Genomic DNA, 57671 nt, shown 5'->3' on the forward strand with positions numbered 1-57671 from the left:
TGCAACCTTCTTCTCGATTTCCTCAGTGGATTTGCCTTCGATCTTCATTTCCTTAATCTTTTCAATCACTGAGGACGGAATTGCGTAGTATTCGTTAATGTCCTTCCTGTGACCCCATACATCTCCTTCGATAAGCTGAACCCTTTGTATCTGAAGGAACATTTCTATAGATTTTGAAACTGTAGCCATATAAGATTTGGGTAACTGGATTACCTCAATCTTCGGACAGGTCTCTACCAATCCAAAAATATCCTTGTTTGAAGGCCTGAAAGCCAGGTGAACTATTCTTTCGTTTGGATTTAATGTAAAGATTTCTTCTCTTGAACTAACCACTCTTATTCTCATGTTTTTTCCCCACTATTACGTTCTTTTTTGATTGTACGTTGATATCAATCACGTATACTTACTATAAATAATTATCTCATTAAACTAACATTATTTAGATAGTATTCTGGAAATACTGGTAATATCCAATTTACTAAATTGATCTAAAAGGGCCATAATAAAACCAAAAACGGTTTTTAAAACTTATTTTTTTATTTTTGCTTCAAATTTTATCCTTTTTCATTTTACAATTTTTTTAAAAAACTAATTAAATCATTTTGGACTTTACTCTTTCAGCCTCAGGTTTAATCATACTTTCTCTTTGTCCATATAGAGGAAAATTGGCCGATTGGCCGTAGGGTCAGTTATCGAAAATAGAAACAACAAATGATTTAAATTTAGATATAATGAGCTTATTCTCCACTAGTGAGCTTACTCTCCATTTTTAAATCTAACACAAAAGCAGACCTGGGAAATCCATATTCTTTTTCTGGAACCCTGCAGCATTCTTATGTCCTCCGCCATCGTATTGCCGGGCAATTTCAGAGCAATCAGGTGAGTCAGGGTTTCCTGAATCAGACCTCAGGCTGAATACTACCATATCCTCCACAGCCTGCCACATGATAGCAATATCATACTCAGGCTTCTTGTAGATGAATTCTCCAAGCTCGGAGATACTCCCGGTAGTGTTTACAAGCCTAGCTTTCCAGTTATGGAAAATGCAATCTACTCCACGTTCGAATGCCTTTTGAATTTTGTAACTCTGAGATTCCAGGAGTAATTCGCCGATTGATATCATTTTACTTACTGTATCCCCGTATTCGGAACTGGAACTGAGAAGCACGTCCCATACGGCATCATCAGGAGTTTTGACCATGAGACTGAAGCCTGCACTGAAAGCTCTGGTCTCAACATACTCAAACCTCCACATATCTTTGTCACCGATATAAGCAACTGCTGCAGGAGGTGGAACATATTCAGAATGAATGAATTCCCATGTAAGTACACAGGCAGCCTTTTCAATGGATCTGATCCCCGGAATATCGCTCGAAGTCCACAGGTCAGGAAATTTCTCCATAGCAGTCTTATGATGATCTATCCATATCAGTTTGGACCCGCAAACCTTTACGAATTCGTCCATTTTGTCGCTGGCAAAATCAACAAGCCATACTTTTTCGGCTACCTTTATTTCTTCCTTACTCCAGGACTCTTTGCCATAGTTTATAGGAATAAACTTTATAGCAAACTCATTCCGGTCATAGTAATTCGCAGCGACAGCGGCTGAACAGAGTCCGTCATTGTCGTCATGGTAGTAAATTAAAATCATACTTTTATTGTCTGTCATTTTCAATTCCCCTTATTTTACAGAATATTCTATGAATTCTATCATTCTCTGCATATTTTATTCTAGAATCATTGTTTGCTAACTATACTTTTTTAAATGCATTATATATGAAAGGCAATTATAGCATATTTACGATAATCAAAGGCAGAATGCCCGTCACTTTAGTGGCGGGATGAATGGCGTCAACTTTCCACAACTACTTTCGTAATTTACCCATGTTATATATGCGGGTAAAACTAATATAACTTTTAATGTTAAAAGCCTATAAGTACAGATTGAAACCTGCTAAAAAACAAGAAACGCTAATAAATAAGCACATCGGTAGCTGTCGGCTTGTCTACAATTGGGCTTTAGAACAGAAAATTAAGACTTATGAACAGACTGGAAAATGTATAAATCACATGGAGCTGGATAAGCTTCTTCCTGCCCTGAAAACTGAAAAACCTTTCCTGAAAGAAACTAATTCTCAGTCATTTCAGGGAATGACAAAACATGTAGATGCGGCTTTTGTTAGATTTTTCAGAGAGAAGAACGGCTTTCCCAGATTCAAATCAAAGAAAAATCCGGTACAGTCTTTTCCTGTACCTCAACACTACTTTGTAGACTTTAAAAAGGGCATAGTCAAGCTCCCTAAAATCGGAGAGGTTGAAGTTCTATTTCATAGAACGTTTGAAGGTACTCTGAGAACAGCAACAGTTTCAAGATCATGTACTGGAAAATACTACGTCAGTATCCTTGTTGAAGATGGGAAAGAACTTCCTACAAAACAGAAGTATTCTGAATCTACTACAGTGGGTATAGATGTCGGGATTAAGGATTTTGCTGTACTCTCTACAGGCGAAAAGATTGAAAATCCAAAATACCTGAAAAATTCTCTTAAAAGACTTAAATGTCTCCAAAAAAGAGTGTCAAGGAAACAGGTAGGTTCTAAACGCAGAGATAAAACAAGAAAACTACTCTCAAAAATCCATGAAAAAATTAGTAATCAGAGAAACAATTTCCAGCACAAACTCTCTTCTAAACTTATCCGCGAGAACCAAGCTATTACACTGGAAACTCTGAATGTTAAAGGTATGGTCAAGAATAACCATTTAGCACAGGTTATAAGTGATTCTGCATGGCATAGCTTTGTAACGAAGCTAGAATAATAAGGCTAAATGGTTCGGGAAAACGGTACTAAGGATTGGACAATTTGAGCCTTCTTCTAAACTTTGTAATGTTTGCGGTTATCATAATTCAGAATTGACACTAAAGGATAGAGAATGGATCTGCCCTGATTGCAAGACTCCGCATGATAGGGATATTAATGCTGCAATTAATATCAAAAAGTTCTCTCTCCTTGAGCAAAATCTCATAATTAATTGACACCTGCGGAACGCAGGGAAGAACCTGGGGACTTGCTCTCAAAAGAGAGAGGGATGAACCAGGAAGCCTGCCATTTCAATAGCGGGTAGTTCACTTCAATCACTCAGATACGAGATCCATGCATCTATTCGCATCTACTAATCAACAGGGTCTAACATTATTCTTTTTTTATCTTTTTCAGGAAAGGCAAAATTTTCTACAAATTCAAAACGTGGAGAAGTATTTAACTTTAAGGCGTGAAGTCCCCTTCCTCGGAGCGAAGCGACAGGTGGGGGATGAAAGCCGTCAACTTCATTATAGTAAGTTTAATAAAATCTATATATCTCTTTAAAACGCATAATGCATAGCATGTTAAAAGCCTACAAATATCGAATCTACCCTAACAAAAAACAAAAGGAAATGATACAAGTTCATTTTGGCGCATGTAGATTTGTCTATAACTGGGCTTTAGAACAGAAAATAAAAACTTATGAACAAACTAAGAAATCAATATCAAGGTTTGATTTCCAGCACATTTTAGTCCATGAAGTAAAACCTTCTAACGAATGGTTAAAAGAAGCTAATTCACAGGCTCTACTTGCCTCTTTAGTAAATGTAGAATCAGCATTTACTAAATTCTTTAGAGAAAAATCCGGATTTCCTAAGTTCAAGTCTAAGAAAAATCCGGTTCAATCATATCGAATGCCTCAACATTATGCGGTAAATTTTGAGAAGCAGATAATTAAGCTTCCTAAAATAGGTGAAGTTAAAACCATACTTCATAGAAGGTTTGAAGGCAAACTTAAAACCGCAACAATTTCAAGATCAAGTACAGGAAAATATTATATCAGTATCCTTGTAGATAATGAAAAAGATATTCCTGAAAAGCAGAACTTTTCAGAATCAACTACAATAGGTATTGATGCAGGCATCAAAGATTTTGCAGTTCTATCAAATGGAGAAAAGGTTGAAAATCCAAAATACCTTAAAAATTCTCTAAAAAGAATGAAAGCTCTCCAAAAAAGAGTATCGAGAAAAGTTAAAGGCTCTAAGAATAGGAATAAGGCTAGACAGCATCTTTCAAAAATCCATGAAACTATTAGCAATCAGAGAAATAATTTCCAGCATCAACTCTCTTTCAGACTGATTAGCGAGAACCAAGCTATTGCGCTGGAAACTCTGAATGTTAAAGGTATGGTAAAAAATCATTGTCTGGCTCAGTCCATTTCAGATGCTTCGTTGAGTAGTTTTGTAACAAAATTAGAGTATAAAGCTGAATGGTTGGGAAAAACCATTTTACGAATAGGAAGATTTGAGCCATCTTCTAAATTATGCAATGTTTGTGGGCATCACAATTCTAATCTAACTCTTGATATTAGAGAGTGGACGTGTCCTGATTGCAAAACAAAGCATGACAGAGACATAAATGCTGCAATCAATATCAAAAAGTTCTCTCTTCAAGATCAAAATCTTATAGTTATCTGACACCTATGGAACGTAGGGGATGAGCTTGTGGACTTGCGAACGGTAGTTCGAGGGATGAAGCAAGAAGCCACTTCCTCGCTTTCATCAGAAAGCAGGGAGGGGTAGTTCACTTATGTATTACACTCATCGAGTAACTCTCAGCGAAAGTAAGCTTTGAAACTGAGTGTGAAAAGAGAAGTATAAATAAGCTTCAGATAGGACTTTCAGGCGCCTTTGATACCATTTTTGCTTACCATCCCTACGACCTCGTCCTTACCAGGGACGCGTTATGTCCCTAAGCCACCAAGAGGTCTGACTCCATGTTTTATGTCCTCTGGAGACTGTAGTAACACTGTAACCGGTTAGATACCTTCAGACAAATTATCTAAAATAAGAGGGTTTTATGCAGCTCAGATTCAAAATGTTTAAAAGTTGCGAGCGGCATTAATAATAAATATTTTCTAAATGAAACATAAAAGAGGAAATAATTCATGGGACAATTGAACTCGCTTTCTATCCTCTTAACCTTGATCCTGCTTCTTCTAGTCCCAAGTCTCGCAGCAGCCGAAATTGTAGCAGAATCTATGGAAATCTCTTATCAAGTAAACAACTCTGACCGAATAATTATTGGTACAGTCAGCAAGATTGGCACATTTTACGACTACACGATTTATACAATTGCAGTTAAAGAATGGCTCTATAATCCCATTCCTGTAGAGACAATAAAAGTAAGAAGCGAAATTGGGACTAGTAAAGGAATCGAAGATGAAGTCGAATTTGCCCAGAACGAATCCGCACTCTTGATGTTAATGGATGAAAATCTCGATAAACAGCTTTTTAGAGTGCCCCTGGGAGTAAAATATCCTATTTCAGATAGAGATACGGTAATCGAGGAACTGAAGGCGCAAGGTATGTGGCAAGAAGAAAATCAAACTGTGAACGAGATAAAAGATGCTGGAATTGCAGAAAATGCAGTAACAGTGGGCGAGCAAGACGAAAGTCAAAATAAGACAAACTATACCGGAATGACAGAAAATACAGGAACAGCAGGAGATCAGGAGGAGAATTCCAACTCTACTCAGAGATCAAACAGTATTCCTTTCATAGGCCTTTTCCAGGTGTTTGTAACGTTTATGGTTGCAGTAATGTATGCAAGGAAGTAAGTATGTAAGGAAGTAAAGATTTTCGCTTTTCTTCAGTTATCCTTGCAGGCTCTATAACCCGCCAAATCCTGCTGCATCCTGCAAATGACGATGGATACTTCAAAAAATAACAGAGTTTATGAAGGCAAAGTCAGGAGATAGAAACATGGAAATATCTCTAATGAAAAACCGGTTTTTATATTTCATTATGCTCGTTGTTATATTCGTTATTGGGATATCTTTCTGTTTCATGATTTAATGTTTGGAATACTCAGTGGAGCCTGCTTTTGAATGGGGACATGTATGGCGAAAAGGCATGAACAAAGATGAGAGAACGGGAACAGGAAGAAACAGAAAAATATAACTGAGCCAGCCGTAGGCTTACGGTTTGCTTCTGGATATTACAACGTATCTTCTAAAGTCCGGCTGGATTCGATACTACTTTCCTCTGGATCTTGTAGGTGCTTTGCAGGCGGTAAATCCCTCAAACTATAAGGGAAAAACCGGTCTTCCTAACGTCTAAACAGTGCAACAATTTAAATAATAGTGATAACTATATTTATCTATCCATCCAATTGTGTGATAAGACCTCTCCCGCCTGAGATATGCACTCAGGCGGGTCTTATGAGTGATTGAGTGCTTCACAGGAAGCCCGATCTTTGCTTCTTTTCTAAAAAAGTCTTAACATAACCAGTACAGTTAATTCTACTCTTTACCAGTAGTTCTTTTGACGAAGGTTCTTAGATATTCAGAAACAGAAAGGCAACTTTTGTAATTAAATTATATAGATAATTATTTTGTAGAAGAGTACTCATTTTCATTATTCTTTTATAAGCGCTCACTTATAAAATCGCCAGTAAGTGAAATCAATCTTTCCAAAAGTAAATTTAGAAGGAGATAAGATAAAATCTGTAATTCCAGATAAGGTAAGGACGTTGATGAGAGTTTCTTTGGCTTTTTGCTCTGTATCGGAGAAAAGCGTGGATAACGTTCAAGTTTCTGGCGTTAATATCTTTGGAGATCATGAGCTTTACACATCGGTCACATCCAATCCTTTGGAAATAAAAGAGACTCTCAGATAGGGTGTCCCTTCCCTGAGCTTGATACTAATCTGGAGGTTTTAGATAGATTTGAGGGGGGGAGTGAACGAGTTATGCCGTAAGTTCTGCGAGCCGTTTCTCTGTCGCATAGGATCTGTGGGGGATCATAAACGAACGTGGTCGGAGACATCCAGATGTGGCTGACATTCGGGTTGAGTGCAAAGCAGGAGGATCACTTTCGACGGGTCAACTTTAGTGCAGACATCATCCAAGCCCGGATTCTCATTTTTCTGATCATTCTGCCTTTTGCAGTCCTTGTGGTCAACGACTACAGTTTTTTGGGCTCTCACCGATATTCTATATGCTTTTAGCGCTTAGACTTGCTATTATTACATACACTATCCTGTTCTTCAAAAGCCTTCGCTTCTTACATCACTCTCTTTTGCCACTTTTACTCAAGAACGATTTGATACTGGGAGACTTTCCAAAATTTAATACATTACTCGGTTACTATTTATGCGTGGAAGTTGCAATAAATTGTTAGATATAACTTAAATTATTATGTTTACGGGAAAAACGAGAGGGGGCATCTATAGCTTCTGTTTTCTTGGCGGTTTATTATGGTTTTATCCTGTGAATATCTAAGCAAGAAATAAGAGTTTTAGAGATTCCATCCCAGAATGCGCAAAACCTGAGAAACGCAAAAACTTGGTCCAAAAACTCTGGTTATTACTTCATGCACAGGGTACTCGATTACAGGAAAATAGATCCCAAAATTATCCAAAAATTGTTCTGGATAGATTACTTAAAGGTGGCTTATATGGAGTTCAGAAGAGCCCAAATTACTAAATCAATTGTATATTTAACGGGCATGAAGAGAATATTAAGAGATAATTTTGGGATTCTACTTTTAAAGGGATGGAAGCAGTTGGATAAAGGAAGTATTGTACTCGTAGATGACCATGTAATTCCTGAAATTCTTAGAATCCAGTCTGAGGAGTTTCAGAATAAAAGTGAAAAAGATATAGTAAGACATTCAAAGTGTTCCAGAGAAATATTCTATGTCATTAAGAATCAGAATAAAGTTATTGGCTATTGCATATACTACCTTAAGCCTAAGATTTCTTTTAAGAGTTTTAAGAGGCAAGCCGTAATATACTCAATCGCAACCGACAGAAACTTCAGATGCAAAGGCTTTGCTGAGAGACTATTAAAAGAAAGCATTAAGGAAATGAAACTGAATAGAATATCGTTAATTTTTTTATATGTAAGTGTGAATAATGTTCCTGCTATAAAATTATACAACAAAACGGGTTTTGTAATCGTTGAACAAACCTAAAATGTATGTGGACAGAAGGAGAAGTGTTACAAAATGGAACTGAAGCTTACTTAATTATTGCATGCGCCTGGAAAGCATCTTTTTATAAAACAATTTTGCCTTTATTATGGTATGTGAGAAATGTGGAAAGAGGAGACTCTAAGTATTGCCACAACCGAATAATTTGCTTAGTAAATGTGTCAAAATGCATTTCTTTTTTCCTTTTTAACTCCAGGCCTTTTTTCATAAATGGATTTTTTGGTACACTTTTAACCCATAATCTGTGATTTTTTTCTTTAGAGGAGAATGGATATGAACGTGTCTTCCATAATTAACCAGTTTTCCGCCAAATCGTCTTTTGAATTCTCTCGGACCATATTCCACGTCAGGTTTACCAGCTCCACCAAAATCAAATAATTTATAATTGTTTTCTATTCCCCATTTCAGAACATGCCACACCAGGTAATCATTAGGAAATAGCGATAATGCATTATTTGAAGTTCCAGCATACCAGGCGAAAATTGTGTGATTGTATGTTAAAACAGCTATAGAACTAAGATATATATCATCGTGCTTTGCTAAAAAAAATTTTACCATATTCTTTGGTACGAGTTGATCAAATGCTGACTCAAATAGTGAAATGTCTGCAAGTGGTATACGTGCTCTCTTATAGGTCTCTTTTACCAAGTCATAAAAAACAGGTATCATTTTTCTGTGATTTATCTCTTCAATTACTATGCCTTCTCTAATTGCTTTATTGATATTTCTTCTTCTTGATCTATGAAGCTGTCTCCAAAGATCTTCTTCCAATAATTCAAGATTTATAATAAAGTTAAGATGGTTCTCATAGTCATAATTTTCTACTTTATCAAGTAAGGATTTCATATCATTGAAGTTCCATGTTTCCGTATAAACAGATTTTTTTTGTACTTTTTTATCATATTCAATTACCATTTTTGATATGCAATCAATCGAGTTACCTGAAACGAGGGGTCCTCCTTCAATGATAGAACGAGTAGAAAATTCACCTAATAAAGTTTTACCTAATAAACCTGTCATTTCACATATTGTTACTCCGTTTAACACACCCTCAATTTTACCTGTGATTTCATTAACAGCACAAAGTTTTATTGGGAAATAGTTTTTAGTCTTTTCGTATACATAGTACATTGATGTCGTTTGGAATATATTTCCAAAAGGATGGTTTTTTACATATTCATCCCATTTTTGATCATCTATGTCAGATGTGATATACATTGTTATTCGCCACCATCAAGCTTCCTTAAATGAGTTTAAACGGTATGTACAGTGTAACCAAAGATAAAAAGAATAAATTTAAAGTACACCTGTAATTTAATTTTTTAAACGAATTTTTTTCTAGATTTTCCTTTGACTTCACTTTCCAGTCCTTTTCCATATTCGCTCCAAAACACCTCAAATATCAGTGCATTGCCACGGATTATTTGTAGTGCCTGCAGCCTTCATTACTAATATAAAGGAGGCAGATAAAGCTGCAAGGAAACGATTACTCGATTTCCACACAGAAACACCACACAAATTATTCTTGATAATTTCATCTCAACAATAATCACTGGAAGGAGGTTTTAAGTTCCATATGGTTATTGATCTGAGATTAATACTGATAGATAAATTCAGAATTAATTTTGAAATTTTTGATTAAATATAAACGATGTTTATTAAAATGGTCAATATTATTTAATATTGTCGAATAGTTGTTATTATCTTTTAAATCTTAATTTTTAATCAAGAGTTTGAAGATACTTGTTGGGCATTAAATTGTGTGACTTGCAATATTTGGAATAACTTAAATCAAGTATGTTTTATTACTTAGGGAGCGCAGAGTGTCACGAATACCCTGACCTGTACAAGCTGTCCAATAAACTTTTTTGCTTCTTTATTGGAAACCTTTTTAGAGTTTGCCTTATCAGATGGACGTGACACATCTGCCAGCTCGATCCAGTAGAGGATTCTCTAACTGCTTTTTGTATTCCTTTATAACAATCAGAAACAATTAACTTGACACCTCTTAACTCTCTTTCTTTGAGATCATCGAAGAGATCTTCCCAGAACATAGCGGTTTCGCTATCTGGCAGTCTTGTTCCAAGTATCTCGCAATAACCGTATCATGATCCCAGCAACTACAAAGAGAACTTCGTTTTCATAACAAAGTCCGTCTCTTACCTCGAGATAAGCATCAATAAGTAAAGGATTTCATTCTATCCACTTTGCGAGAAATGTTTGGGGTTTATAGCCATTTCTACTGGCTTTACATGAATTAGCTCACTCGTAACGTTGTGAGCCAGATGCAGGTAGCTCTAAGTGCGACCCCAGTGAAACTGAACACACGCCCTGCCAAACGCGTCCCTGGTAAGGACAAGGTCGTAGGGAAATAATGTTCGCTTTATATCTCGATTCTTCCCAACATCATTCTCGTAGGTACACACAGGAAAAAGAGCCCTGAAAACTCGCCTGAACTGATATAATTTATTTAGACAAATACATAAAAAGCTTAATAGAACTGTTATGTTCATACAGGAGAAAAGTATAGTGAGAAGAGGACTTATAGCCCACAAACTCACAAAAAATATTTATAAATTATTGGGTGGGATTTTCAGGCGCTTCTGTCATCGTTTTTGCCTAAAAGATTCACTATATTGTTCTAATCAAGAGGCATGTGTATATCAGCTGTAAAAACGTAAATTTCATATGAGCAAACATGCAATGTTTAATTGTTCAAAACCCTTTTTCACTCGTTTGTTTTATTATCCATAAACTAATTGGGTAATAAATAATCACTTCTTTCTTTATGTTCTATAATTATTTTTTATTTGCTTTTTTCTTTATTCATATTGTATTATAGTATCTCATAGACTGAATGGGACCATTTTAGACCTATTCTAAATTTACTGCCAACTACCTTGATCATTATTATTGAACTATTAATAAATGAACTAATTATTTAGTATAAAAAGTCCTATTCAAATAAAAAAATTCTTATACTTATATAATCTTCTGAAGTATAGCAGTTATTTATTAAAAGATATTAATATTTAATTAATATTTATGAATATTTATTCTGTTGTATAATCAAATTCTTAACTTTTTAAATGTGATTTAAAAAACGATTCTTTTGTAACAGCTACTTCAAAAACAGATTCTATTGAATTAGGAATGGCTAAAAAGTAAAAGAAGAAGAGGAGGGATTAGACGATGAAATCTCAAAAAGTTAAAATGTTTAGGACAGCATCAATCTGCTTAACTATTTTCCTTCTTGGATCTATGAGTGTCTCTATTACGCACGCTGAGAGTTACAAGACTGATGGGTTAATTAGTAATGGGCAGGGTACTGACAATTTACAATTTAGTGGTCCGTGTGATATTGTGATAGATTCCTCTGACAATCTGTATATTGTTGAAAAGTGGAATAATCGTATTCAACATATTGCCAGTAATGGAGACTTCATAACTAAATGGGGTTCTTCAGGTAATAGTAATGGAAGTTTTTCTTCGCCAACAGGTATTGCAATAGATTCCTCAGGCAACGTTTATATTGCAGATAGCATTAACAACCGGATAGAAAAGTTCAGTAGTGATGGAAAATACATTACAAACTGGGGTTCTTGGGGTATCGGTAATGGGCAATTTAAATATCCACTAGACGCAGCTATAGACTCTTCAGGAAATGTGTTTGTTGCTGATTCAGGTAATAACAGAATACAGGAGTTTAATAGTGATGGTACTTTCATCAATCAGTGGGGTCAGCCTGGTGACGGAAATGGGCAATTAAAAAATCCATCCCATATAGCCATTGATTCTAGTAATAACATTTACGTGATTGATGACAATAATAGAGTTCAAAAATTTAGTAGTGACGGTAGTTTCATAACACAATGGGGTTCCTATGGTACCGGTGACAATCAATTTAAGGGTCCAAGTGGTATTACTGTAGATTCTTCCGACAATGTTTATGTCACTGACTATAATAATAATAGAATTGCAAAATTCGATAATAACGGCAACTTTATTGTGAAATGGGGAGAACAGGGCTCTGGCAATGGGCAACTTGGGAATCCGTGTGGTGTCGCAATAGATTTATCTGGAAATGTTTATGTCTCAGAATTTGGTAATTACCGCATTCAGAAGTTTACTATTTCCAGCGATGATGTCTCCGTTACTACTCATAGTGAACAGCCTGCTGAACAACCTACTGAACAGCCTACTGAGCAACCTACTTCTGAAACTGAAGATCCCAATATAGTCAATTATGTGATAACTAAGATAACAAATATATTTAGCAACGACGGTGACGTCACTATTGACAGTAATAATAATAATATTACAGGCAATAATAATGTCACAGTCGAGCAAATTGGAGATGGAAGCAAGAATAATCTCAGTTTGGGTATAAAAATAGGTTTGGGCGGTCTTATTGGTGTTTCAATTTATACGATTTGGAGAAAAAAAGAAAAAAAGTAAGATTTTCAGTATCACACGCTCTTTCTATGGCTTCGGCTTTTTTAAGCGTGATGTATTCCACAGCTTTGTGTAACATCACGCTTGAGTTATTTATTCGTAATGTTACTTCTAAAAGTCATTCTGTTTTCTATTTCATTTATTTTTTATTCTTTTTGTGTTATCAGGAATAGTCCCTCCTTCTTTATTTCATAAACTTTTTTTAAAATACCGTGGCCCTGGTGATTTCACTAATTTACAGCAAAAGGCGCCATTCAGAAAAGTATTTTTTTAGGTAGTCTTTTTTTGATGCTTTATCTAAAAAATAGAGATATCAGGTTATTACATGGATTGTTTCCCTGCTTCTAATGCTAGTGTTGCCCTAACTGATTACATCTGAATTAGTTCAAGGCTCATCCTGAGGTTTATTAAAAAGGTCAGGATACTTCTCTTTTAATGGTTTCTCTAGCTCTGGATCTAATTTTGCTTCATAAAGTGTCTTTGCTTCAGAAATCTGGTCAACTGTTAAATTCTTGGCTCCTTCAAGGTTGGCCTTTATCTGATCTTTCTAATTCTGAGATAAACATGGAAAGGTCCCTTTTTTCAACTTTGTCAAGGTCAAGCTGGAGCTTCACAGCGATAATTTTCAGAACCGAAATATTTCTAAATTCGATGTCAGCCCAATCGCTCAGTAAAACAGTTATCCACAAACTCCAAGATCAGCTTTTTGTTTGTATCAGAAATTGGTGCAAGTGTAGTGATTTTAGCCTCTTCTGAAGACTGCAATTATAAATGCCCACGTCCACTGTACTACTTCTCTAAGTGAAAAAAAATGGGCTTTAAACAAAAAATAGAAAAAGCCTCGGGCGGGATTTGAACCCGCGACCTCGTCCTTACCAAGGACGCGCTATACCCCTAAGCCACCAAGGCACTGTTGCTGTAAGAGCATCTCCAAAATATCACACCAGAGATATAAAGGTTTCGACTGAAGCAGATGCAAATCGAGAAAAATCTCTTCATTAACTAAAAATTCGGGATCTGGTTTGAAAAATTTGGAGAACTGGCAGGGAAAACTGCCAATTTCTTTAGTGTTTGTTTTTCGGGAGTTCGGGTTTTCAGAGTTTCCAGCGCGCATCAATGGGGAAGCGCTCGTTGATCCACATGAGGACATGGTTGTTGTGGACGATTTTGTAGGTACGGGAAAGGACAGGGATTCCATCAAAGGTGAGTTCGCCTTCAAGGATTTCGAGTTCTACCATATCTCGCCTGGTCTCAAGGTTGTGGGAGCGCAGGATGCGGCCGATTGGAATGTCTGCCCGCATAAGCTGGTCCCTCATCGTTTGTGGCATACGTGCCAGGGGAGAGAGCGACCTTGCATGGACCAGAACTGTGTCTCCGGCGTAGAGGCGAACTGTCCTGTCATTTACGTCACTCCCTTCTTCTACCCCGAGAAGGTCAGCCAGTTCCTTATCGGCTTTGACTACAAATTGAGACTCGGTTTTTACGTTGACCTGTTTTCGGGTCATGATTTCGAGGAGAAAGGTTACGGAACCGTCGGTCCCACAGCAAACCCGGAGGCAGGTGGGAATCTCAAGGCTTTTCAGTTTTTCAAGGAAATCTCCTTCCAGAACGATACCTCCAGGTAAATGCTGCAGGATATTATTGGTAATTTATTGATAGTGTTAGACAGGAATGAGCAGTCAGGAGGTTATTCCTCTCCGACTTCCTTTTTCGCCATTTTCAGGCGCTCTTTTGCCGTGTAGCCGGTAGCCTTAAAGAGAAAGTCTCTGTAGGCTTTGTTGGTCTGAAGGATCGTTTCATCATCCTTTACAGTTGTATCGGAAACCGTCTCCACACAGAGCATTTTGTTCTCTATCCAGACCGTGATTTTGGACATTGCCCCGTATGAGGTATCGAAGCGGTCCCCGTTCCGGGAGATTTCAACAGGGAAGCTTTCCTGCATTACCTGGTATATTCTGTCAGGTTCAGGTTTAAAGCCACGTTTTAACTTGTATTGCTGCATTGCTATCCTCTTATAAGATATTTTCATCTCAGATAAAGTTTGCTCAGAACCGTTTTGCCTGGAACATGCAGTGATAATCCGAAGCAGCCGGAGAAATGGTTATGAAAATGGTCCTGGGTGTCGGTTACTTCAAAGGTTCTGGTCTTCATGCATTTCTGCTCCAGGTAACCCGGCTAATTACCGATCCAGTAACGCTTATCTCTGGTTTCCTGTATCTGGTTCCGGACTGGAGTAACACCATATATTTATTTTAATATCATTTTCAGTCATTCTTAAATTAATTATAAGTATGTATCTTTCCTAGTTTATTATGTGTATATACTTTAATTAAGTGTATATACTTTAATTTTATACGGCTGGAATTTATCCTGATGCAGTTTTTACAGGGCTTTCATGCTTTAAACGGGAGTTTCGGTTCAAAGCATGAAAACAGGACTTCCGGTCAAAAAATAGTACATCTTCTGATTTCTAAAACATTGAACTGAAAATTAAGGAAAATTAAAGGGGAAACTGGACATGGTAAAACTTCCTGCAGATGTAAAAGAAGCACTTGCAAATCAACAGGTTACCTCATTTGTGACCTCAGATAAAAACGGAGTCCCAAATGTTTGTCTTATGGGTTTTGTAAAAGCAAGAGACGACGAAACTATCATTCTGGCAAATGTTTTCTGGAAAAAGACTGAAGCTAATTTGAAAGAAAATCCGAAAGCTGCTATCAGTGCTTACATGCCTCCGATGAAAGCTTACCAGATAAAGGGAAATGTGGAATTAATAAACGATGGTCCTCTCATGAATGAGGTTTACGACTGGGTCGCTTCCAAAATGGCAAACCTCAAACCCAAAGGAGCCGCCCTTCTCCATGTGGAAGAGATCTACAGTATGAGTCCTGGTCCTAACGCAGGGGAAAGGATTTCCTGAGACCCTTTTACTTGATTTTTTATCTCCACTGTGCTCAGGCACAGAGGATTTTTTTTCCTGATTTGTTTTAGGTCTGTTTTAGATCTGTTTTTATGGCTGTTTTGGATTTGATTTAGGTTTGTTTTATCGGTAACGTAAATATGAACGTGCTGCCTTTTCCGACTTCGCTCTCTATCCATATTTTTCCGCCGTGCAGTTCCACAAGTTTCTGGACAATGGTGAGACCAAGCCCGCTTCCCTGATACGTTCGAACCTCCCAGGTGTCTATTTGGCTGAAAGGCTGGAACAGCTTTTTCCGGTCCTCCTGCGATATCCCAATACCGCTGTCCCTTACAGAGATCTCTGCAAGGCCTCCGGCAATTCTGGTTCTGACGGCCACCGAGCCGTTATAGGGAGTGAACTTTATTGCATTGCTTGTGAGATTATAAAGGATTTCTCTGAGTTTTGCTTCGTCTGCATGGAGAACCCAAAGTTGAGGGTCGATGTCCTTATCAAGACTGATGCCCTTTTTTGACGCTAGGGGAATAAGTGTTGTCAGAACCTCACAGATCAACCTTGATACTGATACCTCCGTGTATCGAAGCTCCATTTTTCCTGCTTCGATCCTGGAAAGGTCAAGAATATCATTGATTAAAGACAGCAGATGTTTCCCGCTCATGGAAATATTGTCAACATACTTTTTCTGTTTTTCATTTAGCGGCCCTGCAGTTTGCTCAAGCAAAAAATCTGAATATCCAATAATGGAATTTAGCGGTGTCCTTAACTCATGGCTCACGTTGGCCAGAAAACTGGACTTAGTGTTGTTTGCTTCTTCAGCGGCCAGTTTGGCTTTGACCATCATCTCTTCTGCCCTTACCTGTTCTGTCACATCAATCCCCAGACCTCCATATAGTATTATTCCATCACCCTGATTAATTGGAAACCTTATTGTGCGGTAAAAAAGTTCGTTTCCTTCCAGACCTGCAAGAGACTCAATTTTCGTGTTGCTATCTTTTTCTTTAGCTCCCTCATCTCTGATTCGCTTCTCTATCTCTGGATGCTCCTTCAGATAACTGTTTGAGTACAGGATAAATCCTCTATCATCTTTTATGAACGCAGCAGCAGGCAAATTATCCATAAACGTGGTAAATTGTTTTTTACTCTGCTGTAATCCTTTAGAATATTTTTTAAGTTCCCTGTTCGCCTGCTCAAGTTCTCGGGCGTACTTTTGGAGTTCACTCCTGCTTTTTTCGGAAGCTTCGATCCATTCTCTGAATGCAAGACCATAAGCCATCATTATTTCCATCAGAGGAGTCGAAAGATAACGTGCTGATTCGATAAGTCTGGCGTCCGGGTAGGCTTCTGCAAGGCAGGCTACTGCTTCTTCATGGATCTCTGCGATATCCTCAGGGGGTACATTTTCCTGGACCAGTTCTCGCCCCAGTTTCTCTATTTCAAAGAGATACTTCTCATCAGGGTCGTTAAAATAGCTCTTCAGAAGGATGTAATACCTTTGTTTGAAATTTGGTATTGACATGAGCAGGTCATCCCTTATATATTAGAATTGTCGCATCATCTGTTTCTTTTGCGTGATCCCTGAGTATCAGGTCTGCCAGTTCTTGTGTACCTATGTAGGGAAAGTTGTCATAACCGGAAACATCCAGGCGTTCTGAGATGCCGTCAGTCCACATAAGCACAAGGTCTCCGGCATCCAAATCTGCAGTATTTGTATTCAGTTTCCTGTATCCTCCCCCAACAATGCCCCAATCGCTGCTCAGGTTAATTTTTTTTCTACCTCTTATTGCCACACTGACATTTCCTATTCCAGCATGAGTCAATACAGAGTTTCTTTTATCAACAATAACGATACTCATCGCAACCCCTCGAGTATGACTTATTTCTCTGTCGTACTTCTCAAATATACGGGGAAGTGGTTCACAGAGGTTACGGGATACACAACAGATGGCTGCCTTTGCAGCTTTCTCAGCCTCTATTCCATGTCCGAGACCGTCAACCATGCACAATGTGACGCTGTCTTTATTTTCCCACCATCTGTATTGATCCCCACAATGCGGATCATTGAAAAAAGAATGAGTTGCAGTACCTATATCCATTGTTCCTTCCTTTTTTCAGGTCTCCTGACTCCGCCTTGAGTGACCTGTCTGGTTTTCCGGATTTTTTCATTCCTGAGTCTATGTGCCGTATCAAATTATTTTCGAGTCCTTCTGATCTCCAGAGTAATTTTTGTGTATCCGGGCTCTGAAGCTATGTCAAAATTATTTACAAGCCTTCTGGCACCAGGAAGTCCTGCCCCCAGTCCATTTCCTGTACTAAATCCGTCTTGCATTGCCTGCTCAATATCAGCAATTCCGGGTCCATTGTCCTCTACAATTACTTTTACAGCCATTTCCTTTTCGTCCTGTTCCTTATAGATAAAACAGCTCCCCTCTCCTGCATATTTCAGGACATTTCTTGCCAGTTCAGAAATGGCAGTAGCCATGCGTGTCTGATCTGCCGAACCAAACCCCATTTCCTTCATTAGTTCCTTCGCGGTTTGTCTTGCGAATAGAAGGTCGCTCTCGGTTTTAATTGGTATACTCTTATCCATTGCTTATTCCCTCTGGACTTTCCTCAGTCAGTAATCCGGCACTTTTCCATAATTTGCCTGTTCCGGATTCTATCCGTCATTTTTAATCACTGTACCGTTTTTCGATCACTGGACTGCGTGCTCTCCGCTGCAGTTAATTGTGGAAAATATATTTAGGGTAAGAAAAAGTACAGTTTATAGTACAGTTTATAATACTTGACTGTGTAATGAGGTTCGTCTTCCTTTTGTCGAACTGAGTATTTTATCAAGTCCTTTGCCGAGGTTAAGTGCAGTTTGTACACCTATAAGTTCGCGTCCCATTTCAACAAGAGTCAGAGCCACCATAGGCTGCATGCCGCAGAGTACCACCTCAGTTCCCATAATTCGTGCCATATTTGCCGTCTCATTGATAACTCTCGCCATAAATGAATCTACAATATCCATACCTGTTATATCAATGAGAACTCCTATAGCTTCAGTTTTTTCAAGCATTGTCAGCATCTGAGACTGGTATTCAAGAACCTCTTTATCTGTCAGGTCACCCTGTATTGACGACAATAAAACGTCCTTGACTCTCAATATAGGAATCATTACATTACCCCTCATATGAAACAACTTTCTTTCCGATTAGACTGAAGGCTTTTGAGATCCCTGTCTTCAGCGAACCGCAGGTAGTAATATTACTCAGGTCTACCCCAAGTGTTACCAGGGTCTGTGAGACTTCAGGGCTGAAACCGGTTAGAATTGTCTGTGCACCTAACATTTTTGCCGCATTTACTGTCTTGATGATATGTCTTGCAACTGCAGTGTCTACTACCGGTACCCCCGTAAGGTCCAGAATCGCCAGTTCAGCTTCGTTTTCGACAATTGAGTTTAGCAGGTTTTCTATAATCTGCTGTGCACGCGCCGTATCAACAATTCCTACCAGCGGCAATAACAGGATTCCATCCCATATTTTGATCACAGGAGTTGCGAGTTCAAGGATTGTCTGGGTTTGTGTGCGAAGTTCGTTTTCCATCTTTACTTTGCTGGTAATATCCGTAATATATTCAAGACCTCCTACAATTTTTCCATTCTCATCTTTTAATGGCACGGCCGTTATCTCTATATTGATTGTTTCTTTGTGATGCGGGATTTCATAATGACCTGTATATTTTTTGCCGCTATCCATTGCCTCCTTGATTCCACAATTGGAAGAACTGCAACACTTTGCTTCGATAACGTTAAAACATTTTTTGCCAATAGCTTCCTCAAATTCTTTTTTGCACCAGTCACAACCTGCAGAGTTGATAAATAGAATATTAAAGTCCTTATCCACAGCTATTACAGGAATTGGGATTGATTCAAGAAGAATGTGTTCCAGATCAGTTGCTTTTATTCTGTGTTTATCTGTAGTGTCCATTTTTATCATCTTTCACCGAATTTTACGACTCTTTAAAGCAGTAATTCATAGCCCTTACTATTTATTTGGAATGAAACCAGTTATCAGAGATCTTCTTTTGCTGCATAATGCTACACTGCCTTAGAGGCATATTAAGAACTTTTATATTATATTTATTATATTCTTAAGTATTCTACTTAAAATTTCTTATAATATCTGTAGCTTGATCCATACTGCAGTTTAAAAGCAAAGATAATCCTCTTTTAAAGTAGGGAAGACCAGACTCTGAATTCTATTTTTAAGAATTAGAGAGTTTGCTGAGTCTGGGAAACAACATAAATAAGATCATATCTATCACTAGTTTACCGACTGCAAACAAAGTTCTGAATGACTTAGCTTATACCCCATTAACCCTGACAAGAAGAATAAGGTGATCCCTGATGCACAAGACACTCAATCTTGATGATTTAATAGCCAAAAAGAATAGCGAAAGTATTGAAACAGATCCCGAACTGGGATACGAAGAGCTCTACGACCTGATTATCCCCCCTGGAACAGTTGTATCAATTATCTACGATATCGTGGAAGAATTCGGACTTGAGCCCATAACTAGGAAAATGCCTATTAATATTGCAAACAGTGAAGAAAGGGAAATACTTGTCCTTCGCGGTCCTCTTGAAAAGGTTCAGGCTGCAGAAGAATTCCTCTATAAGGAAATGAAGGCTTGGGTTGAAAATCAATAAGTTTCACGGTCAGGTAAAAGAAATAAAAGCAACAGGAACAGGTGCTGGATAAGTGAAATAACAACTTTTCAGTAAAAACAATATTTTTTCTTTAAAGAAGGTACAAGCACGAAGAAAAAGATGCAAAAAGGTCCCGATTACTTCGGAACCTTGATTACTCGGAACATATACCTGTAATACTGTCTTTTGAAAAGTCAAAAACTGTTACCCTACCTGTTTGGTCGTATATATCGAGCTTTGATCCTTCTTCGATTTTTCCTATAACTGCAGCCGTGAGCCCTGCCTTTTCAAACACATTTACACACTCTTCGGCTCTTTCCGGATCTGCAGTAAACGCGTAGCCTGTTCCGGGATGTACTTTCAGCCACTGCTCAAAGTCCACACCTTCCGGTCTCGGGACTTTTTCCAGATCCACCGAAGCTCCTACTCTGCTCGTCTCGCAGAGCATTCCAAGCGTTCCTATAAGCCCTGGATTGCTTATATCCTTGCCAGCGGTTGCAAGCTTTTTCTGCGCTATTTCCTGTGTTACAAGGTAGCTTTCTCTCAGGACTGCAGGCTCTTTAAAGGAAGTTGTGTCCCAGCTGTAAGGGGAATTCGGACCGATTTTTCCGTCCATATCATAGGCTGCAATTACCATATCTCCGGGTTTTGCGGTATCACTCCGGATTACACAATCCCTTTTGACAATCCCTATGATGGCAACGGAAAGAGAATTATATTGCGTATCAGGGTGGACATGCCCTCCAACTACAGGAACTCCGAATTTTCTTACTCCTTCAGCCAGCCCTTCCATAAGTTCCCTGCAGGCTTTTGAGGAATTTGCAGAAGCAATATCTACCATGGCAAGAGGCTTTCCACCCATGGCTGCAATGTCATTTATATTCACAACAACAGCCCCGTACCCTGCCCACCAGGGGCTTGCATCCAGCAGCCGCCCCCAGATGCCGTCTGCTGCAAAGAGGATAACATCATCTCCTCCGATATCAATCACTGCTGCGTCATCCCCGAAATCAACGATAGCGTTTCCGTATTCAGGGCGGACAGTTTCGAAGATCGAAACTATATCCTCAATCTGTCTTTTTCGGGTAACCCCTTCAAAACTTCTTATCCTTTCTGCTAGCTCTTCCAGGTTCAATCAAAGGCTCCCTTTGTTTTTTAGTTATCATATTTCTAGACAATAATTATAACAGGACCAGGTTAATGGTAAGATCTAATCGGATCCAATTAACGGTAAGACCTGATTAATGGTAAGATCACAATAACGGATGATAGTAAAATTGCAATAAATTATTGAAACTAAATGCAAGGTTCTGGTAAGTGGTTCTGGTAAGTTAATGATAAACTTATTGCAGGTCACTTGCAAAGTATGTAAATTTATTAAGAGTAATTATTAGCGATGGATTTCCCGGGTATATAAGGTTGACCTGCTCAATTATCCCTGTTACCATAAAATAGTGGGTAACATGGTCAGTAAGTAATTCAGATTATCCTTTATCTGTTTTTTTCTTTGTTTCGGGGAAGGGAAGCGACAGCTTTTTATTAAATTATTATCTCCTAATATGTCAACCTTATATATTTTCTACTCTATAAAAGTCCCCCTAATTATAAGGAGTGAAAAACATGGTAGCAAAAATCGATGCCGACGCCTGCACAGGCTGTGGAAGCTGTATAGATGAATGCCCTGCAGCTGCAATCACCCTCAGTGACGATGATATTGCAGTTGTAGACGAAGATGAATGCCTTGACTGCGGTGCATGTGAAGATGCCTGCCCGAACGGGGCAATCACCCTCGAGTAACGTTTTTAAAAATAAGTCTGAGAAGCGGAGTTCTTGAACTCCGCCTCTTCGGCCCGGATTTCATAACTTTTTTAACCCGAAGCTGAGAAATAAAATTCTGAAAAATCTATAAAGTTATTCAGGATTCTTCTTTTCCGTTCTTCTTCAGAACTTCTTTTGCTTTTTCCATGTCTTCCTTTGACTGGATTTTTATAATCTTTCTGCGTTCTTCGCTCATCTGTGACATGTCCTGAGCAAGGAGACCGTAGGCATCAGCCCTGCACTGCCTGCAGTGGCGCATCTGCATAACATAAGGTTCGCAGGCTTCCTGGACAGCTTTTCTTTCTTCTGCTGTTGGAGGCTCTATGTCTGCAAAGGCTCCCTGGCTGATCAGGGGCATGACGTTCATGATATAAACCCCGAGTTCATTGAGTTTTCTGGCAATCTCGATTACATGCTTGTCATTGATGCCCGGGACAAGCACAGTGTTGACCTTAACAACCATACCTGCATCAACAGCAGCCTTAATGCCCTCAAGCTGGTTTTTGACCTGAATCTCAGCACCTTCTACTCCCCTGTAGACCTTCCCGTGATATACTACATGGTCCACTATTTTTGCCTGAATTTCGGGGTCGATAGCGTTTACTGTCACAGTTAGCGTGGAAACTCCCACTCGCAGGAGATCCTGCAGCTTTTCGGGAAGCAAGAGCCCGTTTGTACTCATGCAGAGTGTGAGATCCGGAAATTCTTTTTTAATCAGTTCAAAGGTTTCAAAGGTCGCATCATTAGCTAGAGGGTCACCCGGGCCTGCAATCCCGACAACTTTAATGAACGGATAATCTGCCACAATCTGTCTTGTCTTCTCAAGAGCTTCCTGCGGACTCAGGACCTTACTTGTAACCCCGGGCCGACTCTCGTTTACGCAGTCAAATTCGCGGACACAGAAGTTGCACTGGATATTGCACTTGGGAGCTACAGCCAGGTGAATTCTTCCGTACTTGTGTTGAGCTTTCTTATCATAGCAGGGATGCTCGGCAATCTTTCTAAGGAGCTCCTCTCCAGTTGCAGGGATGTTATTGGTGTTGTCTAAATATTGGTTTTTTTCTGGCAAATTACTCTCCTCCGTTCGAAATTTAAGGTGAAATAAGATTCCACAGTAAAAGGGGATTTTAGGATGTCTAAAGCACCTATGATATAGCTTCCTGATATACGTTGTGGAATCATTTTGAGGTTATTTAATAATTATTTTGAACTTCTTTTCGAATTATTCTGAATTATTCTAATATTGTTCTAATGCCGCTCTGAATGAGAAGATGCTATAACCGGCATCTTCCAGTTTTAAATGAGCCTTTCAATTCTTTTTTGAGCACTGTAAATTGAACATTACTGGATTTGAGATCATGTACCGAGATTTAAATATCTCTAATTATATTTAAATATCATATTTGCAAAGTCAGTCTGTACGCAAATTACCCACCGCTTCACCTTTTCAATCTGAAAAATTGTCCATTTCGCACCATTTGCCTTCCCCTTCCCAGACTCTTACCAGAAGAGGAAAACCGAATCTATCAAGAAGGCGGGAATGAATATGCTGGCACAGGTACTCGGAACTGGGGAATTCCAGGATATCATTTAATAGAATATGGTCATACTCCTGAAGAGTATCCTTGATGCCTTTTTTCAGGTCATAGAAATCGATTACCATTCCATTTTCCCTGACCTCTCCTTCTACTACCACTTCGATTTTATATGTATGGCCATGTACTCTTCCGCACTTCCCGTGCCCCGGAAGGTAATGTGCACTATCAATATAATCAATAACTCCCAATCTCATGTTAACCATTTCGTTCATCCCTTTTTGATTTTTTCCGCTCCTACCACTTAACTGCTTTCTGTCTATCGACGATCTGTTGCTTGCCGATTATCTTGCTGTTTATCGATTATTATTTCTATATCCCTACCGTTTTTCCGCATTCTGACTGCCTGTCCGAGTCATTCTACCCTCTCTTTCGGTTACAGGCAACCCCACATCCTGTGGGTCTGCGGAATAATTCGTGTATCAGCCAGTTCGAGCAGGGTTTTCTGCAGCTTTAGAATGGTCTGTACGGACGCCTGCGTAAATCTCGGAGTCCTTACCGCACTGCCAAGAGGCGTTTCGGGCTGAAGAACTATACAGGATACATAGGGTGAAATTGCTTCTGCAGCCATAGTTACGGTATCCGGGTTTGTGTCCCTGCCTATTACAATCTTACAAAAGCAGTCTCTTGAATTACTTTTTCTCAGGAGCTTGAAGCATTCGATCGTATTTTCCATATGTACTTCCCTGGTTTCAGGGCAGATGTCCCGAACAGCCTCTGGGAGTTTAAAATCTCCCGAAACATATGCGATATTCTCGCGCAATTTCCTTGCCTGCTCAGGCAGGGTCATATTGGATTCCAGGTACAGGGGCACGGAAAGGTCCAGTTTCTCTATGAAATCAGCGTGCAGGAGAGGTTCTCCTCCTGTCAGGGATACGGAATGAAGCTTTCTGAAAGGCTGCAGCATTGATTCCAGCTTTTCAATACTTACAGGGTTTGGAACCTTTTCAAAAACCCCACTTCCTTCAAATCTTTCGTAGTCACAGGTTCCTGGGTTTTCGAAATTCGTATCACAGTAATTACATTTGAGGTTACAGCCTGAAAATCGGACAAAAGCCTGCCTTGTGCCAACGTAGGGACCTTCTCCCTGCACGGAACAGAAGACCTCTCTTATTTGAGCGGACTCTATTTTTGAGGAGGACATTTACACAACCCCGATAGGCCGGGATTTTCTGAGATCCTTTTCGATATCCTCAAATTCCCTTAGATAAGCTTCCCCTATTTTCGTCATCAGTTTCACAATACTCTCATTGTCTTCTATTCCGGCTTCTTTCAGGTTTCCATAAACCTTGTGAGAGGCATTTATGCCGAAGTGAATCTTCTGGGAAACAGCCGAGGTGCTGGCAATTGATACTGTCAGCTTCTTTCCCTCAAGAAATAGATCATCTCCCTCCCTTGATGTATGGATTCCAAGCCCTGCAAGGTATTCTCTTACAATCGCGGTAAAAAGACGCTGGCGTGCATAGATCAATTTCAGGTCAGTGGAATCGAAGTGTTCTATTATGAAACTCACCATGTCTTCAGACCAGATAGACTCGTTTGCCCTCCGGTCTTCAAGGTCGATCATGTGCTCTATTTTTACGTCACATGCACCTCTGAAAACAATAATGGAATCTTCCTGCACTCCGAAGCTGTTATAAGCCCAGAGGGAAGAAATCTGGCTCCCGTCGTAATCAAATTTTTCCGGTAAAATAATACATTTCATGGAACTCTCTCTATAACACTCTTTAATTATCTCTTTATCATCTAACGGATCTCGTCAGCACCTTACCAGTTTAATGCTTCAGGTTTAGACCCCAAGCCTTTCAAGAAGCGGGTCTTTTACACCTGAGTTTTTAAATGCCCTTGCCCTGCGCATGCAGCTCTCGCACTCTCCGCACGGAGTATCCTCACCGTGATAGCAACTCCAGCTGTATTCAAGGGGAGCTTTTGCTTCAAGAGCCCTTTTGACAATTTCAGTTTTCCCCAGTTCGATTAGGGGAGCCAGTACATGCACTCCGTTCTGTGTGGAGTAAGAAAAAGCGTGGTCCATTGCATGTACGTAATCAAGGGAGTTGTCAGGAAAAGTTCCGGCTTCTTCCCCGTTAAAGCCAACCACTATGTAATCACAGCCCCTGCTTTCGGCAAAGCTTCCTGCAATGTTTAACATAACCCCGTTTCTGTTCGGGACCCAGACTGCCTTTGCAGAATTTTCAGTAATTGCGGCAGGGGCAGCTTCATCGATATCTTCAAAGGAGAGAGAAGGGACTTCTTCGTTCCTGTTTACGAGGGATGTGTGTGTTATTTCTCCAAGCCAGTCCAGCCTGATTACTCTATGCTCTATTCCGAAGTATTCGCAAATCTTCCGGGAATACTCTATTTCCCGCTGCACGGCTCTCTGCCCGTAGTCAAAAGTAATTGCCATCTCAATTTTCATACTCTCTGCTGCGATCGCAAGTGCTGCGACAGAATCAAGTCCGCTGCTCAGGAGGGTTATAGCTTTCATTCCTTCCTCACTAACTCTTATTTTATAGGAAATATTCCGTACATTTCTATGTTTTCTATTCCCCCAGGACTCTTCGAATATTCTCCCAGGATCATTGGAGTAATATCTGTAACTTCTATTTAAAAATAGCTGCTTTCCTACCTGGGCGTTTTCCTTCTCCCATCACGGGGCATATATTAAATATTCAGGACATCTAATATTAAATGAGGTGGGATTACTTGATAGGAATTGTTTCGGATTCGCACGATAACCTGGCAGCTATTCGGAAGGCTGTGGAGTTCTTTAATAGAAAACAGGTAAAAGCAGTGCTCCATGCAGGAGATATTATCTCTCCTTTCATGGTAAGGGCGTTTAAAGAACTAAAGCCAAAACTGTATTTTGTCTTCGGGAACAACGATGGGGACAGAGTAACCCTCACAAAAAGGTTTGAAGAAATAGGTGCTATTTCTTGTGGAGATTTTGGAGACCTGACAATTGACGGGCTGCATATTGCCCTCCTGCACGGGACAGATGAGTCACTGGTCAAAGCCCTTGCAAGGTCAGGGGATTTTGATGTTGTAGTCAGGGGCCATACTCATGACCCTGGTGTCCGGATCCTCGAAGGCACCCCTATTATAAATCCGGGGGAATGCTCGGGGGTACTTACCGGAAAGTGCACAATTGCGGTTCTTGAGATTGCAAACCTGAATGTTGAAATTACAGAACTTGAGCTTGACTGACAGCTTCCTTTACCCTTTTATTTTATCTTTTTTTGAACCGGCGTTCCGTATTGACTGGCTGGCAGTAAAATCGCTCCCCTGCCTGTCTTAGGTCCGCCGAAATAGAAATGTGAGTTTATCTCCATCATGATCGCATTTTTAAAAGCAATTTTTTCAGTAATCTTTCACGTTGCTTTTATCTTCTTTTTCGGGAATACTAATAGAATTGAAAGGAAAGGAGCAAAAAAATCTCTAGACAGAAAGAACTCTTTCAGGATAGGACCAAAGAAACTGAAGATCCTTCCAGAGAAAGGACAAGCACCATAATTTTTGACTGTTCTGATTTATCAAGTACAGGAAAGCTCACCATGCAGGCAACATCAACCCTGGAGTTCAGACAGCCTGACCTTTACAGGGCTACACCTGCTCTAAAGGGGACCGGCGCTGTCGAAGATGAATTCTCAGAAGGTTTTAGAACCTGGCTCTTGACGGTTGTACAGACAGATTTGCTACAAAAAGCTTGGCGAGGCAGGGATTCAGGCTGAAGTTTATCTTATGGTTACTGAATTCGGTATTGAAAAAACAGAACCATCAGGTATGAGACCAGAGTATATCGAAAGAATTATCTGGGTTATAAAGGAAGCCTGAATTCAATTTGTTATCCAGTTTTATTTTCCTACTTCTCTTGTTGTTTTTCTACTTTTCTCTTTTATTGTCTTTCTATAAGGCTATTAACTGAGTTTAAAAGTACTTGAAAATTCGACTTTTCTTCGGAAACCTTAAATTATTTACAATGTATTATTGCTAATTACAGACTTCGTAATTATTTTTATTATGTACTTCCCGTTTATAGTGCCAGAAAACTAAAGATTGGAGGACACATCAATGAAAACTAAGAAAAATCTATACTCAATGTTTTTAGCTTCAACAGCTGTTGTTTTATGTTTAATCACTGTTTCATCCTCGGCTTCAGCAGCTTTTTCCACAAGTGGTAGTGTTGAAATCCGTGGCCCTGTGTATAACGCTTCTGATATCGATTATGTTATCGATACACAGGGTGACGGTGAAACCACTACAATAGACGCCACTCAATTTGCAGCTTTTTACTATGACCATAATAACAATATTGCAACTGAATCTCTCTCCATTAAAGATGTTGAAGGTACTACTATTGGAGAATACGGTTTAGTCTATCAAACAAAGATACAGAATACTAGTTACAAGTTTGAGTCATGGGGTGAATATCCTATTATCGGTCTATTTGGAGAACCATATGTCCCGCTCAAACCTGCTGACCCTAGCAAGTTTGCTAAGCTCATTCTTGACAATAATGACACATACACTCTCGGGAACAGCGATTTGCTTGACTTCGGTCAAGGCTACACTCTTGAAGTTAAACAGATCGATATTGAAGGTGATAGAGTATGGCTCGAATTCGATAAAGACGGGGAATATGTAGATGACCAGATCATAGCAACTGATTCTGGCAGTGGCACATGGACTTGTAAGCTTGATAATATCCAGGACGAAAATAATGTTTCTGTCCTGAGAGTTCATGTCAAAAAGATCTTTCAAGATACAGTAAACAGCGTTACTGAGATCGATGGTCTTTGGCTCATTGACTACGCAAATGCCGTAGATATCCAGAGCTCTGATGAGTTCAGCAAAATCAACAATGTTTCCATAAATGGAAAAGTGATTTCTGAGAACGATCTTAAATATAATATCACCATCGAAAATGTTAACTATAGCTATTCAGATTCAGCTGATGGCTGGGATACATATCCTGTTGTCAGTTTGTTTGGAAATAAATATGTCCCACTCAAACCTGCTGACGTTGGTAAACTTGCCAAGCTTGTTCTTGACAGCAATAACACGTATACAGTCAACACCGGCGATATAATTGACCTAGGTGAAGGTTATACTCTCAGAGTTAAACGGGTGGACATTGACGGTGAGAATGTCTGGCTTGAACTCAATAAAGATGGAGTATATGTGGATGATCAGATATTTGGAATTGATTTTGGCTATAATGATGGCACTTGGACTTGTAAACTTGATGATATCCAAGGTGAAAACAACGTTCCTGTCTTGAAAGTCCATGTCAGGTATTTTCCCCAAGGTTCAATCAATGGCGTTATCAAGATCGATGGCCTCTGGCTCATTGACTATGCAAACGCTGTTGATATTTATAGTTCTAATGAATTCGGCAAACTCAATAATGTTTCCATTGACGGCGCCACACTTTGTATCTCAAATAAATATGCTTTCACTCTGACCAGGGACTCTGAGCAGGAAATTGCTAAAGGAATATACTTTAAGGTTGCTGACACTCCTGTTAGTTTACTCAGGTTCTATTCATTTAAACAGATTACAGATCTAGGAGCCTACGAGATCAGAGGACAGGTTGCATCTGGTGCCAATGATCAAAATTGGGATGCAAGAAATTTTGCAGGATTCTACTACGACTTCGATAATAATGTTGCTACAGAATCCCTGAGTGTTTCTAATATAAGCGGAAACGTTATCGGAAAGAATGGTCTAGTCTACAATACCTCTGTTACAGAAACTGCCTACCAATACGAAAATGCGTATAATGTGTATAGTAATTGGGGCACGTATAATGTTATCTGCCTCTTTGGGGAACAATATGTCCCGCTAAAGCCCACTGATGCTAGCAAGCTCTTTAAGCTCATTCTTGACAGCAATAACAGGTATACTCTCAAGACCGGCGATGTGCTTTACCTCGGTGCAGGCTATACTCTTGAAGTTAAGCAGATCGATGTTGACGGTGAGAAAATATGGCTCGAATTCGATAAAGATGGACAATATGTGGATGATAGAGTTGTCTCAGTTATGGGCGACTACAACATCTTGGAAATCAAACTTGACAATATCCAGGGTGAAAACGATGTTACTGTCCTGAAAGTCCATTTCAAGAGGCTCTTCCAAGATACAGTTAACAATATTGCTGAAATCGATGGCCTTTGGCTCATTGACTACGCAAACATTTTGAATATTGAACCTGGCAATGAATTCGGTGAACTCAATAACATTAAAATTAACGGTAATACCCTTACCATCTCTAATGATAATGATTTCACTCTAACTAGGGGTTCTGATGTGGAAATTACTGAGGGATTTTATTTCAAAGTTGCTAACTCATCAGCCGCCGAGCTCAGGTATTATCCATTTATTAAGAAGATTGTCTTGGAGAATAGCAGTAAAGTAACTCCCGTAACTGATTTTTGCACAAATGTCACTAGCGGTTATGCTCCTCTTTCTGTGCAGTTTACAGACCATTCGCAAAATGCGATAGCATGGGACTGGAACTTTGGAGATGGAAGTCTCTCAATCGAACATAATCCCGTACACACCTTTACTGCAGATGGAACCTATACTGTCAACTTGGTAGCAAGCAACGAAAATGGAACTGCTTCAAAAACGGCTACAATTACTGTATGGAAGGAGAGTTTCAGCAGAAGTAGCAGTGGTGGAAGTGGTGGTGGAAGAGTTTCTCCCGAGCCTGTAAAGAATGTGAAAGCAAAGGAACTCTCCCAAGTGTTTATTACAAATGGAAATCCTGTAAAGTTTGATTTCACAAAGAATGCAACTTCTATTGTATATTTGAGCTTTAATTCAAAGAAAACTGTCGGTAAGACAACAGCCTTTATTGAAATGCTGAAAAATAAGTCTACTCTTACCCCGGATGCACCTGCAGGTGAGGTCTATAACTTCCTCAATATATGGGTTGGAAATAGTGGATATGCAACCTCAAATTATATCGAAAATGCGACTGTATGTTTCAAGGTTGAAAAATCTTGGATGTGGGATAAAGGTATTGATCAGTCTTCAATAGTCCTGAACAGGTACAATGACACGAAATGGAATAAACTTCCAACCACTCTGCTACGGGAAGATGACAATCATTTGTACTTCATAGCAGAAACTCAAGGATTTTCACCGTTTGCAATAACGGGTAAGACGACACCAAAGAAAATCGACACTGAAATAAAGTCTCAAACTGAAGACATTAAAGAAAATACCGCAAGTGCAGTTTCAGATATCGAACAGAAACCTGTGGACGAAGAAAACACAAGCATTTTTGGAACTGCCCATGCTCCTGGATTTGAAATGATCTACGGAGTTGCTGGACTGCTTGCTGTGTTTCTGCATAAAAGAAAATAATACAGGGTAGCTAAATTGGATTTACGAGTTAATCCCAAAACCAATTTTTCTCTTATCCGTAAATTTTTTGAACATTTCTCACGACTAGGAGTTCTATTGATTGCTTAGAATGTTGAGATTTAAAGAGATAATCTTGAATTTTGGGATCAGCTTACCCTCAATAACCTCTTCTTAGAATACCTGTCAATTCCTCTGCGTGAGGCATCTGTTCTTCGATCTTTTTGCAGACTGCATCAATATCATAATTCAGACGTAACTGCTCGACTTCCCCATTTCCAGTATCGAAAACCGCACAGCCTGCCCGGATGTCCCCATCTCTTGGCTGCCCTACGGAGCCCGGATTTATAATTGTAAGGTCACTGAATTTCCTGTTCATGGGAATGTGAGAGTGCCCGACTACGAGAAACTCAGCTTCCACGGGCTCTGTTGCCTCATCTATCATGCTCTTGATTTCTTCATCCGGGGTTTCCGGTTTTATATATTCGAACATGGAGCGTGGACTTGCATGGGTAAAATAAAGCTTTTTCCCGTCGATTTCCTCTCTTATCAGGAGCGGGAGTTTCTTCAGGTATTCCATATGCAGTTCATTGAGGACTTCCCATGTGTATTCTCGCGTTGCAATCGAGAGATGTTTATACTTGTATCCGCACTGGCAGTCCACCTTAAAAGCAACGGCATTGTCATGGTTGCCTCTAATGGTTGGAATGCTCCTTTTTTGCAGGAACTCGATGCATTTGTCCGGGTCAGGCCCGTAGTCCACTATATCTCCCAGGCAGATCGCCCGGTCATGAGGAACATCAAAAACTGTCTGGAGGGCTTCAAAGTTTGCGTGGATATCAGCTATCAGCAGTATTTTCATGTTTTTTTCTCCGTTCTAATAATGGATTTTATTTTCTATTTAGTTAAACGGCTTTATACTATATATTTCTATAACTATATCTTTCAAAAATTAAAATACCCTGATCTTAGAAAATATTCGGGTCTGCTGATCCCTAACTACTGATTCTAAGCTGTCGATCTTCAAACAGGACCGAAAAGGGACTAAGAAAGAAAAAGGGCCTGAAGTCAGAATTTGCTTCAGGAAGGTAACCCTCGCATCCCTACTCCCATTACAAGTAGATTTGTTTCCATAGGAGGATGGTTCCAGCCGTCAGGCGAAATTGTCTTTTTCTCGATAGAAACTTCAACCTGGTTTCCGCTGAGGCCACAGTCTTTCATATAATCCGTAACAAGCTTTTTTCCAATTTCGATTGCGGCGCTCAGGGCTTCTGTGTATACATCGAATCTCAGTCTGCTGCCTGGGACAAAAACCAGGAAATCCTTGTCAGGAGACATCAGGCTTGCAGGCCTGATCAGAATCTCCACTCTTTTAATGCCTTTTCCTGCAAGAGCTCCTACTGCATTTCCTACTTCTGCGTGCTCGGGAACAAGAATTTCAGCATCTATGAATTCTTCGAGTTCCTTCCTGTGAGCTCTTACAGGGCCTCCTAGCAGGACAACAGGGATTTCGAGCTTGAACTTCGCGGGGTAGTTTCCGTCCAGGATTTTTTCAACGGCTGTATACGGCACTCCCTGCAGGATGTATGAGAGGAGGTGAAGTGCCATATTCCTCGCAACCCTCTTTTTTACGGCGGTGCAGAACTCCCCGGGTGTCATTCGCATGAGCCTCGCAAGCCTTTCTGCCCCTATACGGGAAGCTTCTTCGTTCCAGGCTGTATACTCGTCGAGCACATGCAGAGCATCGGTTGGCGTAAAGCCGATTGCCTGAACGAGGCGCTTTTTGATAAGGGAATCCAGTGTCTGAGGGTGAAGGTCCTTTCTGATAAGAGCTTTGATCTCATGCACGGAAACAGGCTCGTCTCCGATTACTTCAAGAACTTCTGTTTCAGCTTTGCTCAGCTCGCCTGCATTGTAGCCTGACCTGACAAAAAATTTCGTGGGCTGGATATTTTCTCCCAGATCTTCTCTTGCAGGCATGGGTGTCCTTTTGAGGTTATTCAAAAAATCCGGATACTGGACTGCAGCTACCGCGAGAGGTATAACTCGTCGCGGCCCGAGGAAGAGCTCCCTGCCCACGATCCAAACATGGCTGTCTCCGCCTGTAGCTGTTGTTTCCATCCTGATTGCCCGGACCCTTGTCTTCCAGCCGCCCACAACTGCCCCTTCATCGCTGAGGTCAGGGACTCCCATGCAGATTGAGGAGATATCCGTACTTGTCCCCCCGACATCCACAACTGCGCAGGTTTGTAGCCCCGAAAGGTAAGAGGCTCCTACAAGACTTGCTGCAGGGCCTGAAAAGATTGTTTCTATTGGTTTTTGAAGGGCATCCCTTATCCCAATTACCGAACCGTCGCATTTTAGCATAAGTAGCCTTGCATTAATTCCTCTTTCTGTCATATCTGCAATAATGGACTTCACAAACTGCCTGGTTATGGGAATTAACTGGGCATTAAGAAAAGCTGTTATTGCCCTTTCATAAGCTCCAAGTTGCTGTGATAGCTCATGCCCGCAAACCGCAGGCAGCCCGGTAAGCTTCAGTATGGAGTCTCTTACTTTAAGTTCGTGTTCAGGGTTGCGTGTGCTGAAATAGGAGGATATGGCAAAAGCCGATACTTTATCCTTTACGTTCAGAGCAAATTTCTCAATAGATTCCAGGTCAAGAGAAGACACTTCTTCTCCATTGTGGTTATGTCCTCCTCTTGCAAAGAGCACATGCCCTGTCGGCAGTTCTTTTTCAAGAGGATGGTCCCCTATGAGGATCAGGGCTACGGGAAACCCGTTTCCTTCAAGTATTGTATTTGTGGACAGTGTGGTGGAGACTGACACCAACTTTATGTTTTCGAGGTATTCCTTATTAAGCCCATCAATTACCTTTTTGATGCCGGCAAGTGGGTCAGGATAGGTAGTCAGGGCTTTGTTTGAGTCTACAATTTCCCCGTCCGAATCCCTTATAATCACTGCATCGGTGTAAGTGCCTCCAGCATCAATCCCAAGGCTATAGTGCATATTGAAAATAGCTCCTTTTTGTGTTTGTTTTTGTTTTTGTTTTTTGGCTGTTTTTGATTTATCGCAATCTGGTACTCAGTTACAATAATCTGCCTATGTTAAAATTAATATGGTTTAGGTATGCCGAACATCAGATAAAAGGAATTGCTTATCACTGTGAACATTAAATCACAGATCGAAAGCTGTTTTTTGTCGATTTTGTCTTTTCCCTACAAACCTCAGTTAAATTCGGGTTAAGCTGAATTGTCAGATAAAATCGGCTCGGATATAGCTTGGGTTACTTTAGTGAAAAAACATTAACTACTTCTGAAACTATTAATAAAATTCCTGAAAGAAGGCGAACTCGAAAACCTGACTTTGTTTCTTCTTTCCATTTACATCCAGGTCCTCAATACTGGATAGCTTTCTATTACTTAACATTGCATCTAATTGGTCCCTACTTTATGATGGATCAGGAGATCATTGTCAGGGGGCGGCGTCAGGGAAATAAAGCATGTTTATTCGTAAAGGGGTGAAAAGATTAATTCAAGATTTGTTAGCTTATTGTTCCTCTTGTTCAAAATAGTCGGCGATCAGGCGATCAGACCAGAAACGACGGAAAGGTACCGGAACATCTCTTTGCGGGAGATGCGTGAAATTATCCAGGAAAGTAAATAAACTACAGAGAATGCCAAAAAACTTTTCTTATTTTTATTAATTTTTCCCATCCATTTTTTTATTAATTTAGAATCAAAATCCATTAAAAACAGAAATTCCATTAAAGCAGAAATTGAAACTTTTGCATTTATTCATAACGTATTTTTTTTACAGAAATTGCAAAACTCATCGTGATGAAAAGAAAATTGAAACTTATTATTCAAGGCCTTGAATATGTTTTCTGGAAATGGATTGTAAAAGGGGGTGAGGGGTAAATGTCAATTCAACCATTTCAAATAGATATTCCTCAGGCTGTACTTCAGGACCTCAAGGAGCGGCTCGCACGAACCCGCTGGCCGGATGAAGTTAAAGGCGCGGGCTGGGACTATGGCACAAACTTAGACTACCTGAAAGGTCTGGTAGATTACTGGCAAAATAAGTACGACTGGCGTGTTCAGGAGGCAGAACTTAATCGATTTAATTAATTCCGTGCCGAAGTTGACGGTATTGGCATCCATTTTATTTACGAGCACGGGAAGGACCCTAATCCGATCCCGATTATCCTTACTCACGGCTGGCCTGATTCGTTCTATCGGTTCCATAAAGTTATCCCGATGTTGATCGACCCTGCAGGATACGGTGGCAATCCGAACAATTCTTTTGATGTAATTGTGCCGTCAATTCCGGGATACGGCTTTTCAGATCGCAAGGCAATGACAGAGGATGCTGTTGCCGATTTGTGGGTAAAGCTCATGACCAAAGTACTCGGATACGAAACATTTGCAGCCGCAGGTGGTGACTACGGCACACTTATTACCAGATCTCTGGCACTTAACTATCCTGACCTGTTAATGCTATCCACCTGACTGATGTCGGATACCCTGACAGCGGTACCGATTTCTCTATCCTGTCTCCGGTAGAACAGGAATTTGCGGGTTTCATTCAAAAGTGGTGGATGGAAGAAGGAGCCTTTAATATGGTCCAATCTACCAGGCCGCAAAGCCTTGCTTACGGTTTGAACGACTCCCCGGTCGGTTTGGCGGCCTGGATATTGAGTTTCATGAACGCAGGGGTTTCTATAGACCTTGAAGAGCGCTTCACCAAAGACGAACTGCTTACCAATATTATGATCTACTGGGTAACCGAGACTATCAATTCCTCTATTCGCATATACTATGAGATGGCTCATGCGATGCCGTCACCAAATCGAGGGCAGCGCAGCAAGGTTCCTGCGGCAGTGGCACACATGCCATTGGATGCTCCATTGCCTCGCGAATGGGCTGAACGCAATGTGAATCTGAAACGTTTTACAGGAATGCCCCGTGGCGGTCATTTTTCTGCGTGGGAAGTGCCTGAATTGTACGCAAAAGATCTGCAGGAATTCTTTGGCGAGTTTCGTAAATAATGGCAGCGTTTGTATCGTACTGAAATGACCGCGCCAGACCAAGGTCTGACTACTTGCATTAGTCTCGAGTATGCTTCTGATGCAGGATACAGGGACAGTAACTCTTTTTTAATTTAACGAAGGAACCGGAAAACTTGACCTGATAGTAGTAGCGTATAAACAGCCCGATAACAGGATTGTGCTCGGGGCAGGCCCTGTAATGAGTTATTACGAATTCTGGCAACGCTCGGGATAAAGGTTGACGGATGAAGAATGGAGAGAGATGCTGGCAAATAATCCTCCTGAAAGACCGGAATGGGTAAATTCTTTTAAGGTGTAAAAAAAATGTTATCTTGGAGCTTATCTTTTCCACTCATTTTTTCTTTTTAGAATCATCACACCCCCGCTTGTAAAGAGTAATTAAAGGGCTTGGTCGGGAATACGATCGAGAGAATTACTGATCCTTAAATACGTGGATTATATTTTTAAGACCCTTAGATTAAATTCTGCAACAGATATATAGATCCAAGCGCTTTTTATAAAGAAACGATTATAAAAATAGCTATTATAAAGTAGCTGTTATAAAAAGTAGCTATTATAATAAAGATTGCTCTGTGCTACTCTGCATTGCAGGGTAAGTCTAAAAGCCAAAAACCAGCAGAGAACCTTTCTTAATTTTTCTGATTGGGGTGATCTTATAAAAGCCGTTGTTTATAGAGGACCGAATCAGGTCGCTGTAGAGGAAGTGGAAGATCCGAAAATAGAACATCCTGCAGATGCAATAGTCAGGCTTACCTCGAGTGGAATATGCGGAAGCGACCTTCATATGTATGAGGGAAGAACGGTTGAAAAACCGGGCAAAGTGCTGGGGCACGAGCCTCTTGGGGTTATAGAAGAGGTAGGAGATGCCGTGTTCTCCTTTAAAAAAGGAGATCGGGTGGTTATTACTTTCAACATCGCCTGCGGACACTGTCTGAACTGTATTCGGGGCTTTACAAGTGCCTGCCTGACCGTTAATCCCGAAAATGCGGGTGGAGCTTTCGGATACGCTAAAATGGGCCCATATAAGGGAGCACAGGCTGAGTTCCTGAGAGTGCCGTTTGCCGACCTGAGCTGCACAAAACTTCCCGGGTCTCCGGTAGATAAATGGGAAGACGATTTTATTATGCTGGCTGATGTCTTTCCCACAGGCTTTTTCGCTACACAGCTTGCCATGGTACAGCCTGGGTTGCCTGTAGCAGTTTTTGGCGCAGGACCTGTAGGTTTGCTCGCAGCCTACTCTGCAATACTTCAGGGAGCAACTCAGGTTTTTGTGGTCGATTATATCCCTGAGAGGCTGGAACTGGCAAAGAGTATTGGTGCCATTCCTATAGATTTCACCCTGAGCGACCCGGTAGCCATGATTGAGGCTTTAAGATCTCAGCACGCAAGAATGGATACGTTGCTGCCAGGAGAGAGGAAGTTGCAGAAAATAGTTTCAGGTGTGAAAAATTTGGTCAGGAGTGCAGGTGCCAGTTTTGAAGTTGCCAGAAGCGACCCGGTAACCATGATAGAGATGTTAAGGACAGGGAATCCGGCAATCGTGCAGTCGCTGCTGCCAGGTGAGGAAAAAATGAAAGGGGTCATGTGCGGTATAGACGCAGTTGGTTATCAGGCAAGGGATAGGCAAGACCCATCAAGAGAGAACCCTACTCAGGTGATAAGCGACCTGGTAAGGTTGATCAACCCAACAGGTCACCTTGGAGTTATCGGAGTTTACACAGCTGACGACCCCGGAGCCTACAATGAACGCGCTAAGAAAGGAGAATACATCCTGCCTTTTGGACAGCTCTGGGAAAAAGGAATGACAGTTGGAACAGGCCAGACTCCGGTGAAAAAACTCCAGCCAATGCTCAGAGACATGATAATCGCCGGAGTAGCAAAGCCCAGCTTTATAATAAGCCATAAGATTTCCATAGATGAAGCTCCTGATGCCTACAGGGAGTTTGCTAATCGTACGGAAGGCTTTACAAAAGTAACAATTCAATTCGCAAAATGAATTTTCAATTTAATTTTTTTTCGGTTTTTTTCTTCCGGTTGATATCAGCTCTGATGATTATGTAGCCATCGTTTTTCTTTTTTTCCAATAATTTAACTCATCTTAACACTATCTTAACTCTTGTTAGCTACTCTAATTCTTATTAATCATTTTATAGTTATATGCAGTTTTTGTGATTTCGAGTGATTTCGAGTGGGTTTAGATGAAAATTGGACGTACCTTTTAAGGGAAACATTAATAACTTTCATTTCTGAAAAAGAGAAATAGTCTTTAATTTGAATATTGAGTTCAGGAGGAAACTACTGCTATGAAGCCTGAAAAACCTGCTCAGAACGCTACTCCTCACCTTCCCGAGGACTATGATGCCCAGATATCCCGGGTTCTCCCTTATTACTCATCCTTTCATCAGGAAACTATCAAGCTCGTCAAATCGCTGCCCTCAAGCCCGAACGTATGGATGGATACCGGATGCGGAACAGGCTCCCTGGTCAATAAGGCGATTGAAGAATTTCTCGACACAAAATTCTTTTTACTCGATCCTTCGAAAGGCATGCTGGATCAAGCAAAGGGAAAATTATTATTTTACCCTGCTGGAAAGGTAGAATTTCTGAAAGCCTCCTCTACTCAGGAATTCTCTCAGGAACTGGAGGAAAAGCCGGACGTTATCACTGCTATACAATGCCATCATTACCTCAGCCGCGAAGGCCGGGCCAGAGCCACTGAAGTGTGTTATAATCTTCTAAAAGAAAGCGGAGTTTACATCACCTTCGAGAACATCAGGCCGCTAACAGAAGAAGGCGTGACCATAGGAAAACGATACTGGGGCAACTTTCAATCAGCGCACGGGAGGAACGAGGAAGAGATAGGGAAACATCTTGAACGTTTTGATACCGAATATTTCCCTATAACTGTTGAGGAACATTTGAAATTGTTGAGAGAAACAGGGTTCAGGACAGTGGAGTTATTCTGGTACTCTTATATGCAGGCTGGTTTTTACTGCATTAAATAATCTGTTCATTTATCATGCAGAGTTCACATGTTTTTTAGCTGAATATAAATCCACTGGCGTAAACCTTGAAATTCGATTTTCATAATTTCACTCGATTTGCGCTCATTATTTGCGCTCATTATTTGCGCTTATCGAGTTATAAACTCGGCTTCAATAAATTGAAGTCATTTCAACCATTTAAGACCTAATATTGCTGCTTTTTCAGTTCAACCGCTAAGCCTTCATATTATAAAGAGACAATTATAATTATGGGATCGCAAGAGTTTCGAACACAGGCATCAAGTCCTGCTGACGAATCTTCTATTCGTGCCCTCTATCAGCAATTGATTGATGGCTGGAATCAGGGCAGCGGCGAGGCTTTCGCAGCACCCTTTGCCGAGAACGCTGATCTCGTGGGATTTGATGGTGCGCACCTCAAAGGACGACAGGAGATCGCTTCCTTTCACCAGCAGCTTTTTGATACCTATGTCAAAGATATTCGTATGGAGGTAAGGTCAGAAGTGTGCGTTTCCTGACTCCAGATGTGGCTATTGTGCATGTAGCCAGCGGGACGGTTATGCCAGGACAGCAGGATCTCGAACCTGAAAGGAATTCTGTCCAGACACTTGTTGCCGCGAAACATAATGGGCAACGGTTCCTTGTTGCGTTTCAGAAAACACTGGCTCAGTTCATAGGTAGACCGGAAATGGGTCAGGAACTGATGGAGGAGCTCAGAAAGAAGTTGTAAGCTTATGGCCTCTTTTCAGCTTTATCCGGCTTTAGCACCTTGCAGTAAGAAGCCTTGATAATTATATGATATACGCAGGAGGACGAATCTGTGAATAAGCACCAGGTGGGAGAAGTTCTCCTGTGGCTTTTCGTCGTCTGGGTCGGCATCCAATTCGGTGCTGGTCTCTACGAAAAACAAATCGTCGTTCCGCAATGGAGCACTGTGCCGCCAGAAGTAGTAGGCGAAGCGTTATCTCACTCGGGTCAGGAAAGCTCAGCGCTTAGATTTTGGGCATTCGTATCGTCTCCTGTTTCTCTGCTCGCGCTTGCGCGAATGCAGTTATAGCGTGGTATGCAGCTGGCAGGAGCCGCAACTGGTGGCTGGCAGCCTCAATCATAATGATAATTTACAGTATCTTTACTTACACCTACTTTGTCCCCAGAATGATCTGGCTGTGGCAGGCCGAGACACTGCCCGCTCCAGAGGTCGAATTCGCAGTGTTCTGGTGGGTGCGTCTTAATTACGTGCGTATGGTAATCGGAGCGTTGGGTGGCTTGCAGCGTTAAAGACATTATCGCTGTCAGGTGAAAGCGACAGCAAGCTTTACACTTGATTCATTCAAACCTTATAATTGCCTGCAATGTGAAAAAAAGTATACCTTATTTCTTTTTTTTGGGTTTATAGTAATCCTTTCTTTTGGGTTATAGTAATTTTACATCCTTTAAATAACTCTTTATAAAAAATTTCGGATAAATATAGAATACACTCTCCCAAATTTGTCGGATTTCTCGAAGTTTTGTAACCTCCGGAATCCTGAAAAAAGAAATGGAAAAAAGAAATGGAAAAAAGAATTGGAAAAAGAATAGACTTAATACGAGGAGTCTCTCTTTTTCGTGCTTCTAGTATTTCTTGTATAATTTGTGCCATTTGTGCCGCGAGATTCGCCTCTTGAATCCCCTCTGGATTCGCCGCCTCTAGAATTGCCTCTGGAATTGCTTCGATTATCGCTTCTGGTCTCCCCTGAATCCTTTGAGCTTTTTCCTCTGGATTTCTGAGCAAGTTCCACGAAGGGTTTGCTTCCTCTTCTTTTGTTTTTGAAGATTTCGATCAGGGCTTCAGCCTGGGCAAATGGCAGAGTTACAAAGGAGAAATGCGGGAAAATTTCTGCATCCCTTACTTTGAGTTCGCTGTCCCCGAGTTCTTCCTGAATGAAATATGACAATTTGTCCGGAGTCATGCCATCGGCTTTACCCATAGCTATAAAGAGCCTGGACTTACCTTTTCTGTCGACATAGGAGCTGGGGCTGGAGATTTCAGTGTACATGCTTTCATCGAACTTGTCTTTGAAGGTGAACTTCAAGAGGGCAGCCAGAATCTTTTCTGCAGGGTATTCTTCAAGGAGCTTTTCGCTCATTTCAAGGCAGTCCCCGTACTCTTCCGTTTTTATTGTCTCTTCAAGTTCGGCTCTTACTCTCGCCCTTTTGGCTTTAATTACATCTTTTATTTCAGGAATGCGGCCTTTCTTCATTTCGGACTTTGAGGTCTTTTTAATATAAGTGAGCCTTCTGAATTCGGTGGATGTGACAAAGGTAATAGCAGTTCCCTGTTTACCTGCCCTTCCTGTCCTCCCTATCCTGTGCACATAGGACTCAGGGTCCTGAGGCAGGGAATAGTTAATAACATGGGTCAGGTCCATAATGTCGATGCCTCTTGCTGCGACATCGGTCGCTGCGAGAATGTTTATCTTCTGCTTCCTGAACTTGTTAAGGATTTTTTCGCGTTCCTGCTGGGAGAGGTCTCCATGCAGGGCATCGGCTAAATAACCCCTGTCGCTCAGTTTCTGGGCAAGCTGGCTGGTGTCGGTCTTTGTCCGGCAGAATACGAGCCCGTAGAATTCGTCCTCAATATCGATAATCCTGCAGAGGGCTTCGAATTTGTCATTTTCCTTAACCTCAAAATAGATCTGTTCGGTCAGGGTTTCTGTAAGTTCCTCTTTCTCAATCGTAATATGCTCGTAGTTCTGCATATGCTTCTTGACAATTCCAAGAATCGGCTTTGGCATTGTGGCTGAGAAGAAAAGCATCCTTTTATCAGGACCTGTTGCCTTTAAGATCTCCTTTATATCATCAATAAAGCCCATGTTCAGCATTTCGTCGGCTTCGTCAAGCACGAAATACGAAATATTTTCGAGATTGAGGCTCTTTCTTTCGAGATGGTCTATGATCCTTCCCGGAGTCCCAACTACAATATCCACGCCGGTTTTCAGCAAGCGAAGCTGCTGGGTCATGGACTGCCCGCCGTATATAGGGGCAATGTGAAGCTTTTTGTCTCCTTTTATGGAGTTAAGCTCTTCTGAAACCTGAATTGCAAGTTCCCTTGTAGGAGTCAGGATTATTGCCTGAACGTGTCCTGATTTCTCAGGAATTTTCTCTATAATGGGGGCTCCGAAGGCGGTTGTTTTTCCTGTTCCTGTCTGAGCCTGCCCTATAATGTCTGATTCTCCTTTCAAAAAAAGCGGAATGACCTTTTCCTGAATCGGGGTTGGTTCTTCGAACCCTTTCTTTTTGAGGGCTTTCAATGTACTGTCCGAGAGCCCAAGTGCCTTAAATTTTGCTAATTTTTCCATGTACTCACTCTAGAATTTACAATTATTTTCTACAGGCTCTGCAGATTGCAGACCTGCTGTTTGCATACTATCTGCCGCAGTCCGACGTTTCCTTTAAGGAAAAGCCCATTTATCAACATCGGTTACACGCTACCAGCTAAAACAGGTAAACACACCGCATAAATGGTTAATCTCCCCGGCACTGCGAAAAGTTGCCTAAAACCAGGGAAATTCAGGATTAGTATGAATAAACTTATACAGCAAAAAATGGCTTTCTTGGATAAGTTCCGGACACTTTTTTGAATTCTTCCCCGTGATACAGGCAAATGAGTAATTAGACCGTGATCTTTTACTCCAGTAGATACACACTACACCCCTTTCCTGTATATAATCCTTTGCTATCTTTCGGGCAGAACTGGCCCGGAAAAGGCTGTAAAAGCCGGGAAATCTATAATCGAAAACCTGTTAATCCAGAAAAATATACATAATTTTCTTTAAATTTATATTTTATATGTATTACTTTTCATGTCAGGGCGTGCTCAGTACCAGCCCTTGAGGTGAAGCTCGTCTGTTAGCATTTCCTTTAAAAGGTTCAATCTGTCTATGGAATTCCGGATCTGCTCAGGCTTGTCCAGCAGTTCTTCGCATCCGGTCTCTTCCTGAATGGTTGTAACTCTCAGGAGTTCGGCAAAATTTACGCATTCATCAAGGAAGCTATTAAACAGCCTGCGGGCCTGTGCAAAATAATCCGAAGTTCTGAAATCCGGTTGAAGGGTTTTTTCATATTCTGCCCTCTGCTTCATCTCGGCAGCCAGGACACGGGTCTCAACATAGTCACCGATATTCAGAAGATTTCCCAGATTCTGCAGGGTTGTCCCGATGTGCTGGATAAAATACGCAACCTCAAAAGCCCACTGTTTGTCATAGTTCGTTCCTGAGCCGTAGTTAAAAGAAGAGGAGTTCATCTGCAAGGGTCATCTCCTGCACTTCTATTTATTCTATTATTACTTCTTCTATGCTATTTCATACTTCCTTTTTACTTCTCTTTAATTTTCCGAAACGATAATTGTGTTATAGCTGGATACTGGACGTTTACCGAGCAGCCTCCTCACCACTTTTCCTCTTTTTTCCCTGCTCTCTCTTCCCGGCCCTGTTCATAATTCGAGTAGCCTTTCGGCTCTTTCAATGATTTGTACGGTTATACTTTAATACTGGTACGCGAACTTTTTCTTTGAATAAGGGGTCAGAACAAAATGGAAACACAATACACTGTCAGGAAAGGCAAACCATTGGATTTGCATAAGATTGTAACCCTTTACAGAACTGTTGCAGCCCGTTCGGGAGGAATTGCACGGGAAGCCGATGAGGTTACGGAAACCTATGTTATGAACTTCATCGAGAAAAGCCTTCAATCAGGTATCATTCTGACAATCGAGGACCCTGAGAATCCTGAAGTTCTCATCGCAGAGGTCCACACTTATAAGCCTGAAATAAAAGTTTTTGCTCATGTCTTCAGTGACCTGACAATTGCAGTTCATCCTGACTATCAGGGAAAAGGGATAGGCAAACTTCTCTTCAGAACCCTCCTGCAGGAAACGGAATCAAAGTATCCCGAGATTATGCGAGTCGAACTTATTGCAAGAGAAAGCAATAAAAGGGCTATCGAATTTTATAAAAAACTAGGCTTTAACATTGAAGGAAGGCTCGAAAACCGGATCTGTGACAAAACCGGAAAGTTGGAGGCTGATATCCCTATGGGCTGGACTCGTCCTTTATGCAGGCTGCAGGTTTAAATCTCTCGAAAATACAAGATAAATTCCTTTAATATTTTTTAACTCTCATACCTTGCTTTATATTTCTTTATGTCAACTATTCTTGATATTCGTCCACTGTTTTTTAAAGCTGGTTTCCAATATGTGTTAAGCAGGATTGAGAGTAGCTTAAGAATCTATCTAGCTAAGGAGACAGATAATGGAAAATAAAAAGAATACTCTGCCGGAGGAAGAAAACTTGGAAAAGGATAAACCGGAAGATGAAGAGGACCTTCTGTATACGCATAAGCCAGAGTCACGTGGCAATGAAATGCGGTGGAACGCCAGTTTATGCAGAAAACCCGGGCGATGATACTGATCGATGCCTGAAATATATTATCATTTTGAACGCATTATTTCGTTTTTCACTTTAATCAGGAGGAGTTTAAGTGTCATTTTTAGATGAAATGTTACCTGAAACTGCGGAAGCTTTCGGACAGATGAGGAACTCTATTTTCAAAGACGGTTTTCTTGATGTCAAAACAAAAGAATTGATCGCCATTGCTTCTTCGGTCCTTATGCGTTGTCAGTACTGTGTCGATGTGCATTCCCGGAGGGCAGTTGCTGCAGGAGCTGCAAAGGAAGAAATTGCCGAAGCAATTGCAGTTGCCACATTCATTGCTGCCGGGTCGCAGATAGGATGGACGAATGCTTATGGTGAAAGCATATACGACAAAATTTTTGAAAAGGATAAAGATGAAGAGGATTCCTGCTGTTGCTGTGAAGAGTAAAAATAAGAAAGTGAAATCTGTCGAATAAATGGCAGCAAGGATGAAAGAACACAAAATTAAGTGTTCTTTTTGTTTCTCTCTAAGAATACCCAGATTATATGATTGAGATATTTAATCTACCCGAATTGAAAAAAAGTTTTTAGAATCAGGGAGAGTATATATCTGACTGTAACCTGTTTAAACCCTGTAAGGCAGTGAAAAGATAGCTTGAAACCTTCTTTTTCTATTATGGCCAATTTCAATCAATTGATCTGATGGATAAGTGATTTTTACTCTAATTTTTTATTTTGCACCTGTGATATAGTCTTCAAAATCCCCGCAAATTCGGAGTTCAGTCTATAAAATCTCCATTTTGAGCTGTTATAGGCTTCAATGATCCCGCAGTTTTTCAAAATTGCCAGGTGGTGGGAAACCAGGTTCTGCCTCTCGTTTAACTTGAATATCAATTCGCAGACGCAGTGATCTCTTTGAGAGAGAAAGTAGGCAATCTTCAATCTTATCGGATGCCCGAGAGCACTGAATATTTCACTGGCTTTTTTGATGTCATTATCCAGAAAATCTATTTCCTGAAGCATTTTCTCTTCCCATTCCTTTTTTTTCTCAGGGTCCGCAGGGCAGCAGTAGCTCATAAATAAAAGAAGTTAAGCTTTCTAAATAAGGATTTTTATATCAATTTTGTTTGATATCAAACATGGTGTTGTTTTACTTTGTTTTTTACTCATAAATTCGGGCTTACTTATACTGATAAATTTTTCCTTATCTTTTCCAGATAATTAGATAAAAAAGGCAGTAGGCTGCAAAAATTTATTCTCTGAGAATAACATCTGATTCAAAAGGTATATATATTTATACACATATGGGTGAAATTAATGTTTCTTCCTTTTAATGGAACAAATATGTGGACTTAAACACTACCCGTCATCCGGTGTAGCTCTGGTTTAATAGATAAAGTATGTCATAAAGCAAGATTCGGTGGTATAAAAAACATGTCGAAACCAAAGTCTGTCTGGGAAGAGTTCTTTGCAGATAAGAGGAGCGGAGGCCACAGGTCTTCTGCTGAAGAGTTCATTTTAAAAGAAGCTAAAGAAAAACTCTTTCATCTGGATGGAGGCGAAAGACTTCTCGACTTTGGCTGCGGAGCCGGAGAGCTCTTGGTTTATTATGCACCGGAATATGAAAGACTTGTAGGAGCCGATTTTTCTGCATCAATGCTTGAAGAGGCAGGCAAAAGGATCATAGAAAAAAAGCATGAGAATATAACTCTAATCCTAGCTGATGATAAAACCGTCTGGGAAAAACTTGATTCCTCCTTTGACCGGATAACCGCAGCCGGAGTAATCCAGTACCTTACAGATGAAGAAGTTGATAATTTTATTGCCAATGCATCAAAGCATCTGAATAAAGGAGGCAAAATAATCCTTTTTGATCTTTTGAACCCTCGATTATATCCATTATGGAAAATAGGATTATTCTCACGAGATTTCGGATGCTGGAACCTTTTTCGTAAAATAGGCTTTGAAGTTTTCACCATTATATCAGCAATCCTGAAAAATCGCCCAAAAGACATTCTCGGGTATACCCATAAGCCCTGTACAATAGAAAATATCGCAAATAAACATGGCTTTGGGATGGAATATGTGCAGTCCATGTATTACGAGTACAAGTACCATGCAATAATATCGTGACCACTGTTTATGTAATCACACAATAATTTTTGTACATTATTTATCCTCCCACTCCCCACATCATCTGTTTCTCCGGACCATTAACTTGCTCGTATTCTTCGTTTATCCATCTATATTGGAGGAATTGACATTTTCCCTCATATCGTTAGCCCCAAAACCTCTGAAAATATTGATCAGGGTACAATTACCCTATTTTTTCAGGATTATTCCAAAACTAACATTGTCCCGAGTAATATTTTCATTGCAAAACTTCAGGAGAATAAGGTCCATGACCGGCTATATTCAACAATTTATGGGACACTGAAACCGCAACTTCTTTTCAGTAACATCACAAAAGGACTTGTATATAAAATTACACGGAGCTCCTGGCTGTCTCCCTGCAGTTTACTCCCGGTTGCAGACACTGTTCTTTATTCTGGAATAAGCAGGTGCACTGGAGGTTTCATAAAATCCTTTGATACTTATAGATTCTGCGAAGCTGCCTCTCTTCCACTTGTTCATTACCAGGGACAGCCAAGGCAAACCGGATCTCTTTACATCTGCAGGCTTATACCAATGGTTAAATGTGCCTATCAAATCTCAATGGATATAAAAACTGATGATGTTCACAGTTTTGTTGAACTTAACAGCCCTGGTTCAAAGCTGGTAATTCAGGAAATAAACAACAGGGTTATACTAAAAAGTTATTTTGAAAGCTCTTCCGGTGATATCGGGTTTGAATCCATATTTCTGGGAAATGCCGCAGAGAAAGTGGATTTTGAAATTGTGTTTGATGGATGCAGTAAGACAAACACCGTCTCCACAAAAGACGGGAAATGTATCACCACTCCTCTTTATACCTTTGAGAGGCAAAGGCTGCCATATGTGGATTTCTCAAATGGGTATCTCAAGTTCACATCTTTTCTTGCCGGAAAAGGAAGATACTTTGATGTAAACATATACAGCATAATCCAGAGAGCAGACCGAAAAGTCATAACTGCAGTTGGAGATAACGAACTTGCTCCTTTCGGGCTTGACGGGCCTCACGTTCGAAAAACGACTGAGCAGGGTATACGCTATCTTAACACTAAAAATAACAGAGGCACGATCTGGTTTGATATAGAGCTTCTTGAACAGTGCAGTGAATCCGACACTGAATACTTACGCAGCCTAATTGTCAATGATTCCTGGGAGGCAGGGGTACACTATTCTAAAGAACTTAACAATTTCCCGATTGAGCAGACTTATAAAATTATGGATGAAGGGTATCAGTATATTTATGAAAAAATCGGGAAAAAACCTACAAGCTGGTGCTCCCTGAGAAACAGGGACAACATTAAACACGCCATTTATGCGTTTGAGAACCTTGGAATGTTCTGGAGAAACGGAAACTCGGGAATTCATGCGGAAAAAGACGTTGGAAACCTGGACGACGATACCTGGAAATGGTGGGAACAGGCGTCAAGGTCAGGTATGGTGTACCCTGGCTTTACGCATGAACTTGACCTGGAACCCGCGATAAAATACTCAATAAGCCGCTCAAAGTTCCGGGACTGGGTGGATAATTACAACTCAAATGGTTTATCCATAGTTTCCTTTTATGAGTATGGTCAAATAAACCGCAATACCCGTGAAGCCAGTTTTGATATCCTTCAATGCACTGAGCATGTCATCAGGTTTAATGTGCATACAAACGGTTCCGATGCCCTTGTAAACGTGAACATAAAGGCTGGAGAAGATACCAGGGTTTATGACAATATTTCAGATCAATCTCTTGATTACAGAATAGAGCAGGATAAATCGATCACATTCCAGGTTAAAGACAACCATACTTATAGTGTGATATCTGGACAGAATTGAGCAGAAAGTAAGAAGTTCTGCAGGTCGACTGTGATTCTGCAGGTATTTTGAGTTCTATCAACATTTCGTTTATTTATGGATAAAACCGCAGATGGTAGAATATCAATGAAAATTGATATGTGACTTTCTGTGTTTTATAAATCAAGATTGTAGAATTGAGTGGAGGAATAAAATGCCTTTCATGAACGAAACACTGCCTGATACTGCTGAAGCATTCGGAAAACTGAGAGATTCTATCTTTGAAGGAGGAGAACTTGACCGCAAGACCAAGGAACTTATAGCCATTGCCTCTTCTGTCCTTATGCGCTGCCAGTACTGTGTTGATGTTCACTCCCAGAGAGCTGTTGCTCACGGGGCAAACAAGAAAGAGATTGCAGAAGCTATTGCTGTTGCCATGTTTATAGCAGGAGGCTCTCAACTCGGCTGGACAAACATCTATGGCGAAAATGTTTATGATCTCATCTTTAGAGAAAAAAAGCCTGAGGAGCCGGAAAAAGATAAATTGGAGAAAGAGAAAGGTTGCTGCTGCGGAAACTGAATAAAGAGTTAAGGTTTTGAATCCGTTTTGTCAGTTAATTTTTCAATTTCTTTTCCTTTTCTGCTTTCTCCTTTTTGCTTCTTTTTCCTTGTCAAGTCTTCTCAGAATCTGAATTTTTCCCTGTTCCTTTCCATGATTTTCACAAGGGAAAGCATCACAGGCACTTCCACAAGCACTCCCACAACGGTTGCGAGTGCAGCCCCGGACTCCATCCCGAATAGAATTAAGGCTACTGCTACTGCCAGTTCGAAGAAATTGCTGGCACCGATAAAGGTTGAAGGAGCAGCTTCTGAATAGGGGATTTTCAGGTATTTTGCTCCTGCATACCCGATCCCGAAAATCAGGTAAGTTTGCAGCACCAGGGGAATTGCAATCAGGAGAATATGCAAGGGATAATTTATGATGTTGCTCCCCTGGAATATAAAAATCAGAACAAGAGTTATCAAAAGTCCTGCAGGAGTGATCCATTGTGTTCTTCGGATGAGTTTGTTTTCAAACCATGTAATGCCTTTTTTCCTTATCACTACCTGCCTTGTCAGCACAGCAAGGCCAAGAGGAATTGCCACATAAAACAGCACCGAAAAGAAGATCGTCATAAGAGGGACCGGAAAATCGGTTGTGACTCCGAGGAGAAACTTTCCCAGCGGGGCGAAAAGGACGAGGATGATAAGGTCATTTACCGAGACCTGAATCAAAGCATAGTTAATATTAGCTCTTGCAAGGTAGGTCCAGACAAGTACCATAGCCGTACAGGGAGCAATCCCGAGCAGGATCATGCCTGCTATATACTGTGCCTGAAGATCGGAAGAAATCAGGGATTCGAAAAGCACGCGCATGAAAAGCCATGCAACAAATGCCATTGTAAAAGGCTTGATTGCCCAGTTTATGACAAGAGTTAGAAGAAGAGGTTTTAGATTTGCTTCAATGTTCAGAATTTCTTCAAAATTAATCTTTAGCATGATAGGATACATCATGATCAGTAGCACGATAGCTACGGGAATTGAAACATTTGCAATCTCGATCTCTCCAAGGGTGTCTGCAAAACCTGGAAAAATATAGCCTATTGCAGTTCCGAGTATAATACAGACTGCAACCCAAATAGAAAGGTATTTACTGAAAAAATCGAGCTCTCTTTCTTCATCGTCCTCAGGCATACTCTTCTCCTTCCTCCCACTCTTCCCCTTCGAACTCTTTGCTTGCAGGGATGACCATCACAGGCTTCGTGGTTTTCCGGAGTACGCTTTCTGCCGTGTTCCCTAGCAGAAGGTCAATTAAATCCCCTTTTCCGCGGGCGGTCAGCATGATCAGTGTGACATCTTCTATACCTGCAATTTTAACAATTTCATCGGATGGGATACCTTCAACAACAAGATACTGGCTCTTTATGCCTGCAAGCCGTTTCTTTACTCTCCTTAGCTTTTCTTTTACTTCTTCTCTCTGTTCGTCCAGCAGGTCCATATCTTTTATATTATCTATCACATGCAGGAAAAGAACCTCTTTTACTACTCCTTTAAATGCTTGAAGCTGTTCTACCGCCTTCATTGACTCTTTTGAAAAATCAAGGGGCACAAGAACCTGTGAGAAAGTTGCCCTGCATGCTTTCTCATAAACTTCTTTTCCTTCTTTCAAAGCGTCATATTTCTCGATCAGCAGTATTTTTTTTGAACTGCGTGATATGTATTCTGTTGTCCTTCCGAGAAATTTCCCTTTTATAAATCCTTTAGTGGTTGCTCCCATTATTATAGCATCAACATCTTTTCGATCAGCAACTTCCGAAATTGTCCTTTTAACGTCTCCTACTATCACCAGGGTTTCGGTTTCAAGTTCAAGTTCCCTGACAAAATCTGTGTAATCCCCAATTCTTTTCTCTGCATTTCTTTCAAACATAGGGGCAAGCCCCTGGCTTTTATGTATGTCCACTACATGTAGAAGGATAACTTTCTTCAAGCCTGCGTTTTTAAGTTCCCCTATGCAGCTAAGCAAATCTTCCGTTTCGATAGTAAAATCAACAGGAACAAGTACGGTTTCAATCAATCCTATGCCCCCTGTTTCAGGTTATGCTGGTAATATTTTTCACCGAGCTGCCCCTTTAAAGCTCTTTTTAATAGTATTCTTCTGTCAGTATAAATAAGGCATACAAACCCTCTGCTCAATGCAAAAGCAGGTAAAAATAATATTATAAAAAAGGCTCAAGAAAACAACTGAAATATTAAAAGAAAAGATAGGATGGAGATTACTCGGATTGCAGAATCTCCATAACTTTTTCAAGAATCTCGGTAACCTCTTCTCCTTTTGGATCTCTATCCTTGGTTTTCTTAACCCCTAATTCAGAAATTATGATCTGGCGGTCAACCTTGAAGCCTGCAAGCTCCATGGTTTTGGTTGCGCAGTTTACTGAGCAGCCGTCAATGGTCAATATCCTGTCAGAAGCTTCGGCAGATTTCATAAGCCCGGGGGCTCTGGCTCCGATGCCTGCAGTACACATAAGGTTTCCTATCCCTTGCTTCTCGAGTTCAATTGCAATTTTGTTTGAGAGCTGTCCGACATTTGCCGCCCCTGCGCAGGGGAAAAGCGCAACATTTGCCGAACCGCATGAACATTTAGTTTCTTCTGTCATTTTTTGTCTCCTTTTCATTTAATAATTAATTCGTTTGTGCCCATTTAACTCGTTTAATGATTCACTTTGACTCATTTGGTGATCCATTTCTTGATATCTTCCACACTTGGGACTTTGCCTGCGACTTTAACATCTCCGTCAATTACAAGAGCAGGGGTAATCATGACCCCGTATTCCAGAATTTTGTCAAAGTCTTCTACTTTGACGATCTCCGCATCCACACCTGTTTCCTTAACGGCTTTTTCTGCAAGTTCTTTCGTCTTATTGCATTTGGCACAACCCGAACCCAGTACTTCGATTCTCATTTTTTCACCTTCTGTTCAACTCTTTCTTTATTTTTCATTATGATATTTTTAGATGTGAGCTTCATACAATCATTTGCGATATTACTTTTTAACTTTAGTTTTATTTGATTCGACTCGGCTTTTTTACATAAACATAGCTCCGAATACATACCCGGAGACGGTTGCAATTAGCACCACCAGGAGAATATATGTCATGCCTTTTTTCACTCCCAGAACCCTGTTGATTACGATCATGCTCGGTAGACTGAGTGCCGGGCCTGCAAGGAGCATTGCAAGGGAAGGGCCTTCTCCCATACCTAGAAGAGTCAGAGCTTTAATGATGGGCACTTCCGTAAGAGTGGAGAAATACATGAGGGCTCCAGCTATCGAAGAAATAAAGTTTGAAGTCAGGGAATTTCCTCCCACAAGAGCTGCTACATACTCTTTTGGAAGGACTACAATCGCAATCCCTGCAAAGAAAACTCCAAGCAGAAGCAGGGGAGTGATCTGTTTTACCAGGAACCAGGTTTCACCCATCCAGCTGTTTAGTTCTTCTTTTGAGAACCATTTGAAAGAGAGGAAAGCCGTAAGTCCTATCATGGGCGCCCAGGCAAGGAGCTGAGTTGTATATTTCCATTCCAGGGAAGACATTATCTCAGGGGCTATAAGGACAACGATTAGCAAAACAAAGAGTCCGACGCTGTGTTTGTGTTCCTCTTCCCCGAAAGTCTTTATGGACTTACGTTCGGTTGCTTTTCTTTCATATGCAAGGGACATTATAACACCTACAAGCACAGACAGAAGGACTGCTGCAAAAGCGCGCGCTGCTCCGAGATCATAGCCCAGGATTTTTGCCGTATAGACGATTGCAAGGATATTGATAGCAGGGGCTGAGAACAAAAATGTGGTTGCAGGACCTATGCCTGCTCCCCTCTTATAAATCCCTGCAAAAAGGGGGAGTACGGTACAGCTGCAGACCGCAAGGAGGCAGCCCGAAACCGCAGCTACCGTATAAGAAACATATTTGGGGGCGTCCGCTCCGAAGAACTTCAGCACAGATTCTTTGGAAAAGAGAGAAGCAATTGCACCAGCCAGAAAAAAAGCAGGCACAAGGCACATGAGCACATGGAGCGCAAGGTACTCCTGCACTGATTGAAGCCCTACTGATATAAGATAAGTGATATAATCAAGAGTCATTTTTCCACCAGGGGTGTTTTCCAGAATTTCCTGTTATTTCAGATATATTTGAAATAACATATATAAAATTTCCTATTTCAAATAAATTTGAAACAAATTTGAGGGTTGTATTCAGGTCTGCAATTGATTTCCTGAAAGGACCGAGTAAAAGTTTTTTTATATATTCCCACAATATTTTAGAACCATGAAAATTAAAGTCGAATCAAGCTGCATATCCAGAAAAAGGTGCTTTCTGTATACTATTCTCCTGTTTATCCTTGCAGGTATTTTTGAAATCGGTGGAGGCTATCTTATGTGGCTATGGTTGCGTGAAGAAAGAGAATTTGTTTTTGCGTTTATTGGGGCAGCAGTCCTGTTTCTATATGGAGTCGTGCCAACTTTCCAGCCTTCATATTTCCACAGAGTATATGCGACTTACGGAGGCATTTTTGTTGTTATGTCCCTTTTATGGGGGTGGATTTTTGATAAAATACCCCCCGATACCTATGATCTGATAGGTGCCCTGATAATTCTCATCGGAGTTTCGATTATCTATTACTGGCCCAGAAAAGAGGAAGCTGCATGATCGATTCCTACGTTATTGACCCGGGAATTTCACTTGCTCTTTTTTTCCTGGCTGCCCTTTTTGAAATCGGAGGCGGATATCTTGTCTGGCTGTGGTTAAGGGAAAATAAGGGAGTAGTATTCGGGCTCCTGGGCGGGCTGATTTTAGCTGTCTATGGAATCATCCCAACCTTTCAACCGGCAAATTTCGGTAGGGTTTATGCCGCATATGGAGGAATTTTTATTGTTTCCTCTTTGATATGGGGTTTTTTTGTTGATAAGAAGAAACCCGACAGGTATGAAGTTATAGGGGCACTGATAGCGCTGGTTGGTGTTTTTGTGATGTTCTATATCCCGCGCTAATGCTGTTGATAGTTTCCTAATTGCTAAAAATGAGCAGCGATAATAAATGCTACATTAAATTTTTTGTTTTTGTTGACCTGTAGGTTGTAGAACAATCAAATCTGAGTTTCAGAAGTTCTTTCTTAGTTTCCTATGGACGTTATTGGTTTTTTGTCCCTTAATTCTGTCTTTGTCTTTTTGTGGATTCACAAAACTATTTATATATTTACGTTTTGCTTAAGGCTACTGAATTACCAGTTAATTTAGAATGAAAAAATGTAGCTTAAAAACAGTTCCGACAGGGAGAATCAGACATGCTTCAGATATTTAAATCAACAGATGCTGGAATGATAGCTCTGGAGCGGATTGAAAGCGGGGCATGGATTAATCTGGTAAATCCCGGTAAAAGCGAAATCTCGTATGTTTCGGAAAACCTCAATATTCCTGTTGAACATATTATAGCTGCTCTTGATGAAGAAGAGCGTGCAAGGATTGAAGTTGACGGAAATTGTACTGTTGTACTGATAGATGCTCCTGTGCCAAATGTTGAAGCTAAGGAAGGTGGAGTATATTATACAGTTCCTCTTGGAATTATTATTACCGATAAGAATATTGTTACTGTTTCTCTCCGAGAGAACCATGTCATAAATAATTTTGTTGAGAGAAAAATAAAGTCTTTTTATACATTTAAAAAAACACGTTTCTTTTTACAGATTCTCTACAATAATTCTAAGTTATATCTTCGATACCTCAGGGACATTGACAAAACAAGTGGCTTAATTGAAAACAGGCTGCATAAATCTCTGAGAAATAAAGAGTTAATTCAGCTCCTCGAACTGGAAAAAAGTCTTGTATATTTTTCTACCTCTCTGAAGAGCAATGAAATGGTCCTCGAAAAAATCCAGAGGTCAAACCCTATTAAGATGTATCCTGAAGATTCCGAACTGCTTGATGATGTTATTATCGAAAATAAGCAGGCAATTGAAATGGCAAATATTTATAGCAACATTTTAAGCGGGACAATGGACGCATACGCATCTGTCATATCCAATAACCTGAACATTGTAATGAAATTCCTGACATCTGTTACCATAGTATTGTCGATTCCAACAATGATCGCAAGCTTTTTCGGGATGAATGTTGATGTCCCATTTGAGAGTAATCCTCATGCTTTTACAATCATTTTCATAATTTCCATGTTTTTTGCGATTATTATAGCACTGACCATGGCTAGAAAAGAAATGTTCTGAAACCTTCTCGATTTCAAGTTCTAATTTTTAATTTCTCCTTTATTAAAAAATTAAACTCCCGACTGCTTGTTCGGGTCTCTTCAGAGCTTTTTTGTCCCAAATTTTTTATTTTCCTGCAGATTTCCGTACCTCTTTTGTTATCTCTTTCATCATCTCTCCCACAAGTGTTGCTTTTTCGCAATGGGATGCCTCTTTGGGGCTACAGTTTATGAGTATACTCATTAGCCTGTCCGCAGTTCTGTAAAATTTCATGTCCTCGATTCTCACCAGAAGGGTGGATAAACTTTCACTAAATTCCCTGCATTTTTCATGGTCACAGACTGCCTGTTCATGCAGCCGGCTCACGCATTCTAATTCTTTAATGACTTCAGGTGGGAGCTTTTCGGCCATATAATCCGCCCTACCAGGTTGCCTTTCACTTATTCACTACTAAGCTTCATTTAAAACGTGTATGCATATTTACAGTGTTCCATTACATCCTCTATGAAAGCAGCGTAAAAGTTATCAGGAACTGTAACTTTTTCTCGGTTTTCTATCGCTCTTGCTTCGAGGTCTTCCTGGCAGGCATAAATTCTGCACCCCGGCAGTTCCTGTATACCGGAAAACAGGTGATAAACCCCATCGCTTGCAAGGTAGAGTCTGGCATTTCCGGAGTGAGCAGCCAGTTTAAGGCACAGTTCCGATCGCGGGCTGAAAGGAGGCTTTGTAAGCAGGAACACATCATATTCTTCTCGCATACTGTTACCTCTGTTTAAAATAAGATAACACAGTCCGAGCTTTCCATCGCTTCGAGAAAGTCTTTTTCATCGACAAGTTCCATGGTCTCTATCAGGGTTTCCCCAAAGAGGCCCCTCTCAATCAGCGAGGGTTCATGCACAAGTACATTTAACTCTCCATACGAGTAGAGAATATCTGAAAGGTTTGGTACTCCAAGCTTATTGCTGTCCTGGCCTGCAGCTACAAGATAAACTCCATCTCCATAAAGGCCGAGGACCACATGCATTTTGTTAAGGCTTACTGCAGCTGCATTCAATGCTCCGAAGGCTTTTTCACTGCCGTATGGGGCAGTATCCAGCAGATAGAAAACTGATTTCATTGGTCTGAACCCGTTTCGACAAGCTAATCTTAATTTGTCTTTAAAGTGAGATTACTCTATCGCTTTTACTCAGCATTTCCGAAAGTTCATAGAGACTGGAAATTTTTATTCCGGGGGTGTAGTCTCTACAGTTACTTCCGTTCTCGGTCTCCTCTTCTGCAGTGTAACCTCTTGAAGCAGCACACCGCGCACAGGCTCTTATCACAGCTCCTTTCTCCGCAAGCCCGGCAAAAAGTTCGCCTGTGTTTGTAAAAAATGATGGATTCTGACCTTTTTTAGGTATATGAACTGCGTCCAGGTACAGGAATATATTCACATGACATTGTTTAAGCGCACTTTCGGCAAGCTTGCAGGCAATCTCAGCGTATTCGGAAATATAAGGGCCGTCAGTGAGCACTATGGTTAATGTCTTCAAAGGCTCCTCCGGTTAAAGTGAAATCTCTTCAAGTAATTGCAGAATAGTCATAGTTCAGGCACCTTTACTCATATATACGCACTCAAAACCTGCAGGTGTTCGAGGTTGGTTGTATATCCCGGTTCTTTAAGAGATGTGCATTTGTCCAGGGTAGTTTCCCCTCCCATGAGCTTTATTGCAAATGTGTAACAGCTCTGTTCGCTGCATTTCCCGCAGTTGGTCTGAGGCAGGTATTTATAAATCTCCATGGGTTCGACCCTTACCTTTTCCCTGGGAGCCGGAGCAACGCCTTTTGCTATAGCTTCATTGATCGTGCTCTTCAAGTTTTCAAGCCTGCTTCTGGCTTCTTCCTCATTTTTGATCATGGTCATGGTAACTTTTCCGGTGCCGTATATGGTAGTGATGACCTCGTTTTGCTGTATCATAAGAGCACCTATTCCATCAGAGTACCTGCTTCTCGAGAAAATTGGTTCCAGAACTTTAAGCACCCCTCCGAGAGGCGGAGCCATGTTTGCAATTGTCCTGAACTTTGAAGAGTCCGCTATGCAGGGCAAAAGCTGCCTTACTTCTGTAACCTCGACAGGTCTGGCCTGTGAGAGGTCTGCACCCTTCCCCTGCTCTTTTTCCTCTTTACCTTTAAGGAAATTCCTGCCATATTCGGTCAAGCTTGCAGTCCCTTCATTTAGCTCTATCAGGCCTGCTTGCTGCAGGACTTTAAGATGGAAGTCGAGCATGGCTTTTCCGGCTGTAGCTCCTATTTCCTCAACTGTTCTATCGCCATTAGCAAGGAAGTTCATAATCTTCCTTCGGGTAGCATTGGACATAGCATTATTTACCAGCTTTATCTCATTTGGGTTTCCGGACATTTCCAACACCTGTAAGAATCCTAAAATTTAACCCCACACTTTTTTCCTGATGCTCGTTAGCTATCAGGCAGATTTTTTCTAAAAAATGAAATCCGATTTCTCTTATTAATTATGGAACTGACTTCTTAAAAACCCGAAAGCCCGATATCAAAAAAGATTGATACGAAAAATCTTAATGGTTAGTTTCTGGGGAAAGAAGATGGAT

Annotated in this window: 56 protein-coding genes, 1 tRNA gene and 5 pseudogenes (1 of these 62 cut by a window edge); 27 read left to right on the forward strand and 35 right to left on the reverse strand. The window is 40.6% G+C overall.

Features of this window, described 5'->3' with window-relative positions; all coding sequences use genetic code 11:
• Positions 1-345, reverse strand: partial view of a DUF1699 family protein gene (locus tag MSHOH_RS03315; RefSeq protein ID WP_048137355.1) — the 5' portion only. 63 nt of this gene lie to the left of the window's left edge; only the first 345 of its 408 coding nucleotides appear in the window; the start codon lies at positions 343-345; the stop codon falls past the left edge of the window.
• A 430-nt stretch (positions 346-775) separates the two neighbouring features.
• Positions 776-1669, reverse strand: coding sequence for a DHH family phosphoesterase (locus MSHOH_RS03320; protein WP_048137357.1), 894 nt, complete (start codon positions 1667-1669; stop codon positions 776-778).
• Positions 1670-1920: 251 nt separating this feature from the next.
• Between MSHOH_RS03320 and tnpB (MSHOH_RS03325) the strand changes: the two are divergent.
• The 3 genes and pseudogenes from tnpB (MSHOH_RS03325) to MSHOH_RS03340 all read left to right on the forward strand — a co-directional run bounded on the left by tnpB (MSHOH_RS03325) (position 1921) and on the right by MSHOH_RS03340 (position 5640).
• Positions 1921-3034: pseudogene (tnpB, locus tag MSHOH_RS03325) on the forward strand (IS200/IS605 family element RNA-guided endonuclease TnpB).
• 348 nt (positions 3035-3382) lie between these two features.
• Positions 3383-4498, forward strand: coding sequence for an IS200/IS605 family element RNA-guided endonuclease TnpB (gene tnpB / locus MSHOH_RS03335; protein WP_048143105.1), 1116 nt, complete (start codon positions 3383-3385; stop codon positions 4496-4498).
• A gap of 470 nt (positions 4499-4968) precedes the next feature.
• The gene (locus MSHOH_RS03340; RefSeq protein WP_052730684.1) at positions 4969-5640 is read left to right on the forward strand and encodes a hypothetical protein; all 672 of its coding nucleotides are present in this window, start codon (positions 4969-4971) and stop codon (positions 5638-5640) included.
• 1183 nt (positions 5641-6823) lie between these two features.
• On the opposite strand, the gene MSHOH_RS23360 is transcribed toward MSHOH_RS03340, so the two are convergent.
• A complete protein-coding gene (locus MSHOH_RS23360) occupies positions 6824-7009 on the reverse strand; it encodes a hypothetical protein (RefSeq protein ID WP_158024030.1) in 186 nt (61 codons plus the stop codon).
• A 386-nt stretch (positions 7010-7395) separates the two neighbouring features.
• On the opposite strand from MSHOH_RS23360, the gene MSHOH_RS03345 reads away from it, so the two are divergent.
• Positions 7396-7998 carry a GNAT family N-acetyltransferase gene (locus MSHOH_RS03345; RefSeq protein WP_239451188.1) on the forward strand — a complete coding sequence of 201 codons (603 nt, stop codon included), beginning with the start codon at positions 7396-7398 and terminating at the stop codon, positions 7996-7998.
• Between the two features lie 222 nt (positions 7999-8220).
• Here the strand turns inward: MSHOH_RS03345 and MSHOH_RS03350 are convergent, their stop codons facing one another.
• Positions 8221-9234 (reverse strand): lipid II:glycine glycyltransferase FemX, encoded by a 1014-nt coding sequence (locus MSHOH_RS03350; RefSeq protein ID WP_048137360.1) that lies wholly within the window; start codon positions 9232-9234, stop codon positions 8221-8223.
• Positions 9235-9863: 629 nt separating this feature from the next.
• Positions 9864-10203, reverse strand: a pseudogene (locus MSHOH_RS22525) (transposase); the annotation flags it as partial.
• A gap of 1005 nt (positions 10204-11208) precedes the next feature.
• On the opposite strand from MSHOH_RS22525, the gene MSHOH_RS03355 reads away from it, so the two are divergent.
• The gene (locus tag MSHOH_RS03355; RefSeq protein ID WP_052730685.1) at positions 11209-12474 is read left to right on the forward strand and encodes a 6-bladed beta-propeller; all 1266 of its coding nucleotides are present in this window, start codon (positions 11209-11211) and stop codon (positions 12472-12474) included.
• A gap of 518 nt (positions 12475-12992) precedes the next feature.
• Here the strand turns inward: MSHOH_RS03355 and MSHOH_RS24195 are convergent.
• The 4 genes from MSHOH_RS24195 to MSHOH_RS03370 form a co-directional block, all read right to left on the reverse strand.
• A complete protein-coding gene (locus MSHOH_RS24195; protein WP_162197599.1) occupies positions 12993-13160 on the reverse strand; it encodes a hypothetical protein in 168 nt (55 codons plus the stop codon).
• Between the two features lie 148 nt (positions 13161-13308).
• A tRNA-Thr gene (locus tag MSHOH_RS03360) sits at positions 13309-13380 on the reverse strand.
• Positions 13381-13565: 185 nt separating this feature from the next.
• Positions 13566-14120 carry a chorismate--pyruvate lyase family protein gene (locus tag MSHOH_RS03365; RefSeq protein WP_338037933.1) on the reverse strand — a complete coding sequence of 185 codons (555 nt, stop codon included), beginning with the start codon at positions 14118-14120 and terminating at the stop codon, positions 13566-13568.
• A 38-nt stretch (positions 14121-14158) separates the two neighbouring features.
• Positions 14159-14473, reverse strand: coding sequence for a DUF5611 family protein (locus MSHOH_RS03370; RefSeq protein WP_048137364.1), 315 nt, complete (start codon positions 14471-14473; stop codon positions 14159-14161).
• Positions 14474-14574: 101 nt separating this feature from the next.
• Here MSHOH_RS03370 and MSHOH_RS23365 point away from each other — a divergent pair, with 101 nt between their 5' ends.
• Together MSHOH_RS23365 and MSHOH_RS03375 are read left to right on the forward strand one after the other, a co-directional pair.
• Positions 14575-14727: a hypothetical protein gene (locus MSHOH_RS23365; protein WP_158024031.1), complete on the forward strand. Its 153-nt coding sequence runs from the start codon at positions 14575-14577 to the stop codon at positions 14725-14727.
• A 262-nt stretch (positions 14728-14989) separates the two neighbouring features.
• Positions 14990-15391, forward strand: a complete 402-nt coding sequence (locus MSHOH_RS03375; RefSeq protein ID WP_048137366.1) for a pyridoxamine 5'-phosphate oxidase family protein — start codon at positions 14990-14992, stop codon at positions 15389-15391.
• Between the two features lie 112 nt (positions 15392-15503).
• Here MSHOH_RS03375 and MSHOH_RS21880 read toward each other — a convergent pair whose 3' ends face one another.
• From MSHOH_RS21880 to MSHOH_RS03400, 5 genes are all read right to left on the reverse strand, one after another.
• On the reverse strand, positions 15504-16907 hold the full coding sequence (locus MSHOH_RS21880; RefSeq protein WP_052730686.1) for an ATP-binding protein: 1404 nt from the start codon (positions 16905-16907) through the stop codon (positions 15504-15506).
• 7 nt (positions 16908-16914) lie between these two features.
• Positions 16915-17484 (reverse strand): SpoIIE family protein phosphatase, encoded by a 570-nt coding sequence (locus tag MSHOH_RS03385; RefSeq protein WP_082089227.1) that lies wholly within the window; start codon positions 17482-17484, stop codon positions 16915-16917.
• A 95-nt stretch (positions 17485-17579) separates the two neighbouring features.
• The gene (locus tag MSHOH_RS03390) at positions 17580-17978 is read right to left on the reverse strand and encodes an anti-sigma regulatory factor (RefSeq protein ID WP_048137370.1); all 399 of its coding nucleotides are present in this window, start codon (positions 17976-17978) and stop codon (positions 17580-17582) included.
• A 186-nt stretch (positions 17979-18164) separates the two neighbouring features.
• Complete coding sequence (locus MSHOH_RS03395) at positions 18165-18548, reverse strand: STAS domain-containing protein (RefSeq protein WP_204245379.1); 384 nt, start codon at positions 18546-18548, stop codon at positions 18165-18167.
• Between the two features lie 4 nt (positions 18549-18552).
• Complete coding sequence (locus MSHOH_RS03400; RefSeq protein WP_048143116.1) at positions 18553-19359, reverse strand: PAS domain-containing protein; 807 nt, start codon at positions 19357-19359, stop codon at positions 18553-18555.
• A gap of 419 nt (positions 19360-19778) precedes the next feature.
• Here MSHOH_RS03400 and MSHOH_RS03405 point away from each other — a divergent pair, with 419 nt between their 5' ends.
• Complete coding sequence (locus MSHOH_RS03405) at positions 19779-20081, forward strand: hypothetical protein (RefSeq protein WP_048137373.1); 303 nt, start codon at positions 19779-19781, stop codon at positions 20079-20081.
• A 154-nt stretch (positions 20082-20235) separates the two neighbouring features.
• Here MSHOH_RS03405 and MSHOH_RS03410 read toward each other — a convergent pair whose 3' ends face one another.
• A complete protein-coding gene (locus MSHOH_RS03410) occupies positions 20236-21216 on the reverse strand; it encodes a methanogenesis marker 2 protein (protein ID WP_048137375.1) in 981 nt (326 codons plus the stop codon).
• A 485-nt stretch (positions 21217-21701) separates the two neighbouring features.
• Here MSHOH_RS03410 and MSHOH_RS03415 point away from each other — a divergent pair, with 485 nt between their 5' ends.
• Positions 21702-21878, forward strand: coding sequence for a 4Fe-4S binding protein (locus MSHOH_RS03415; protein WP_048137377.1), 177 nt, complete (start codon positions 21702-21704; stop codon positions 21876-21878).
• A gap of 118 nt (positions 21879-21996) precedes the next feature.
• Here the strand turns inward: MSHOH_RS03415 and nifB are convergent, their stop codons facing one another.
• From nifB to queC, 5 genes are all read right to left on the reverse strand, one after another.
• Positions 21997-22968 (reverse strand): nitrogenase cofactor biosynthesis protein NifB, encoded by a 972-nt coding sequence (gene nifB / locus MSHOH_RS03420; RefSeq protein WP_048137379.1) that lies wholly within the window; start codon positions 22966-22968, stop codon positions 21997-21999.
• Positions 22969-23346: 378 nt separating this feature from the next.
• Positions 23347-23700: a 6-carboxytetrahydropterin synthase QueD gene (gene queD, locus MSHOH_RS03425; RefSeq protein WP_048143118.1), complete on the reverse strand. Its 354-nt coding sequence runs from the start codon at positions 23698-23700 to the stop codon at positions 23347-23349.
• 170 nt (positions 23701-23870) lie between these two features.
• Positions 23871-24638 (reverse strand): 7-carboxy-7-deazaguanine synthase QueE, encoded by a 768-nt coding sequence (locus MSHOH_RS03430; protein ID WP_048137381.1) that lies wholly within the window; start codon positions 24636-24638, stop codon positions 23871-23873.
• Positions 24639-25199 (reverse strand): DUF366 family protein, encoded by a 561-nt coding sequence (locus tag MSHOH_RS03435; protein ID WP_048137384.1) that lies wholly within the window; start codon positions 25197-25199, stop codon positions 24639-24641.
• Between the two features lie 84 nt (positions 25200-25283).
• Positions 25284-25979: a 7-cyano-7-deazaguanine synthase QueC gene (gene queC, locus MSHOH_RS03440; RefSeq protein WP_048137386.1), complete on the reverse strand. Its 696-nt coding sequence runs from the start codon at positions 25977-25979 to the stop codon at positions 25284-25286.
• A 218-nt stretch (positions 25980-26197) separates the two neighbouring features.
• On the opposite strand from queC, the gene MSHOH_RS03445 reads away from it, so the two are divergent.
• The 3 genes from MSHOH_RS03445 (at position 26198) to MSHOH_RS03460 (ending at position 30865) form a co-directional block, all read left to right on the forward strand.
• On the forward strand, positions 26198-26698 hold the full coding sequence (locus MSHOH_RS03445) for a metallophosphoesterase (protein ID WP_048137388.1): 501 nt from the start codon (positions 26198-26200) through the stop codon (positions 26696-26698).
• Between the two features lie 347 nt (positions 26699-27045).
• Entirely contained in the window at positions 27046-27222 is a 177-nt protein-coding gene (locus MSHOH_RS24980; RefSeq protein WP_239451190.1) for a hypothetical protein, read from the forward strand.
• 340 nt (positions 27223-27562) lie between these two features.
• The gene (locus MSHOH_RS03460; protein WP_052730688.1) at positions 27563-30865 is read left to right on the forward strand and encodes an S-layer protein domain-containing protein; all 3303 of its coding nucleotides are present in this window, start codon (positions 27563-27565) and stop codon (positions 30863-30865) included.
• Between the two features lie 157 nt (positions 30866-31022).
• On the opposite strand, the gene MSHOH_RS03465 is transcribed toward MSHOH_RS03460, so the two are convergent.
• Entirely contained in the window at positions 31023-31724 is a 702-nt protein-coding gene (locus MSHOH_RS03465) for a metallophosphoesterase family protein (protein ID WP_048137392.1), read from the reverse strand.
• Positions 31725-31942: 218 nt separating this feature from the next.
• A complete protein-coding gene (locus MSHOH_RS03470) occupies positions 31943-33871 on the reverse strand; it encodes a hydantoinase/oxoprolinase family protein (protein WP_048137395.1) in 1929 nt (642 codons plus the stop codon).
• Between the two features lie 911 nt (positions 33872-34782).
• On the opposite strand from MSHOH_RS03470, the pseudogene MSHOH_RS25515 reads away from it, so the two are divergent.
• From MSHOH_RS25515 to MSHOH_RS24985, 6 genes and pseudogenes are all read left to right on the forward strand, one after another.
• A pseudogene (locus MSHOH_RS25515) lies at positions 34783-35373 on the forward strand (epoxide hydrolase family protein).
• A gap of 89 nt (positions 35374-35462) precedes the next feature.
• On the forward strand, positions 35463-35912 hold the full coding sequence (locus MSHOH_RS24505) for an alpha/beta hydrolase (protein WP_204245381.1): 450 nt from the start codon (positions 35463-35465) through the stop codon (positions 35910-35912).
• Between the two features lie 118 nt (positions 35913-36030).
• Positions 36031-36231 (forward strand): annotated as a pseudogene (locus tag MSHOH_RS25925) (DUF3160 domain-containing protein); the annotation flags it as partial.
• Positions 36232-36498: 267 nt separating this feature from the next.
• A complete protein-coding gene (locus tag MSHOH_RS03480) occupies positions 36499-37929 on the forward strand; it encodes a glutathione-independent formaldehyde dehydrogenase (RefSeq protein WP_239451191.1) in 1431 nt (476 codons plus the stop codon).
• A gap of 307 nt (positions 37930-38236) precedes the next feature.
• Complete coding sequence (locus MSHOH_RS03485; RefSeq protein ID WP_048137397.1) at positions 38237-38938, forward strand: class I SAM-dependent methyltransferase; 702 nt, start codon at positions 38237-38239, stop codon at positions 38936-38938.
• A gap of 248 nt (positions 38939-39186) precedes the next feature.
• Positions 39187-39665: pseudogene (locus MSHOH_RS24985) on the forward strand (SgcJ/EcaC family oxidoreductase).
• A gap of 850 nt (positions 39666-40515) precedes the next feature.
• On the opposite strand, the gene MSHOH_RS03500 reads toward MSHOH_RS24985, so the two are convergent.
• Complete coding sequence (locus tag MSHOH_RS03500; RefSeq protein WP_048137399.1) at positions 40516-42273, reverse strand: DEAD/DEAH box helicase; 1758 nt, start codon at positions 42271-42273, stop codon at positions 40516-40518.
• A gap of 518 nt (positions 42274-42791) precedes the next feature.
• Positions 42792-43217: a hypothetical protein gene (locus MSHOH_RS03505; RefSeq protein WP_048143124.1), complete on the reverse strand. Its 426-nt coding sequence runs from the start codon at positions 43215-43217 to the stop codon at positions 42792-42794.
• Between the two features lie 288 nt (positions 43218-43505).
• Here MSHOH_RS03505 and MSHOH_RS03510 point away from each other — a divergent pair, with 288 nt between their 5' ends.
• The 3 genes from MSHOH_RS03510 (at position 43506) to MSHOH_RS03515 (ending at position 44794) form a co-directional block, all read left to right on the forward strand.
• A complete protein-coding gene (locus MSHOH_RS03510; protein ID WP_048137402.1) occupies positions 43506-44045 on the forward strand; it encodes a GNAT family N-acetyltransferase in 540 nt (179 codons plus the stop codon).
• A gap of 178 nt (positions 44046-44223) precedes the next feature.
• Positions 44224-44376: a hypothetical protein gene (locus MSHOH_RS23380; RefSeq protein ID WP_158024033.1), complete on the forward strand. Its 153-nt coding sequence runs from the start codon at positions 44224-44226 to the stop codon at positions 44374-44376.
• Positions 44377-44452: 76 nt separating this feature from the next.
• Entirely contained in the window at positions 44453-44794 is a 342-nt protein-coding gene (locus tag MSHOH_RS03515) for a carboxymuconolactone decarboxylase family protein (RefSeq protein ID WP_048137404.1), read from the forward strand.
• Between the two features lie 269 nt (positions 44795-45063).
• On the opposite strand, the gene MSHOH_RS03520 is transcribed toward MSHOH_RS03515, so the two are convergent.
• Complete coding sequence (locus tag MSHOH_RS03520) at positions 45064-45423, reverse strand: ArsR/SmtB family transcription factor (RefSeq protein WP_052730692.1); 360 nt, start codon at positions 45421-45423, stop codon at positions 45064-45066.
• A 357-nt stretch (positions 45424-45780) separates the two neighbouring features.
• On the opposite strand from MSHOH_RS03520, the gene MSHOH_RS03525 reads away from it, so the two are divergent.
• The 3 genes from MSHOH_RS03525 (at position 45781) to MSHOH_RS03535 (ending at position 48856) form a co-directional block, all read left to right on the forward strand.
• A complete protein-coding gene (locus MSHOH_RS03525) occupies positions 45781-46479 on the forward strand; it encodes a class I SAM-dependent methyltransferase (protein ID WP_048137406.1) in 699 nt (232 codons plus the stop codon).
• A gap of 555 nt (positions 46480-47034) precedes the next feature.
• A complete protein-coding gene (locus MSHOH_RS03530) occupies positions 47035-48318 on the forward strand; it encodes a hypothetical protein (RefSeq protein ID WP_239451192.1) in 1284 nt (427 codons plus the stop codon).
• Between the two features lie 172 nt (positions 48319-48490).
• Positions 48491-48856 (forward strand): carboxymuconolactone decarboxylase family protein, encoded by a 366-nt coding sequence (locus tag MSHOH_RS03535; protein WP_048137410.1) that lies wholly within the window; start codon positions 48491-48493, stop codon positions 48854-48856.
• 101 nt (positions 48857-48957) lie between these two features.
• Here the strand turns inward: MSHOH_RS03535 and arsB are convergent, their stop codons facing one another.
• From arsB to MSHOH_RS03560, 5 genes are all read right to left on the reverse strand, one after another.
• Positions 48958-50010 (reverse strand): ACR3 family arsenite efflux transporter, encoded by a 1053-nt coding sequence (gene arsB, locus MSHOH_RS03540; RefSeq protein ID WP_048137412.1) that lies wholly within the window; start codon positions 50008-50010, stop codon positions 48958-48960.
• Positions 50003-50890, reverse strand: coding sequence for a universal stress protein (locus MSHOH_RS03545; protein WP_048137414.1), 888 nt, complete (start codon positions 50888-50890; stop codon positions 50003-50005). The genes arsB and MSHOH_RS03545 overlap by 8 nt, the downstream gene beginning before the upstream one ends.
• Positions 50891-51089: 199 nt before the next feature.
• Entirely contained in the window at positions 51090-51473 is a 384-nt protein-coding gene (locus MSHOH_RS03550; protein WP_048137416.1) for a putative zinc-binding protein, read from the reverse strand.
• A 71-nt stretch (positions 51474-51544) separates the two neighbouring features.
• The gene (locus MSHOH_RS03555) at positions 51545-51778 is read right to left on the reverse strand and encodes a thioredoxin family protein (RefSeq protein ID WP_048137418.1); all 234 of its coding nucleotides are present in this window, start codon (positions 51776-51778) and stop codon (positions 51545-51547) included.
• Positions 51779-51901: 123 nt separating this feature from the next.
• The gene (locus MSHOH_RS03560) at positions 51902-52954 is read right to left on the reverse strand and encodes a permease (RefSeq protein ID WP_048137420.1); all 1053 of its coding nucleotides are present in this window, start codon (positions 52952-52954) and stop codon (positions 51902-51904) included.
• 184 nt (positions 52955-53138) lie between these two features.
• Between MSHOH_RS03560 and MSHOH_RS03570 the strand changes: the two genes are divergently transcribed.
• The 3 genes from MSHOH_RS03570 to MSHOH_RS03580 all read left to right on the forward strand — a co-directional run bounded on the left by MSHOH_RS03570 (position 53139) and on the right by MSHOH_RS03580 (position 55089).
• Positions 53139-53519, forward strand: a complete 381-nt coding sequence (locus tag MSHOH_RS03570) for a YnfA family protein (protein WP_082089228.1) — start codon at positions 53139-53141, stop codon at positions 53517-53519.
• Positions 53516-53860 (forward strand): YnfA family protein, encoded by a 345-nt coding sequence (locus MSHOH_RS03575; RefSeq protein ID WP_048137424.1) that lies wholly within the window; start codon positions 53516-53518, stop codon positions 53858-53860. Before MSHOH_RS03570 ends, MSHOH_RS03575 begins: the two co-directional genes overlap by 4 nt.
• Positions 53861-54153: 293 nt before the next feature.
• Positions 54154-55089: a magnesium transporter CorA family protein gene (locus MSHOH_RS03580; protein ID WP_048137426.1), complete on the forward strand. Its 936-nt coding sequence runs from the start codon at positions 54154-54156 to the stop codon at positions 55087-55089.
• Between the two features lie 105 nt (positions 55090-55194).
• Here the strand turns inward: MSHOH_RS03580 and MSHOH_RS03585 are convergent, their stop codons facing one another.
• The 5 genes from MSHOH_RS03585 to MSHOH_RS03605 form a co-directional block, all read right to left on the reverse strand.
• Positions 55195-55479, reverse strand: a complete 285-nt coding sequence (locus MSHOH_RS03585) for a hypothetical protein (protein ID WP_048137428.1) — start codon at positions 55477-55479, stop codon at positions 55195-55197.
• A gap of 50 nt (positions 55480-55529) precedes the next feature.
• Positions 55530-55826 carry a sulfurtransferase complex subunit TusB gene (tusB, locus tag MSHOH_RS03590; RefSeq protein WP_048137430.1) on the reverse strand — a complete coding sequence of 99 codons (297 nt, stop codon included), beginning with the start codon at positions 55824-55826 and terminating at the stop codon, positions 55530-55532.
• A gap of 14 nt (positions 55827-55840) precedes the next feature.
• Positions 55841-56185 carry a DsrE family protein gene (locus tag MSHOH_RS03595; protein WP_048137432.1) on the reverse strand — a complete coding sequence of 115 codons (345 nt, stop codon included), beginning with the start codon at positions 56183-56185 and terminating at the stop codon, positions 55841-55843.
• A gap of 40 nt (positions 56186-56225) precedes the next feature.
• Positions 56226-56600, reverse strand: a complete 375-nt coding sequence (locus tag MSHOH_RS03600) for a DsrE/DsrF/TusD sulfur relay family protein (RefSeq protein WP_048137434.1) — start codon at positions 56598-56600, stop codon at positions 56226-56228.
• Between the two features lie 68 nt (positions 56601-56668).
• Positions 56669-57466 (reverse strand): (Fe-S)-binding protein, encoded by a 798-nt coding sequence (locus MSHOH_RS03605; protein ID WP_048137436.1) that lies wholly within the window; start codon positions 57464-57466, stop codon positions 56669-56671.
• Positions 57467-57671 lie beyond the last annotated feature (205 nt).

The organism is Methanosarcina horonobensis HB-1 = JCM 15518, assembly GCF_000970285.1.
GTDB lineage: Archaea > Halobacteriota > Methanosarcinia > Methanosarcinales > Methanosarcinaceae > Methanosarcina > Methanosarcina horonobensis.

What these genes read in the sequence shown, in the direction of transcription:
- MSHOH_RS03320 (WP_048137357.1), bottom strand. Translation starts at nt 1,669, where the DNA reads ATGACAGACAATAAAAGTATGATTTTAATTTACTACCATGACGACAAT.
- tnpB (WP_048143105.1), top strand. Translation starts at nt 3,383, where the DNA reads ATGTTAAAAGCCTACAAATATCGAATCTACCCTAACAAAAAACAAAAG.
- MSHOH_RS03340 (WP_052730684.1), top strand. Translation starts at nt 4,969, where the DNA reads ATGGGACAATTGAACTCGCTTTCTATCCTCTTAACCTTGATCCTGCTT.
- MSHOH_RS03345 (WP_239451188.1), top strand. Translation starts at nt 7,396, where the DNA reads ATGCACAGGGTACTCGATTACAGGAAAATAGATCCCAAAATTATCCAA.
- MSHOH_RS03350 (WP_048137360.1), bottom strand. Translation starts at nt 9,234, where the DNA reads ATGTATATCACATCTGACATAGATGATCAAAAATGGGATGAATATGTA.
- MSHOH_RS03355 (WP_052730685.1), top strand. Translation starts at nt 11,209, where the DNA reads ATGAAATCTCAAAAAGTTAAAATGTTTAGGACAGCATCAATCTGCTTA.
- MSHOH_RS03370 (WP_048137364.1), bottom strand. Translation starts at nt 14,473, where the DNA reads ATGCAGCAATACAAGTTAAAACGTGGCTTTAAACCTGAACCTGACAGA.
- MSHOH_RS23365 (WP_158024031.1), top strand. Translation starts at nt 14,575, where the DNA reads ATGAAAATGGTCCTGGGTGTCGGTTACTTCAAAGGTTCTGGTCTTCAT.
- MSHOH_RS03375 (WP_048137366.1), top strand. Translation starts at nt 14,990, where the DNA reads ATGGTAAAACTTCCTGCAGATGTAAAAGAAGCACTTGCAAATCAACAG.
- MSHOH_RS21880 (WP_052730686.1), bottom strand. Translation starts at nt 16,907, where the DNA reads ATGTCAATACCAAATTTCAAACAAAGGTATTACATCCTTCTGAAGAGC.
- MSHOH_RS03385 (WP_082089227.1), bottom strand. Translation starts at nt 17,484, where the DNA reads ATGGATATAGGTACTGCAACTCATTCTTTTTTCAATGATCCGCATTGT.
- MSHOH_RS03390 (WP_048137370.1), bottom strand. Translation starts at nt 17,978, where the DNA reads ATGGATAAGAGTATACCAATTAAAACCGAGAGCGACCTTCTATTCGCA.
- MSHOH_RS03395 (WP_204245379.1), bottom strand. Translation starts at nt 18,548, where the DNA reads ATGATTCCTATATTGAGAGTCAAGGACGTTTTATTGTCGTCAATACAG.
- MSHOH_RS03400 (WP_048143116.1), bottom strand. Translation starts at nt 19,359, where the DNA reads ATGGACACTACAGATAAACACAGAATAAAAGCAACTGATCTGGAACAC.
- MSHOH_RS03405 (WP_048137373.1), top strand. Translation starts at nt 19,779, where the DNA reads ATGCACAAGACACTCAATCTTGATGATTTAATAGCCAAAAAGAATAGC.
- MSHOH_RS03415 (WP_048137377.1), top strand. Translation starts at nt 21,702, where the DNA reads ATGGTAGCAAAAATCGATGCCGACGCCTGCACAGGCTGTGGAAGCTGT.
- queD (WP_048143118.1), bottom strand. Translation starts at nt 23,700, where the DNA reads ATGGTTAACATGAGATTGGGAGTTATTGATTATATTGATAGTGCACAT.
- MSHOH_RS03430 (WP_048137381.1), bottom strand. Translation starts at nt 24,638, where the DNA reads ATGTCCTCCTCAAAAATAGAGTCCGCTCAAATAAGAGAGGTCTTCTGT.
- MSHOH_RS03435 (WP_048137384.1), bottom strand. Translation starts at nt 25,199, where the DNA reads ATGAAATGTATTATTTTACCGGAAAAATTTGATTACGACGGGAGCCAG.
- queC (WP_048137386.1), bottom strand. Translation starts at nt 25,979, where the DNA reads ATGAAAGCTATAACCCTCCTGAGCAGCGGACTTGATTCTGTCGCAGCA.
- MSHOH_RS24980 (WP_239451190.1), top strand. Translation starts at nt 27,046, where the DNA reads ATGCAGGCAACATCAACCCTGGAGTTCAGACAGCCTGACCTTTACAGG.
- MSHOH_RS03460 (WP_052730688.1), top strand. Translation starts at nt 27,563, where the DNA reads ATGAAAACTAAGAAAAATCTATACTCAATGTTTTTAGCTTCAACAGCT.
- MSHOH_RS03465 (WP_048137392.1), bottom strand. Translation starts at nt 31,724, where the DNA reads ATGAAAATACTGCTGATAGCTGATATCCACGCAAACTTTGAAGCCCTC.
- MSHOH_RS03470 (WP_048137395.1), bottom strand. Translation starts at nt 33,871, where the DNA reads ATGCACTATAGCCTTGGGATTGATGCTGGAGGCACTTACACCGATGCA.
- MSHOH_RS24505 (WP_204245381.1), top strand. Translation starts at nt 35,463, where the DNA reads ATGGAAGAAGGAGCCTTTAATATGGTCCAATCTACCAGGCCGCAAAGC.
- MSHOH_RS03485 (WP_048137397.1), top strand. Translation starts at nt 38,237, where the DNA reads ATGAAGCCTGAAAAACCTGCTCAGAACGCTACTCCTCACCTTCCCGAG.
- MSHOH_RS03500 (WP_048137399.1), bottom strand. Translation starts at nt 42,273, where the DNA reads ATGGAAAAATTAGCAAAATTTAAGGCACTTGGGCTCTCGGACAGTACA.
- MSHOH_RS03505 (WP_048143124.1), bottom strand. Translation starts at nt 43,217, where the DNA reads ATGAACTCCTCTTCTTTTAACTACGGCTCAGGAACGAACTATGACAAA.
- MSHOH_RS03510 (WP_048137402.1), top strand. Translation starts at nt 43,506, where the DNA reads ATGGAAACACAATACACTGTCAGGAAAGGCAAACCATTGGATTTGCAT.
- MSHOH_RS23380 (WP_158024033.1), top strand. Translation starts at nt 44,224, where the DNA reads ATGGAAAATAAAAAGAATACTCTGCCGGAGGAAGAAAACTTGGAAAAG.
- MSHOH_RS03520 (WP_052730692.1), bottom strand. Translation starts at nt 45,423, where the DNA reads ATGAGCTACTGCTGCCCTGCGGACCCTGAGAAAAAAAAGGAATGGGAA.
- MSHOH_RS03525 (WP_048137406.1), top strand. Translation starts at nt 45,781, where the DNA reads ATGTCGAAACCAAAGTCTGTCTGGGAAGAGTTCTTTGCAGATAAGAGG.
- MSHOH_RS03530 (WP_239451192.1), top strand. Translation starts at nt 47,035, where the DNA reads ATGGTTAAATGTGCCTATCAAATCTCAATGGATATAAAAACTGATGAT.
- MSHOH_RS03535 (WP_048137410.1), top strand. Translation starts at nt 48,491, where the DNA reads ATGCCTTTCATGAACGAAACACTGCCTGATACTGCTGAAGCATTCGGA.
- arsB (WP_048137412.1), bottom strand. Translation starts at nt 50,010, where the DNA reads ATGCCTGAGGACGATGAAGAAAGAGAGCTCGATTTTTTCAGTAAATAC.
- MSHOH_RS03550 (WP_048137416.1), bottom strand. Translation starts at nt 51,473, where the DNA reads ATGACAGAAGAAACTAAATGTTCATGCGGTTCGGCAAATGTTGCGCTT.
- MSHOH_RS03555 (WP_048137418.1), bottom strand. Translation starts at nt 51,778, where the DNA reads ATGAGAATCGAAGTACTGGGTTCGGGTTGTGCCAAATGCAATAAGACG.
- MSHOH_RS03560 (WP_048137420.1), bottom strand. Translation starts at nt 52,954, where the DNA reads ATGACTCTTGATTATATCACTTATCTTATATCAGTAGGGCTTCAATCA.
- MSHOH_RS03570 (WP_082089228.1), top strand. Translation starts at nt 53,139, where the DNA reads ATGAAAATTAAAGTCGAATCAAGCTGCATATCCAGAAAAAGGTGCTTT.
- MSHOH_RS03575 (WP_048137424.1), top strand. Translation starts at nt 53,516, where the DNA reads ATGATCGATTCCTACGTTATTGACCCGGGAATTTCACTTGCTCTTTTT.
- MSHOH_RS03580 (WP_048137426.1), top strand. Translation starts at nt 54,154, where the DNA reads ATGCTTCAGATATTTAAATCAACAGATGCTGGAATGATAGCTCTGGAG.
- MSHOH_RS03585 (WP_048137428.1), bottom strand. Translation starts at nt 55,479, where the DNA reads ATGGCCGAAAAGCTCCCACCTGAAGTCATTAAAGAATTAGAATGCGTG.
- tusB (WP_048137430.1), bottom strand. Translation starts at nt 55,826, where the DNA reads ATGCGAGAAGAATATGATGTGTTCCTGCTTACAAAGCCTCCTTTCAGC.
- MSHOH_RS03595 (WP_048137432.1), bottom strand. Translation starts at nt 56,185, where the DNA reads ATGAAATCAGTTTTCTATCTGCTGGATACTGCCCCATACGGCAGTGAA.
- MSHOH_RS03605 (WP_048137436.1), bottom strand. Translation starts at nt 57,466, where the DNA reads ATGTCCGGAAACCCAAATGAGATAAAGCTGGTAAATAATGCTATGTCC.